The organism is Dyadobacter sp. CY351 (assembly GCF_021502625.1).
GTDB classification, from domain to species: Bacteria; Bacteroidota; Bacteroidia; order Cytophagales; family Spirosomataceae; genus Dyadobacter; species Dyadobacter chenhuakuii.
On record NZ_JAKFFU010000003.1, the window covers coordinates 461,374 to 519,044 of the forward strand.

Here is a 57,671-nt window from a genome sequence, read left to right on the forward strand (position 1 = left end):
CAAGGGTGGCGATGCGACGGATGTGCTTAAAAAGATCCCTTCGGTGGCGGTGGACATTGAAGGCAATGTTCAGTTGCGCGGCAGTTCCAACATTAAGGTCCTGATCAACAACAAGCCGTCGAGCATTGTGGCGCGCAGTGTTTCGGACGCATTGAAGCAAATCCCGGCGGATATCATTAAACAGGTGGAAGTAATCACTTCACCGTCAGCCAAGTATGATGCGGAAGGCACGGCGGGGATTATCAATATCATTACCAAGAAAAATACGCTGCGCGGCACGAACGGTTCGATCAGCCCTAACTTCGGACAGTGGAACAACTGGCAGAATGCGAGCATTAATCACCGCATGAAGGCCGTTAATATTTCGGCAAATGGTGGTTTCAATGATTGGAAAAACAAGCGCTTCATGCAACTGCGACGCTCATTTACCAATGGCGACACACTTATCGACCAAAATCAACCCCAGCGGATCACGGGAAAAGGTAAGAATTCGTATGCAACGGTCAATGTCGATTGGGACGTGGATTCGCTGAACAGGATTGGTGCGGGTCTTAATTATTACAATGGTATAAATACCAACAATTTCGATATCGAGTTTACGGAGACCGGCCTGGGAGCGGTAAGGCAATATTTTAAGCGGGATATGAGCCGCACTTACGACTGGGCGGGGGCAACAGTGAACCTCGATTACACGCGTTTGTTCAAAAAACCTAAAAAGGAAATAACGCTGCTCATGATGTATTCCTTTGAAGGTGAAGACAGCGATTATTTTTCCAACCTCCTTAACCGCGAGCAAACGGTATATTACCGCGAAAAAAGTTATAACATCAGCAACAACAAAGAAGGAACCGTTCAATTGGATTTCACTAACCCGATCGATAGCATCAGCACCTTGGAGTTGGGCTCTAAAACAATTTTCCGCAAAATCCTGAGCGATTACCGAATTTCCAGCGCATCCGACGGTTCGACCGATTTCAGGGACATGCCGCAGCTCGCGAATATTTTTGACTATGCCCAGCAGGTGACATCCGCCTACGTTGTGTACACCCGGACGCCGAAAAAGCGCTGGGGCATAAATCTGGGGGCGCGGTATGAACACACTTTTATCCAGGCCAACTTTTTAAATGGTACAGCCTCGTTTTCAAACAATTACGGCAATTTGATTCCCAGCGTAAGTTTATCTCGCAGTGTTAGAAAAGACCAGCAGCTACGGCTAAGCTATACGCAACGCATTCAGCGACCACAATTATTTTATCTCAATCCATATGTGAATCAGGCTGATTCTAAAAATCAATATGGAGGAAACCCTTACCTTAAACCTGAGCTAACCCACTCAATTGAAGCTAATTACAGCGTTTCCATTAAACAAACCAGCTTTAACGCGTCATTCTTTTTGCGCCAGACTAACAATGCTATTGAAAACATCAGCTCGGTGGACACAAGCGGCGTTTTAACCCAAATCTTCCAGAATGTGGCTCAGAACTCAGCTTACGGTTTGAATCTCAGCGCCAATACGAAAATATTGAAGCAATGGAGCGTAAACGGCTCATTGAATGTATTTTATAATGTATTGGAAAGCGAAGAGCTTAAAGCGCGCAATGCGGATTGGATGTATCGGATCAACCTTAATTCGAGCATTGATTTTGGCAAAGGCATTAAGGCGCAGCTTTTTGGGTTCTATAATTCTGCGCGGGTTAACCTGCAAGGGAAATATGGAGGATTCGGCTTTTATAATATGGTTTTGCAAAAAGAAGTCCTTAAAAAGAAGGGCACAATCGGGTTTGGTTACGACAATCCGTTTAACAGAAAGATCAAATGGAGAAACGATTTCGTGGGGCCAAATTTTGTACAAATTCAGGATGTGGCCATGTACAGACGCGGCTGGCGCATCAATTTGAAATATGAATTCGGTCAAATGAGCAGCGGTCCACGTCAGAAAAAGCGGATCAGTAACGATGACAAAAAAGGAGGCGAAGGCAACAACTAACCAGGATCGCCCGTAGTGGCATGCTTTTTTGACCTGCCTTACCCAACTTTGACATTCTAAATAAACCTGATTATGATGGGTAAAGCCAGTTTTAATTTAAAAGAATATTCCAGCGAAATTGTGATTAACAGCACCGACATCGAGGAAATTGTTCCGGATGCCGATTTTCGGTTCAGCCTTCTGGTCCTGAAAAATGGTGAAAAACATTTTGTAGCAGGCACAAAAGAGGAAATTGAAAACAAACTGGAAGCAAACGCATCATAAATGGGAACTATCGAAAATGTAAATCTGGATTATGTTCTTATCCATGCTGCGCGCGTGGGCGACAATGCTGTCGTTGAAGAAATCCTGTCAAGAGGGATTAATGTAAATGTCCAGGACGAAAAAGGATATACGCCGCTGATTATCGCATGTTACAACAATCGCTACGAGACCGCTAAACTGCTGCTGGAAGCTGGCGCCGACGTCAATGGCTTCGATTATGGCGGAAATACTGCATTAATGGGCGTTTCATTCAAGGGTTATCCCGAGATTGCTGAATTGCTTATTGATAATGGTGCCGATCTGAACATGCAGCACGGAAACGGTGGAACTGCCTTGATGTTCGCAGCGATGTTTGGCAGAAACGACCTGGTTAAGCTGCTTCTGGCGAGAGGTGCGGACAAAAATATTCTGGACGCCAGGGGCCTATCGGTTACAGATCTGGCTTTGCAACAGGGTAACCATGAAGCGGTTGCGCTTTTGGAGTCTGAATAAAAATCGCTTGTAAACCTAATGCTCGTAAACCTTCCCTGCTTGCACCTCAGCAAATGTCAACGACTGCTTGTCTTTTCGTGAAATGATGGTAACTTTTAAAGGTAAAATGCTTTTCCTAATAGCATTATCAAACACCTTTTACGACAACCGAATATGAGCGAGATCAGAAAAGAAGACATTAAGCAGGAAGTATTTGACCTGTACGACGACTACGCCCACGACCGTATCGACCGACGGAATTTTATGCAAAATTTATCGGCATATGCAGTTGGCGGTATTACTGTGGCGTCGCTTATGAGTTTCTTGATGCCTGATTATCAGGGCACCATTCAAGTTAATCCCAATGATCCCCGACTCAAATCGGATTATATCAACTACGATTCGCCAAAGGGTGGGAAAACCATTAAGGCGTTGTTATCAAAGCCCGAAGGTGCAACCGGAAAGCTGGGCGGCGTCATTGTGGTGCATGAAAACCGTGGCCTTAATCCGTATATCGAAGATGTGGGCAGGAGAGCGGCCCTTGCCGGATTTCTTTCCATCGCGCCCGATGCATTGACGCCATTGGGCGGCTATCCAGGAAATGATGACAAAGGACGTGAAATGCAAAGCAAAAGAGACAAAAATGAAATGTCGGAAGACTTTATTGCCGCATTTGATTATCTGAAAAATCATAAAGATTGCAATGGAAAAATTGGTGTGGTAGGCTTTTGTTTTGGAGGTGCCATGGCCAATATGATGGCCGTGAGGGTGCCTGAACTTGCCGCTTCCGTGCCTTTTTACGGCGGTCAGCCTGCCGCTGAGGACGTTCCGAAAATAAAGGCGCCGCTGCTTTTGCATTATGCTAGCCTGGACACGCGCGTGAACGAGGGATGGCCTGCTTACGAAAAGGCGCTGAAAGAAAATAACAAAGAATATACAGCCTATATGTATCCCGACACAAATCACGGCTTCCACAACGACAGCACGCCACGCTACGACAAAGCCGCAGCGGAGCTGGCCTGGACGCGCACGATTGACTTCTTTAAGCAGAAGTTGATTTAGGTTTTCATCTTTACCCTACATTAGCCATGATTTATTACACCCAGCTTATTTTCATTAAGCCAGGCAAAGAAAGCTCTTTCCATTTTTTTGAAGACCAGGTTTTGCCTTTGCTCAGCCACCATAATGGCGAACTCGTTTATCGCATCAGGCCCAGCATTTCTTCGGTCGTAACCACCACATTGGGGCATCCATATGAGATCCACCTTGTCACTTTTGCGGACCGGAAAAGCTTCGAGGGATATCGCGATGATCCGCAACGCTTGAAACACATGCATTTGAAAGATGAATCGGTGGAACGCATGATGCTCATTGAGGGCAACGCACTTTAAGGAGCGCATTCAACGACATTTGGATTGCGAATAAAAGGCGGATGAAATGGAATGAAATAGAAACTAATTGGTTTATGATATTTGCAGGAGAATAAAATAAGAGAAACAACGAGAAAAAGAATGTCGGAACCACAACTTACGGGCTTGCAAAAGCGGGCTTCAAAATACATTGACAAGGCGATTGCATACCAGGTCAGGCCGGGTGAAATGATCGAAGGCCATTTTATTGGTTTTGATAAAACAAATATTGACCGCGCAGTTATACAGATGTCAAATGCCGCCGACCGCACTACCCTGCCCTTAATGACCGTAGTGAATTATTTTGAAGGAGTTGAAGATGACGAAGATGATGATGCTTTGATCAACCAATAAAAAAATGAATGCTTGTTAAGTCAGACCTCTTTATTTAAATACTTGGATAATTATTCCGATTTGATGGACTTTACCGGGTTTGCTAGTGCGGCCTTAACACTTTGGAAACTTATTGTGATAAGCGCAGTAATGATCGCGAGCAACCCGCCGAGCAGGAACATCCACCATTGAATATTTATTTTATAGGCAAAATCTTTCAGCCATTCCTCCATCAAAAACCAGGCGACAGGCGTTGCGATAACGATGGCGATAATAACGAGTTTCATAAAATCTTTGGACAACAATGTTGTAATGTTCAAAACAGTAGCGCCCAGCACTTTTCGGATCCCGATTTCTTTGGTGCGCTGTTCCGTGGTGAAAGAGGCGAGGCCCAGCAAACCAAGGCACGAAATGACGATGGCTACGCCTGCAAAAAAATTGAACAATTGCCCCGTTTGTTGTTCGGTTCGGTACAAATCGTTGTAATTCGCGTCCAAGAATGTGTATTCAAATGGATAGGCAGGCAAATATTGCTTCCAAAGTTTTTCGGCTGCCGCCAAGGCATCTGGTGCCAGCTCGCCGGTGGTGCGGATATTCACCATGAAGTTACTTTCCGGTTTACTGAACAGGACCAAAGGCCAGACAGGCTCGCGGATAGAGGTCATATTGAAATCTTTAACAATGCCAATGATCGTTCCTTCCGTGCCCTCGTGCTTGAAACGTTTGCCCACCGGATCTTTCAAACCCGTTTCTTTCACAGCGGTTTCATTTAATATAAAATACGCTGAATCGGGTTTTGAACCGCTGAAATTGCGTCCAGACAGTAATTTTATTCCAAAATTTTCGATAAAATCCTTGTCAATGCCCATCTGGACCATGATCAGCGTCCGGTCTTTTTCCTTTCCGTCCCAATCAACCGATGCGGTTCCGGTCTGAATATTAACGGGTGTATCCGTGGATGTGCTGATGCCCAGTATGCTCGATTGGCCGCTTAATGCCTGCTTGAATTGAGGTGTAAATTTGCGCCCGTCGAAAGTAAAAACATGCGCCCGCTTAAAGCCAGGATCGCGCTCGCGAATGAAATGAAGCTGACTGCCAATGATAAAAGTGCCGACAATAAGAATCGTTGCCAGCGAAAACTGCGTGACAACCAATAATTTCCGCAACCCAGCCCCGCTTACCTGGCTGGTATGACCCTTTAGTGCCTGAATGGGATTAAAGCTAGCGACCATTATAGCCGGATAAATTCCCGCCAGCAGGAAACAGAATGTCAGACTGCCGATCAGCACTTGCCAAGCCCTTGGATCGAAGAGCGAGAAATGACCCGTTTTGCCTGTTAGGCTTTTGTAAAGCGGTAAAAGCGCTTGCAGTAAGGCAATAGAAAGGATTAGTGCCAGGGTCAATGTCAGCAAGGATTCTACCAGTAACTGCCTCGCCAGCTGTGCAGAACCCGCTCCAACGACCTTGCGGACGCCAATTTCCTTGGCCCGTCTTGTGGCGCGTGCGGTAGTCAGGTTTACATAATTGATACAACCGATGCCTAATAAAAGCACCGCAACAATTCCTAAAATGCTTACTTGCTTCATAGCGAACCCGCCGCCTTCTACCGGATATAAATGAATCTCGGTAAATGGTTGTAAAAGATAATCCGGAATGTTGGGCTTGCCTTTCAGTATGGACGCTTGTATTGCCGTTAGTTTCCTTCCTACACTTTCCGGTGAGGCTTCCGAACACAGCTTCACATACGTTGCAAATCCGAAATCATCCCAATTCTCGTCAGCCAGTTTAGCGCCGCCATTTTCAGGACCGGAATTTTTTAATACTTCAAAATTGACATACAAATGATCCTTAATAGAAGAATTGTCGGGCGCATCTTCCAGCACACCGCTGACAATGAGCGTAACATTGGTTTCAACATTCATGAAGGTTTTGCCCATTGCATCTGCAGTGCCGAAGAATTTCCGGGCCAGCTTTTCTGTAAGCACAACCGAGTTAGGTTCCGGAAACGGTGCGTTGCGGTCGCCATACAACATTTTAAAGCCATTGAAAAATGTCAGAAAATTTGCTTCCGTAAAGGCGAGGTTATCCTTTTGGTTGAATGTTTTTCCATTGGCCTTGAAAGTTGCCGAAGGATAATATCCCATCCGCACTGCACTTTCCACTTCCGGAATTTGCTTTCTGGCCTCGACGGCCACGGGGCCCGGCGTTGAGGTAAATATATTTTCGTCTGTTCCTTTTCCAAAACGGGCATTAACCTGATAAATCCGGTCCGCATCGGCGTGGAACCTGTCAAAACTCAGCTCATCCCGGACCCACCAAAAAAGCAGCAAACTCACAGCCAGCACGACAGCCAAACCGCCAATGTTAAGCGCTGAATACCAACCGCCCGAGCGGACGTTACGCCATGCAATTTTGAAATGGTTACGAATCATAAAGCGATCTGGTTAACAGGTTTTTAAACCATTACCAGATCGGCTGACGTTGTGTGGCAGGGAAGCAGCATTTAATCCTCCCCTCCGTTTCTATTGTATTTCAATTACCCGTTCTGAACTCCCCAGACACTCACAGAACGCCCGTTTACGCGAAATTCTGCGTGCCCGTCCTCTCCTACTACCACCGGCTCCTGAACGAAATTCAAGTAATCCACAAAAGTCTTTCCTGCATGCTGCTGGCCTATGAACATTGTTTTTGCCGCATTTTCGTGATTGGAAATCAAAACTGCACAACCTGAGTTTTCATGCTCATCACCTTCGCGCGTCCAGCCAATGCAGTTAATGTCATCGAAATAATCGTTTTGTGTGCCATATGCCAGCTTTTTTCTTACGTAAAGCAATGCTTCCAGCACATTCAGTTTTTCCAGTGTGATTTCATGTTCCTGTTCATCGTTGCCTGTATCCGTGTATTTGGAGCCATACAAATCGCTGTAAAAAATACATGGGTAACCGGCCTGACGTAAGAGAATGATCGCATAAGCCATCGGCCTGAACCAGCCTTCCACGGTCTGTTCCAAGGATTGCAGCGGCTGTGTGTCATGATTTTCTACCAATGTCACCGCAAGCTCAGGCATTGTTTCCACCAGCGTTTCATTCAGGATCGTCCTCAGATCATAATGTTCGTTTTCTTTTGAAGCCCTGAAAAAGTTGGCTTGCAACGGCGCATCGAAAAGCGAAACGCGCTTGTCCGTCGCTTCAATGTAAGCCAGCATAGAACCCAGGTCATACGGTGCCCAATATTCGCCGACAGTATAGAACTCTTTCTGATATTTTCCGCGCAAATGGTCGAGCCATTCATTAAAAAATGCAGGATCCATGTGTTTGATCGCATCCAGTCTGAAACCGTCGCAATGAACTGTTTCCACAAACCATTCTCCCCAGTTTTTCAATTCCTGACGCACATGCGGATTACGGAATTCGATATCCGAAAGCATCAGATAATCATAGTTACCGTTTTCCAGATCGAGCACATCCTGCCAGCCATCACCATACTGATTTTGAATACTGTAAATTGCATTTTGCTCAGTTGAGGCATTATAATCCACACCCGAAAAGCATTGATAATCCCACACAAACTGAGAGTATTGCCCGGCCCTGCCGGGAAATGTAAACTTGGTATACGCCTCTATTTCGAAAGTATCGCTCACAAATTCATTGCGATTTTCGGGCGTAACTTCCTTAACGGGCACCACTTCTTTTTCATCGGCACCGCCCATGTGGTTCAAAACGATGTCACAATAAACTTGTAAACCGGCTTCCTGACCAGCTGCAATTGCGTAGATCAACTCTTGTTTTGTGCCATATTTGGTCCTTACTGATCCTTTTTGGTCAAATTCGCCAAGGTCGTACAAATCATAAGAATCATAACCGGAGGAATCCGCTCCTTCCATTCCTTTTTGTGCTGGCGGCAGCCATACTGAGTCGATGCCCAGATTTTTGAGACGGGCAGCTTCATTCTTGAAATGATTCCAAAGCGATCCGTCCGCAGGATAGTACCATTCAAAGAATTGAAGCATTGTAAAATTTTCCATAAACTGTTAATGAAGCGCTACGGGGTTTGATGCAGCAGATACATTACTCTAAATAACCATACCGGCCCAGAAAGTTTAGTTTGCTAATCTTATCGTTTAGACATTGGCTTATATCAACAAAACGCCCTTCCGCTTCCTATGCTCCCAAGCCTGTGGAACGAGCCATGCGGCCGTCCCGACAAAAGTCCATCAAGCATTAACATTTAATATGAAAATAGTTAAAAAAGATTTTGTTTTAACGAAATATGCCTGTAAATTTACAACTGTAAAAATAAAAATCAGCAATGACTTACATTAGTGCGCAACCAGTTCTGACGAATGAGTGGGATGACATTTGTTTTCCTGTGAGCCCCGTTTGGCTGGCGGATCTCTTGCCGGATTATGACATTATCGCAACGGATCGTCAGCAGCTCGTGGTGGGTGAACCGCTGCGTGGCAGAAAGACGATATTTGGGATCCAAAGCGCCGACTATACGATTATTCCAAACAGCTGGATCCGGGAAGTGATCGATAAGGTGTTTGGGAAAAATTACGAGGTCCAGATCAAATATACAAGCACGGGAGAATTCAGCATCAGCATTATCCTTTCCGACGGATTCTCCATCGGCAATGAGAGCCTGCAACGCAGTATGATCCTTACCAACAGTTATAACGGCAAAACACCTTTAACAATTCAGGGTCAGACCTTTACGACCATGACGAACGAAGGAAACAAGCCGGGAAGCAGCATGTATCGTGAGGTCTGCAAAAATGGTCTTATGGGCTGGGCCGACTCGTTTGGCAAGCTGACTGATTATCAGCATTGGCTGGAAGAAAAACCAAAAACAAAGGATAAAAAACAACCGGTCAAAAGCACACAGGAATTGCGTAAAATCCATCATAGCCGTCTTACGCAGGAGATTTTTCAGGCACAATTGTATGCCATGCTCGTGGGGCACAAAAAGCCGAGGCCAACATTAACTGCCACGGTGTATGAGCATTTGCAGCAGCGGAAAGTGTCTAAGGCAGAAGAGGATCTGCTTAGAAAACTGCCGATTCCGGTCCAGCTGGCGAAGCAAGCACAGGAACGGCTTCGGCTGGAAGAGCGGATTCTGGACGCCAGCCCCTCCTACTGGCTGATGTACAACGCAGTTAACCATGCGCTTTTCAACGCGCGCAGCAGCCTCACGCTAAACGACCGTTACAAGTTGGATGAGCGTGTTTTTCATCAACTGGCTGCCAGCTCATTTGCATAGCGGCAATCCGTGACGCCTTCCGGTGTCACAACATTTACTTTAATTCTATAATTATGAATACGCAAAGAAACCATGTGATATTAGGTGAAGATGATTTTCGTATGTTAAAACAATTCGCCGAAAATTTCAGCAGCAGCAATGCGAACGAAATGTCCCTGTCCTACGAACTTAACCGCGCGATCGTGGTGGAAAACGACGAGTTGCCACCGGATAGCATCAGACTGAATTCGGAGGTGAAAGTGAGGGAATTAACGACAAATAAGGAGATGGAATTCTCCATTGTAATGCCTGCTTTGGCTGATATTAAACAAAAGAAAATCTCCGTACTAACCCCAATGGGCGCCGCTTTGATCGGGCTTTGCAAAGGCGAGACAGTGGAATGGAAAATGCCCGCAGGCATGAAGAAGTTCCAGGTGTTGGACGTAAGGCAAATGCTATGAAGGCGCCGCGGCATCCGCTCATCTATGCGATGTTGTGCGCGTTTGTGCTGATGACTTTTTACATTGCATTCTGTCTGATTACATTTAATATGTAACCCAATTTATCCCCGGCCGTTAGTGGCTCCGCTTTACGAAGTCAACCGGACTCTATCAAGCAACTTTAAGGCATAGGCCAGGTCAATAACCTGGCTTTTTTTGTCTTGAGGATTTGCAGATAGCCCCAAACTAATGTCCATGCGAGCAAAGCATTGCAGCAAGGTATAATATTTGTAGTTGTTCCTGAAAGAAAAATACCGATCAACGACGTCCGTTATGGCAAAGAAAGAATCAGGAAAACTCGATAAAGCGAAGGATCTGGCTGTACACCTCCGTGCACGCAGGGAAATAATTTTAAACAGATGGCGCGAAAGATGCGCCGATGATCCTTCGCTAAGCAGTAAAAGCAGCTTTTCCAGAGAGGAATTCAATGACCAGGTCCCGTTGTTACTCGATGTGCTCGATCAGCGCCTGCAACAAATAGAACCCACACACGACCCGATTGTAATTGCCAACGAGCATGGCATTCACCGCTGGCAAAATGGTTACTCGCTTCGGGAGCTGGTCATTGAGCTGGAACACCTTATCGCGATCCTGATTGATGAGGTTGACCGGTATAATTTGGATTTTTCCAAACTTGATGCAGCTAACGCATCCTACGTTTACCGGGAGCTAAGCCGGATCTATGCCGAGGCAAACCGCGGCAGTGTCGTATCCTACAATGATTTAGGGCAGACGGCTGCGGCAGAGCAAGCGTCCAGTCTGCAAAAGGCACTGGATCAGCTGCTCCAACTGGGAAAAAAGAGAAACGAGCATTTGAGACACAGTTCGCACGATTTGCGATCGAGTTTCAGCGTGATATTAATGGCGTCCCAACTTTCGCAAACGCAATCTTCTGACACAGAGCGAGCGGAATTGATGAACATTTTAAATAAAAATCTGACCTCGTTGCGGGATATGTTACTGCAACTCACCGACTATGCGCGTATCGAAGCCGGTCAGGAGACGCTGGACATCAAAGATTTCAATGTGGCTGATTTGATAAAAGAAATTGTTGAAAACGCGCAGCCGGTAGCAGAATTACGCAAACTGAAAATCACTGCCGAAGGTCCTGACACACTAAAAATATCCAGCGACAAAGTTCAGATCCGGCGTGTCTTACAAAACCTCCTTTATAATGCATTAAAATATACAGAATCAGGCGGCGTCTATATAACCTGGTCCAATGAGAATGAAAGACGGTGGGTGCTTAGCGTACAGGATACCGGCCCTGGTTTCCGGGAAAATTCGCCCGCGGCTGTCTTCGCAGAACAATTAAAGCCAGCCACGCACACGACCGGCATCCACAATCATGTGCCTCCCATTGAGCGCGTTCCCCTGATATCGGATGAAAGTGATAATGGGTCGTTCAAAGAAAGTGAAGGACTTGGTTTATTTATTGTGAAGAAAATATGCGAACTGATGAAGGCGACGATGGACATTGAAAGTGCACCTGGGAAAGGCACATTGGTAAGGGTTCGTTTTCAGTCAAAACAAGAGCTTAATGCTGCACCATAAGCGCTTATTTTAAGAATTTACATTTCAAGAATTGAAGTGTTTTATGTTTCCAAGACATCGTCGTATATGCCATATCGATCGCCTGTACTTTTTTTAAAATACTAAGGATCAAGACTGGCATAACCCTGCTACTGCATGAAAAATGTTGCGGCCGAAACGAGCACAACAGACAGCAACATTGATAGAAATACCAGGATCGAAGATTGTTCTTCATCCGCTTTCAAAAAAGCAGCAAATACCGTAACATTCGCTGCAATAGGAAACAACGGAACCAGGGCGAGCATTTTGTAATCCTCCTCTTCCAGGTCTTTGGCTATAAAGGAGGCTGCGAAAGCGATAACGCCAAGGATGATGATCGCGGCAAGCGTGCGAAAACCAAGCAGTTTTGAAAAGTAAGGAATTTTAATGTTCTTGAAATCAACACTTGCCAGTTGAAACCCTACGATCATCATACCGGCTGCGGAAACAGCAAAACTGACCACACCAAGGGCGGGTTTAACAAACTCAGGCGTTTCCAGCCCGGCTATCTTACAGATTATTCCCGCAACAAACACATACAGGAACGGAATACTAAGCATTTCCTTGAACGCTTTCTTAGCCGGATATTTAGTCTTGGCTACCTGGTAATAACCGATTGTGTCGCCATATAAAGCCGAACCCAGGTAAATGCAGATCAGCACACTGACTTTGTCTTCTCCAAATAGCGCGGTCACAGTTGGGATGCCGAAAAAAGCAATGTTGAAAAACGAAAATGAGCTTCGCAGCAGCAAAGGATCAGTCTCAGATGCTAGCTTGTTTTGAGCCAGTTTCGCAGCAAAATTCATCCCTAATGCCAGCAAAAACGTCAGAATAGGCAAAACGATCAGCTTGGAAGCCTCAGCGTCAAGCATGTTTGTAAATACAAGCAACGGCAAGAGCACATTGATCAGCGGCTTGCTGATGTAATCTGAATTGAAGTCAAATTTCTTGCTGATCAGATATCCGGCCGGGATAAATGCCATGACAGGAAATAGCTCGCCGTAAAGTTTAAGAAGGGTTTCCAATAATCTGACTGATAAGGTGACGTGATAAATTGCCGATCGTTTTGACGTTATACCAAACCGCGTTTACATCCAGCAGCAAGCCATTTGTAATATGACCAACCGCGTAAAAGTTTGGATAAGCGCTTTTGCCGGTGATGACCTGCATTGTTTCCGTATTGATCTTGATCCCGCCCGCATCCTCCGGCTCAATCAAACCATCCTTCGCGAGATTCTGCATCAGCTCCGATTTCATCACTTTGACAGCGGACGCAGGCCCTGTGGCGTTGATCACAAACGTCTCAACCGACTCATTTCCGTCGCCGTGGATTAGCACAAAGCTATTTTTACTGTCGTCAAAAACCACTTCTTTCAAGCCCGGAACAACCTGTAACTGGTTTGATATGAACAACTTGTTGACCCGCTCAGCATTCACAAGCGGCATGCAGTGACGATTCACCGCCCAGTAAGCACCGAACCATTTTTTAAATTTGAGCTTTTCAGATTCATCCAGCCATTTCCACATTTCAGAACTCTCATACCGAAGCGAATAGGGAATGTTACTGAGTGCATCACCACCGTTTTTAGCAATTTCAATGTCCTCTGCCAGCAGTTTTTCGGCTGGCTTATCTGTTCTGGCAGTGGCTTTCCAATCGATTTTTCCGCCTGCATATGTTTCTGCTTCTTTTTTGAAAAGCCTGAATATTTCTTTCACTGTAGGGTTTCTCAGTTCCTTCCGCTGGATCTCGTGAAGATTTTTGAGCGTCAAAAATTTACAATCGATCATTGCAGCCTGATCCGCCGGTTGCACCCTGGGCATCAGCCCGTCCGGCGAGTAGCACGTAATTTTTCCCTTATAATCGTTATCAGTAAGCGTCATCAATGCGTCCACAGCACTAAGGCTCGACCCTAAGATCGCTACATCCGCATCCTTTGGAATTTTCTCCAAAATAGGCTCTGATGGCCAGGGAGAGCCGAAATAATTCTCTTTATCATTCAAATCCGGATAATTATCGGCAACCGGCGTGCCAGGGGAAAGCACCAGAAAATCACACGAATGCTGCGTGTTTCCGGACAAGTGAATGGTGAAACGGGGTTCTCCACGGGCAACGCTTTTTGCGCTCGCATGGATCACCTGTACATCCATGCCTTCGTTCCTGGCCAGGGCAAAGTAATGCTCGAATTGTTCTTTCAGATAATCACCATACAGCCTGCGGGTGGTAAAAGCTCTGTTCTCACCTTGGTTATCAACAACTTCGCTGCCAATCCGCGCATCATGCTCGATCAGCCAATCGCTGAAATGCTGTGGCTCTGTAAAATGGATTCCCATCAGATCGGCCTGGGTGTTGAGAATATGACCCGGTTGTTTGGTCCCAAAAGCAAGTCCCTTGCCAACTTCTTTGTTCTCTTCAATGATGGTAATGCTAACTTCCCGGTGGCTTTTTGCGATGCGTAATTGAAGAAAAAGCTCTATGAATGCTGATATTCCGCAAGCGCCGCCACCGATAATCGTAATATTTGTTAAACTCATTTTTAAGGATCCTGTTTGCTATCCGCTCCCATTTGAAGCAGGACGAACCGGACACTTAAAAGAATCATGCTAATTACACATCCGGAACTGGCTGAAAAACAGTTTCTCTTCTCCGCGTAGCCCTTCGAACCAGCGTTTCCTTGCATTCACAATGACTAATAAAATTTAAAAAATCCCATAATTTTTCACAGCCAGACGCCTTCCTTGCGGATTACTTTTTTTATCTTTCAGTTTCTCGGTTGTGCCGATTGCAGACAAACTAACGTCTTTATTGCCTTCAGTACGACTTTACAACAAGTCCTAAGGCTTGTCTTCACTAAAATTTGTTTTCATGAAGTCTAAACTCTCGCTGCCACGCTGGTCTATCATAACCCCTATTCTGGCGTGGCTTCTTTATTATGGTAAATCTTTCGAGTTCGGTAGTGTATATGACGTGTTCCTCGCTTTTGGACTAATAGGTGTAGTGCTGGCCGCGGTGCACCATGCCGAAGTAATTGCGCACCGCGTGGGCGAACCAGCCGGAACACTCGTCCTTGCCATTGCTATTACAATTATTGAAGTGGCTTTAATTGTTTCGCTCATGCTGGCAGGCGGCGCCGAAACGGCTGCGCTTGCCAGGGACACGGTTTTTGCTGCGATTATGATTATTCTTACGGGTATTATCGGGCTATGCCTGCTTGTGGGCGGTTACCGCTATCAGGAGCAGCAATTTGGGAAGTTCGGCGTAAGTGCTGCCCTGGTGACGCTTACCGCGATTTCCGTACTCACACTGGTTTTACCCAATTACACAACCAGCGTTATCGGGCCTGTTTACAACAATAGCCAGCTTATTTTCGTGGCGATCATCTCGCTGGTGCTTTACGGCACATTTGTAATGGTGCAGACTGTCCGTCACCGCGCCTACTTTCTCCCGGAAATCGATGCAAACAAGGAAACGCCTGCCGATCCGCCCTCGAATCAGGTGACCTTAATCAGCACTGTTTTGCTGCTGGTATGCCTCGCTGCGGTGGTGCTTCTGGCGAAAATGCTGGCACCTACTATTGAAACTTTCGTTGTAGAAATGGGTGCTCCCAAGTCGCTTGTGGGGGTCATTGTTGCTGCTGTCATTCTGCTGCCTGAGGGTTTAGCGGCGTTAAGGGCTGCAAAGAAAAACCGGCTGCAGATCAGTTTGAACCTCGCGCTAGGCTCTGCACTCGCGAGTATCGGCCTTACCATTCCTGTTGTGGCAGTAGTATCCATATTCACCGGCCTGACCATCACCCTGGGTATCGACACGAAATCCACGCTCCTGCTCATTCTGTCTCTTTTCACCGTAGCCCTATCCTTCGGGACCGGAAAAACCACCGTCATGCAAGGCGTAGTCCTCCTGGTCATTTTCGCGGTATATTTGTTCACTACGATTGTGCCTTGAAAAAGGCTCGTCCTTAAAGCGGCGATCTCACATTTATCATCATACAAAACAAAACGGGGAAGCAAGCTTCCCCGTTTTGTTTCGATTAACCTAAGCGATTATTCAACAATAATGTCTTTGTGCGATGTAGTCATAGTATTATGTGGTTAGTTCAACAAAAACTTTAAAGCAATGTATTAATGTTTGATTGACCAATAAGTAAAGTTATCAAATGAGTAAAATGTTCTTCATTAACGCCGTCCTGCTTTTAATCTACAACAAGGTAACTAGCAAAGCTTATTACAAGCTTTCCAGCAGGTAAGGTTAACGAACCTTTTAAACAAAATGAATTCTATTTATTCTTCGGAAAAGCATTTATCAAAAGGAAAGAATTTTACTCAACCTCACTTCGCAGCCAGCGAGCCGGGACCCAGCACTGCTTCGCGGAGGCCGTTTTGGATCATGGTGAATTGGAGGTCCATCAGGTAGTGGGATTTGTGATAGTCTTGCAGGACGGACTTGATGTTGCGGCGCTGCTGGTACAGCTTAGCCTTGGCCTTTTTGCTTTTAGTAATGGAAATCTCGCGACCAATGTCGTCGATATGTTTACCGTACATGCCGATGTTTGAAAAATCTGCATCTGCCGATGTGTAGTCAGCCGAAACGGCATTGCGCGTCTTTACATTGTTAATGGTGCAGTTGTAAAATCCATCCTTAATATCAACCTGGACGCGGTAACTGAATGATTTGAAACTTTCGGAAACGATCGGTTCCTGGTCCTGGAAAACGATCCTGCCTAAACCCGCATCCTCAACCCTTATCACCTCACGATAATTGGGATAGGTCCTTCGTATCCAGGCCCTCGCAGCGCTAAAAGCCTTATCGCGTGACTGGCCGGTTTGAACTGATTTGGTCTGGGTGATTTCGCCGGTGAACCGGTCGTAGGGCAAGCCTGACTTCTGTGCGAAGCTTGGCGTGAACAGATTCAGGGCAACAATGAAGAGCGTTGAGAGTAGAGGGTATTTCATTACAGACTAGAGAGTATATATTTATCGGTAATGATAAGAATTATAGAAAATCTTTCAAAATTTATGTAGATAAACTTGGATGTTTTTGTTACCGGAAGGCACTTTTTACATCTTTTCCTGATAAGTAAGCCTTTCAATGAGCAGTTCTCTGCGTTTTTGGTCGATACCTAGCTGATTTTTGATAAACTGCTCTATCCCGCCATACTTTTTATCAATAGTCTCGAAAGTAGCATTGATAAATCGCTCGTCTACGGTGATAAACACTTCTACCGCTTTCAGATCCATTTTGCGTTTGATGATTTTCCCCAATTTAGCTTTCCGCAATGTGCTTTCTGTGTGCTCCTGGCGATAATAATTGGACAGTAAATATTCATTCACTATTGTCTCCCGGTCGACTTTCAGGATAGATAATATCAATGCGGAAATAATGCCTGTACGGTCTTTTCCTGCCGAACAATGATATACGACCGGCGCATCAGAATCCAGAATATCCTGCATAATTTCCCGCAATGCATTCACATTCAAGGATACAGCATCTTCATAAAACTGGATTGTTTTGTCAAATGCCTGCTGTTCCGAAATCTGGCCGTTGATCACTTTTGTTTTTAACTGCGCAATTTCCCCCTCTTTGTCTTCGACCGTTGGCGTATGGAAATATTTGACATTCGGTGGCAAGCGATCCTCTTTACCTTTAATCTCATGATCGGTGCGCAGGTCGTATACGCTGGCAATGTGCAGTGAATTCAACTTGTCAAATTCGCCTTCATCCAGGCTGGCCAGATTTCCCGAGCGGTAGATCTTGCCTAAGCGGACTATCCTTCCATCTTTGGTTTTAAGACCGCCTATGTCTCTGAAATTCAGTGTGTTTCCGAAAGGAATGTATCGTTTAGCTAACAGTAACGAATCTTCCCCGTGAACAACCTGACGATAAGCCGATTTCCCGTCATGATTCTCCGAAACACTGACTTTGCAAGCTGTAAGCGCAATCCCGGCCAGAAAAATATACAATGTTCCCCTTGCGCTGAGAAATAACAATTTTGGAAAAATGAAACCACTTTTCCCGCCTGCTTCATATGCCATTGGCATCCTGTTTTTTTGAAAGATATTCTTTTATTTTGATCCTAAAATCGATATTTGCCGTTATGCTTTGAAATGGATGTGTCAAATCCGTCGGTCTAAAATCTCATTTATAAACCTCTAACTTAGAACAAATGTCTAAAAGTATTCTGTTAACCCTGGCGGGAGCAGCTTTTGTTATCGCTTCATGCCAAAACAAATCGTCCGAAAATTCGGATGCTGCTGAAAAAGATACCACGGCTACGGCCGGCGCTCCCGTCGAAACCCAAAAAGCCAATTCAGATTACAAACCTTCTTTCGAGGGACAGACAAGAATTGGAAGTGTAAAATCAACAACGGCATATGAAGGTAAAGTTCTCACCAGCGACCTAAAAAATCCTTGGGGTGTTACCACCTTGCCGGACGGACGTTTGATCATTACAGAAAAAGCAGGAACAATGCGCATCGCCACCACCGATGGAAAGGTAAGCGCACCAATTACAGGCATTCCCGCTGTGAATGCAGAAGGACAAGGCGGTTTGCTGGGCATCCGTGTTGACCCTGAATTTGATAAAAACAGAATGGTTTACTGGGTCTTTGCAGAAAAACAACCCGGCGGTAACCTGACTTCCGTAGCGAAAGGAAAACTGTCAGCAGACGAGAAAAAAATCGAAGGCGCAACGGTTATTTACCGCGCTACACCCGCATTTCCAAGCAACCTGCACTACGGCGGAAGGATTTTATTTGACAAACAAGGCGACCTTGTCATCAGCACAGGCGAGCGCTCAGACACTGTTTCGAGACCGCAGGCGCAGCATTTAAATTCCAGCCTGGGCAAAGTGATCCGCATTACCAAGGATGGCAAACCGGTGAAAGGCAATCCGTTTGAAGGCAAAGCGGGCGCGAAACCAGAGCTGTATTCTTATGGCCACCGCAATGTCCAGGGATTGGCGTTCCACCCTGTTTCGGGTGATCTTTGGGAAGTTGAGTTTGGCCCAAGAGGCGGTGACGAGCTGAACCGCGTTGAAGCTGGAAAAAACTACGGCTGGCCGACCATTACTTACGGAATCGAATACAGCGGCAAGAAAATCGGTGATTCGATCCAGGTGAAAGAAGGCATGGAGCAACCGGTTTACTACTGGGATCCCGTGGTTTCGCCGAGCGGCATCACATTTTACAGCAGCGACAGCATTCCGGAATGGAAAAATAACCTTTTCATCGGCGGATTGAGCAGCATGCACATTGTGAGACTGGTAATCGAAAATAACAAAGTTGTAGGTGAAGAAAGGTTGCTAGCTTCCGAAGGACAGCGTTTCCGTGACATTACCGAAGGGAAAGACGGCGCATTATACGCCGTGACCGATCAGGGGAAACTGTATCGCATTTTCAAAAAATAACAAAGCATTCGTAAAAATTACACGGCGCCGGTGAGCAATCATCCGGCGCCGTTTTTTTATAATTAAAGTGCTCAGTGGTTACATTCTGAGCGCATTAGGCGGCACGTCGTCGGGCATGGTATTTATATCTTTTGGTTTTGAATAAATTTCCGAAGTACTCATACACCATCATGATCCGATTTTCCAATCACCTCAAAAGCGTAAGTCTGGCTGCATCTTTATTGAGCCTTGTTTTAATTATTGCCCTCCTATATGTGTTGCAAAGCGTTTTAATCCCGCTTTTATTTTCCATTCTGCTAGCCATTTCACTATTTCCTATCACCCGCTTTTTTGAAAAATATAAATTAAGCCGAGCAACGGCTTCCATCCTTTCCGTACTGGTGGCCATTGTGCTCATTTCATTCCTGATCTGGTTTATAGTGCATCAGGTGATCGTGATCGGTGCTAACGGGAACGACCTGCAACTGCGTTTTATGCACATCCTGGAAACGATCCAGAAATGGGTAACCATGCGTTTTGGCATTGAAGAGGGTGAAATCACGAAGCAGATCACAGGATTCTCCAATCGGGTTGTGAGCAATGCCGGGACCATTCTCAGCACTGCTTTTGGCTCGGTAGGCGGCATTCTGGCGGGGGTGATCATTGTGCCGTTGTTCACCTTTTTCCTTCTGTACTACCGCGATTTCTTCCGTGAGTTTTTCTTTCACGCATTTGCGTCCGCATCCAAAGAAGTGGTCAGTGACGTGCTTGACAAGATTTATTATGTTGTACAAAGTTACCTGGTTGGACTTGTAACGGTTATGGGCATCGTCGCGATCCTGAATACGGTTGGTCTGCTGGTTTTGGGCATTCCCTATGCATGGTTCTTCGGTATCCTGGCTTCGCTGTTGATGTTGCTTCCCTATATTGGCATTGCGATCGGCTCGGTGCTTCCGGCTTTGTTTGCTCTGGCTACCAAAGATAGCGCATGGTATGCAGTGGGTGTGGTTGCCTGGTTTCAGGTTGTGCAGTTTTTGGAAGGCAACTTCCTTACGCCCAACATTGTAGGTGGAAAAGTAAGCATTAACCCGCTAATGGCGCTTGTAGGATTGCTTTTAGGCGGTATGCTTTTCGGTCTGGCCGGTTTGATCCTCGCTATCCCGATCACCGCTGTTTTGAAAGTGGTTTTTGATGCCATTCCATCTATGAAAGCCTACGGATTCCTCATCGGAGAACCCGAAAAATATCACCTCAAGCGCTTTTCCAACAAGATCATCATGAAGCGCTGGAAAATCAACCAGGTCCCGAACCAGGAATAGATGATCCTGATCCGGGTCAGAGTTAAAATCCTATACATTAAAAAATGCCGCACTAACCTGCGGCATTTTTTATTTTAATGCCTTTTTAACTTGCTTTTAACTTGCTATTAACGGTAATGTGCGGTTTTTGTATCGGTATTAGTTAAATCCAATTCTGCAAAAAGAGAAACCCTCATTTCAATGAACAACGTGATCCTATTAGCGATGGTTTACATCTTGTCTCACAGAAATTTTATAATTCAGGGGTTACGATTTGATTCAATATCAGACAAAACCATGCGTAGTAAACCACATTTTATCAAATAGCAAATTACATCATGAAGAGAATTCTCATGGTCCTCAGTTTGTGTGCAACCCTGTTCCACACAAGTTGTGAATCCAAAAAAGAAGAAAAAGAAGAAGAAGTTAAGTTCCTGGTGACAAGCCCCTTGCAAAGAGACACATTGGTTACCAAGGAATATGTAAGCCAGATCCGGGCGATCAGCCACATTGAGCTGCGTGCTTTGGAAAGAGGTTATTTACAAAACATCTATGTGGACGAAGGTCAGACCGTTAAAAAAGGCCAGCTGATGTTCAAGATCATGCCGATGCTTTATCAGGCTGAACAACAAAAAGCACAGGCGGAAGCCAATTTTGCAGAGATCGAATTTAAAAACACCAAGTCGCTGGCCGACAGCAATGTGGTTTCCAAAAACGAGCTGGCACTTGCCAAAGCCAAATTGGACAAAGCCAAAGCAGAACTGGGATTAGCCACAACGCACCTGGGCTTCACCGAAATCCGCGCGCCATTCAACGGCATCATGGACCATTTTCAAGTGAGATTGGGAAGCTTGTTGGACGAAGGGGATTTGCTGACAACATTGTCTGACAACAGCGAAATGTGGGTTTATTTCAATGTCCCGGAAGCTGAATATCTGGATTACAAAGCCAACGAAGCCACAGCCGGCATGCTCAATGTGAACCTGCGCATGGCCAACAACCAAATGTTCCCGCACTCCGGATCTGTAAAAACGATTGAGGCTGATTTCAACAACGAGACTGGTAACATCGCTTTCAGGGCTACATTCCCTAATCCGAAACGACTGCTGAGACACGGTGAAACTGGAAATGTGTTAGTAACCGTGCCGATGAAAAATGCCTTGCTGATCCCGCAAAAAGCCACTTTCGAGGTTCTGGAAAAGAAATACGTGTATGTGGTGGATAAAGACAACAAGATCCGTTCGAGGGAAATAGAAATCGAAGCTGAGCTTCCTCACATTTTCGTAGTGAAATCCGGTCTGAAAGCCGATGAGAAAATCCTGCTGGAAGGTTTGCGCCAGGTGAAAGAGAACGAAAAGATCCACTCTACTTTCGTAAAACCTGATTCTGTGATTTCCAATCTGAGTCTGTACGCCGAATAGTCCGCTATCTTAACAAGCACAAAACGACATGTTTAATCAATTCATAAGAAGACCTGTATTTGCAATCGTGATCTCGATCATGATCGTATTTATAGGCATCCTGGCAATTGAGAAATTACCCATTTCCCAGTTCCCGGACATTGCCCCTACAACCGTCAATATCTTTATCGCCTACCCTGGCGCGAGTGCCGATGTGTTGGTAAAATCAACTTTGATCACCCTTGAACAGGCCATTAACGGAGTTCAGGATATGCGGTACATTGCTACCGATGCAACGAGTGCGGGGGAGGCGACGCTCAGGATCATCTTCGAGCCCGGCACCGACCCGAACGTGGCCGTTATCCGGGTAAAAACCAGGGTTGACCAGGTTATGCCGCTTTTGCCGGAACTAGTTCAGCGTGAAGGGGTTATTATCTCACCCGTTCAGCCTAGTATGCTGATGTATGTCAATCTTTATTCAAAAGATAAGAGCATTGACGAAAAATTCCTGTTCAACTACGCAACGGTAAAAATGATCCCCGAAATCCAACGGACCAAAGGGATTGCAAGAGCGCAAATCTTAGGTTCAAGGAGATATGCAATGCGTCTCTGGCTGAATCCGGAGCGTATGCGTGCTTACAATATTTCTACGGAGGAAGTAATGAAGGCGGTGGGCGAACAAAGTATCGTTGGTCGTCCGGGTCGTATCGGGCAAAGCTCCGGTATCGCGGCCCAGTCGCTGGAATATGTGCTTACTTACAAAGGTCGCTACGACAAGCCCGAAGAATACGAAAACATCATTGTACGCGCCAATGCGCAGGGTGAAAGCGTTCATTTGCGTGACATTGCGAAAGTGGAACTCGGTTCTGAATTCTTTGACATTTACTCCAACCTAGACGGCCATCCTTCGGCAGCGATCGTGTTGCGCCAAAACTACGGAAGTAACGCGAGCGACGTAATTGAAGAGGTGAAAAAGAAGCTGGATGTGATGAAAGAATCCTTCCCTCCGGGCGTGGATTACAAGATCAGTTATGACGTTTCTCAATTCCTGGACGCGTCTATAGAGCAGGTTATTGATACATTAAGGGATGCATTTATCCTTGTTGCGCTTGTCGTATTCATATTTCTTGGCGACTGGCGTTCCACATTGATCCCGATCCTGGCTGTGCCGGTTTCGCTGATCGGGGCATTCTTTGTGATACAGGCTTTCGGGCTTTCGATCAACCTGATTACGCTTTTTGCGCTTGTACTTGCGATTGGTATTGTGGTCGATGATGCGATTGTCGTCGTCGAGGCCGTCCATGCGAAGTTTGAGGAAGAGCCGGGGATTTCCCCTTTTAATGCGGTGAAAAAAGTGCTTGGTGAGATCAGCGGTGCCATTATCGCGATCACGGCCGTTATGGTTTCGGTATTCCTTCCGATCTCGTTCATGTCCGGTCCGGTCGGCACATTCTACCGGCAGTTCTCTATTACCATGGCCAGCTCTATCGTTATTTCTGCACTTATCGCCTTGACGTTGACGCCGGTTTTATGTGCAATGTTGCTTCAAAATCACCACGGTCACCAGAAGAAGAAGAACTTCCTTACCAAAGGGCTTGATGCTTTTAACAGAACATTTGATAAGCTGACAGGAAGATATGTGAGCCTGCTGAAACGCATTGTGAGCCGCAGGGTTGTAACCTGGGTTGTTTTACTGGGCTTCTGCGCAGGGATTGTTTTTGTAAACAAAATTTTGCCCGCAGGTTTTATTCCAAATGAAGATCAAAGCACGATCTACGCGATCATTCAGACGCCTCCGGGATCCACTTTGGAAAAAACGAATGAAGTTTCCCGCCGTCTTCAAAAGATATGCGAAGAAGTGGAAGGAATCGAATCGGTTTCGTCACTGGCAGGTTATGAGATCATGACAGAAGGCCGCGGTTCCAATGCGGGAACGTGTTTGATCAACTTGAAACCTTGGCACGACCGCAAGCAGAATGTGAAAGAGATTATGGAAGAACTGGAAAAAGAAACGCGCGGTCTTGGTGCCGTAGTCGAATTCTTCGAACCACCAGCGATCCCGGGTTTTGGTACATCCGGCGGTTTCTCGATGCGTCTTTTGGATAAAACTTCTGACACCGATTACGCAGAATTTGACAAGATCAACAAGAAATTCATGGATGACCTTGCGAAACGTCCTGAGCTTACGGGCTTGTTCACATTCTTCGCAGCGAACTATCCGCAGTATGAATTGCAGATCGATAACCAGCTTGCGATGCAAAAAGGCGTGTCGATTGGAAAAGCGATGGACAACCTGAACATTATGATCGGTAGTACATATGAGCAGGGTTTCACCAGGTTCAACCAGTTCTTTAAAGTGTACGTGCAGTCTGACCCAAGTTTCAGAAGGCTTCCTTCCGATCTTTTGAAATTGTTTGTGAAAAACGACGCAGGCGAAATGGTGCCTTACTCTTCCTTCATGACATTGAAAAAAGGTCAGGGACCTAACGAGATCACGCGTTTCAACCTCTATAATTCAGCTGCGATCCAAGGTCTTCCGGCCAAAGGTTACACCACGGCTGATGCCATTCAGGCGATCCGCGAAGTGGCTGCTAAAACTTTGCCGCAGGGTTATGACATTGCATTTGAAGGTCTTTCTTATGACGAATCGATCCGTGGAAATGAGTCGCTGGTTGTGTTTGCGATCGTATTAGCCTTCGTTTATTTCGTGTTGGCAGCGCAGTATGAGAGCTTTATTATTCCTTTTGCAGTTGTGTTGTCATTGCCGGTTGGAGTTTTTGGTTCTTTCCTTTTGCTCAAATTAATGGGCTTGGAAAACAACATTTATGCGCAGATCGGTTTGATCATGCTCGTCGGGTTGCTTGGTAAAAACGCCGTACTGATCGTCGAGTTTGCCGTTCAGAAGCGGTCGCAGGGGGAAACAATCCTGAATGCTGCTATCGAAGGTGCCCGGGTTCGTTTCCGTCCTATTTTGATGACTTCGTTCGCGTTCGTTGCCGGTTTGATCCCGTTGATCATTGCCACAGGTGCCGGTGCGATCGGTAACCGTACAATCGGTGCGTCAGCGATGGGCGGGATGCTTTTCGGGACCATCTTCGGGGTGATCATTATCCCTGGATTGTACTACATCTTTGGCACCCTTGCCGACGGCAGAAAAATGATTAAAGACGAGGAAGACGGCTCGCTTACCGAACAATTCGTTCACGCAGTCGACATTTTCCCTCACACTCAAGAAACTCAAAATGATGAGCAATAAAAGAATATTGACGTGGGTGGGGATCACTTTAAGTGCCCTCACCTACACCGCCTGCAACGCCCCTTCTCAGGTCCAGCGATCTCCTAACAAAACATTATCAGCTGCCTACAATGGTCAGGCAGCTGATTCCACAAACAATGTGGGCAAAATGAAATGGAAGGATTATTTCACCGATCCACAACTTGCTGCCCTGATTGACACGGCGTTAAACAACAACCAGGAGCTGAACATTACATTGCAAGAAATCGAGATCTCACGAAACGAGATCCGCGCCCGGAAAGGGGAATATCTGCCTTTCATAGGTTTGAGAGGCGGAGCCGGCATTGAAAAAGCTGGTCGTTACACGCAAGTGGGTTCCAGCGAAGCAACTACAGAAATCAAGCCGGGCAGAGAAACGCCCGAGCCATTGCCCGACTTCGTTGTGGCTGCTTATGCGCGCTGGGAAGTGGATATCTGGCACAAATTGCGTAATGCGAAAAAGGCTGCTGTGAACCGCTATTTGTCTTCGGTGGAAGGTAAAAATTTCATGATGACCAACATTGTCTCAGAGATCGCAAACTCCTATTACGAGCTTCTGGCACTGGACACGCAGCTGAACATTGTCACGCAGAACATTGAGATTCAAACCAATGCATTGCGGATTGTAAAAATGCAGAAAGAAGCAACGCGGGTTACGGAGCTGGCTGTACGCAGATTTGAGGCACAAGTGCTGAACACGCAAAATCGTCAGTATGCCATTCGTCAGCGCATTGTTGAAACAGAAAACCGGATCAATTTTCTTTTAGGACGATATCCGCAGCCTGTTTTGAGAAATGCTCAGAATTTTGAAAACAGCCTGCCAGCTGTCATCCACGCCGGAATCCCTTCCCAGCTGATGGAAAACCGTCCCGATGTCAGACAAGCGGAACAGGATCTGGAAGCTTCAAAACTGGATGTATTGGTTGCCCGGGCGAACTTTTATCCTTCACTAGGCCTGAATGCAGCGGTTGGTTTACAGGCATTCAATCCAATTTATCTTGGTAATGTTCCCAAATCACTGATGTCGACATTGGTAGCGGATCTGGCTGGCCCGCTGATCAATAAAAACGCGATCCAAGCTACGTATAAAAGCGCCAACGCACGTCAGATTCAGGCGATTTACAATTACGAGCGAACAGTTTTGAATGCTTACATTGAAGTGGTGAACCAGCTTTCCAACATCAGCAATCTGGAACAAAGCTACGCAACCAAATCCCACGAAGTAGCGGCTTTGACGGAGTCAACCAACATTGCCAACCGACTTTTCACCTCAGCAAGAGCGGATTATGTTGAAGTGCTGTTAACCCAACGCGAGGCATTGGAATCCAGGTTCGACCTGATTGAAACCAAGATGCAGCAGATCAATGCGACAGTGAATATTTACCGCGCGCTTGGTGGGGGGTGGAATTGATTTAGTGCTTATCGGATACCGGCGGATTAAATCCGCCGGTAAAGATTAATCGGGCCTCAGGCCCTTTTTTTTGTCCTGAAAGAGCCAGAGGCTCGACCTATATCCTACCTGCGGGTTGAAACCCGCAGCAAGAAATCCGCCGGGCCGATGGCCCTTTTCTCTGCCTAACAAGAGCCAGAGGCTCGACCTATATCCTAACTGCGGGTTTCAACCCGCAGCAAAAAACCCGCCAGTCCAATGCCCCTTCCTCTGCCCAAACAAGAGCCAGAGGCTCGAACCATATCCTAACTGCGGGTTTAAACCCGCAGCAAGAAATCCACCAGTCCAACGGCCCTTTTCCCTCCTAAACCCTTACTTCTCCACCCCTACCAACAAAGTAGCGCAGCGCCAGATTGCTTTATAGGGCTTGCCAAAATGGTCTCCTTCGGTTTTTTCTGTGGTTGATGCTTCCAATTTGTAAATGCCGTGCCAGACTGGGGTGAATGCTGCGACACCATTGGCGCCCGAGTTTACATTGCGGTTCCAGCCGCTGGGTGAGGAAACGCTTACATGTAATTTTTCAGCGGGTTTTCCTTTCAAAATCGTGGTGAGCTGGGCCGGCTGATTTACTTTGAATGTTTTTCCGGCATCCGCAAAAACGCTGATTTCATTGCCATTTGCGGCCGCTTCGTTGCCTGCCAGCGACTTTCCTACTTTCACAATAGCACCGGCATTGAACTGGTAGATGGTCGATCCGCCCAGGTCCTTGGCTGCTTTGCTGATGGATAACGTGTAAACGCCGTCTTTTTCCGGCGTAAATTCTGACATAAAATGATCTTCACCGGCTATGACAGGAAGTTTCACTTTTTGCTTGTCTGGAGTAGTGAGCCAGAGTTCGAATTCCTTTACATCGGAATACCAGTCAGCGAGCTTTTCGGGCTTGTCGTCCGGCTCGGCGTAAACGATTTTTACACTTTGCTTTTGTCCTGCTTTACCCGTTGTGCTTGTTTCGATCCAGAGTGCGTGCGCAAACAAGTTGGCAGCACTGCAAAGCATGAGCGCGGCGAAGAATATGATTTTTTGTAACATGATCATTGATTTTGAAATAGATAAATAAATGGGTCAGGAAACCTTGTCAGCGGGCTTTGGTATCCTGGGCTTGAATGTTCTTTTTTCCGAAATCACTTCGGCTACCAATGTGCTTTCGGCCATTTTGAGGTTTTTGGCTTTGGTTTTTTTGCCCTTTTTGCTGCCAAATCCTTTACGGTTCCACCAAACTATAAACCCTGTCACCGGCAAGGATGCGCCGATGAGCGAAGCCAGGAATGCAAGCACTTTGCCTGGAAAACCAAGAATGCTTCCTACGTGAATGTCGTAATTCATACGCCGTAGTTTTGCTCCGAAAGCAGCCTCTTCAAATGGCTTTCCATATATCGCATTCGGGGGCAATTGTTTGGCCGTGTGCTGGTCAAATGTGTAGCTGAGCGCGTTGTAAAACTGGCCTGTGCTCGGATAAACGGTTACAAATATCGCAGATGACGCTTTTGCGGTGTCCGGAAAGCTGTAATAGAAGCCGTTCGATTCCGGATGTCTGGCGATTGTGGTTTGCCAGGCTTTATCTATCGCCTGCTCTGGCGTAAAGAATTTGTGTGCATTCGTTGAATCGGATTTCGTGCGGTCGCGGCCTTCAAGCGTTTGTCCGCCGGACGTAACCCAGTAAAGCCCTTTGCTATACCATTCAATGCCATAAACCATTCCGGTAAGCGCGATGGCCAGCAGGAAAAGGAGTGAATAAAAGCCCAGCACATTGTGCAGGTCCAGGTTGATGCGCTTCCAGGTGCCGTTCCATTTGATCTTGAAACTCTTGTCGGTCGTACTTTTCGTCCATTTTTTGGGATACCACCAAATGAGACCCGTGATCAGCAAAATGACAAAAACCAATGTGCCGTAATTCACAACCTGGCGGCCGATCTCAAAAGGAAGCCATAAAAAACGGTGACCATTCAGCACCCAGCGGAAGAAATCGGCCTCCCCTTTTTTGTGCACCTGCTCACTGATCACTTTTCCCGTGTAGGGATCCACGCGCAAGGTTACATTAGGTCCGCGACGCTCGCCCAGTCCCAGGTAAATCGCCCTGCCCTGCTGATAAGTGGCATAACTCATTTTCAAACCAGGGTATTTCTCTGCCCCGATCTTCATCAGCTGCGAAGGCATTAGCACGGCCTTATCCAGCTTCTCGATCCGGGTTTTGGGCTCCAGCAAGCCCGTGATCTCGTCGTTGAAAACCCACACGCAGCCGGTTATACAAACGATGAAAACAATGATCCCCGAGATTAGGCCGAGCCAGAGATGCAGCCAGTTGTTGATTTTTTTGAAGGTAGACATGAAAAGCCCTGGTTTGAATGTGATAGGATTGTGGGTTGCCGAGCGGCTATTCGTAGTTCAGCACATTGATCGCCGTGATCACGCCGCCTTCTACTTTCAGGCCGCGCGTGCCTTTTGCTGCCACTGCGTCAACTTCATATACATAGCTCGCGCCGTCCGTTTGCGTGATGCCGATGTAACCAGCCTTTCCGTCTTTCGGTGTATAATTGGTTGTGGTAACGTTGGCAATGTTTGCCGCATCGGGCATGCCTTCGATCCACTTGAATGTTTGGTCGTAAACATTCACCGCTGCAAAGCGTTTTCCGATGGCATATGCGCCTTTTTCAGCCGGGCTTGTCATGGTTAGAATGAAATTCCCTTTGCCTACATAAAGCTGCGAGCTAATATTGTAACCACCTGCTGCCTGCTCCACATTGAATAAATAACTCTTGTCAAACTCAGTCGTTCCGGCCTTGATACGCACGATCGCAGACGGTTTCGTAGAGGTGATCTTGCCAGCGTTTGTCCCAACCGAAGCCGAATAAGCATACACATCGCCCTGCTCATCCACAGCCAGTCCATTATTGAAATAGCGGCCGATAAAACCGATGCGGTTGTCTTTGATCACTTTTTCAACGGTCAGTGCGGGATAGGAAAGCACCGCGATCCATGCGCTGTCCGGGTAAGCCGTCCCGAAAGCGTCCGGTGCAACGCCTTTGATGCTCATATAGGGCGCATAAACCTTGTCGCCGACCTGCGTAGCCCACGTAAAATGTGCACGTTCGCCATTACCAGCCAGTTTTACAATGTTAACCTGCGCCTCGCCTACGATTTTGGACTGTGCTGCATCAATGCGGTAAAAAGAAGCGCTTTCGTTGCCTGAACGCGGCACTTTAATGGTCAGCACGTCATCGGCAACCGGTGCAAAAACCTGAACAGTCTCAGCCTGAAAATCAGAAACTTTATTAAGTTCTCCCTTGCCGTCAAGGTTGTAAGTGGTCACAGCGCCTGGGTTTCCCTGGCCGTAAAGCAGACTGAAAAATCGGTTTTTGTGCGTGACATAATAGCGGTAAGTGCCGTCCTGTTCTTTGCCATTTCCAACTGTGGACACAGTGCCCGAAGTCAGGCTTTCGGTTGTCAGCAAATAGTCGGCGATGCCCGTCGAGCCCACTGGTAGTGCCGAGATCACGTATTTGGTTTTGCCTCCCTCACCACCGCCTGGTGTAGGATTAACATTGTTGTCGTCGCTGGTGCAGGCTGCCAGGAATATGCCGAGGCCAAGGCCCAGCGTAATGCTTTTGATTGCGCTTTTCATTTTTTGGATTAGAATAAAATATATGTAGTAGAAATTATTTACTGATAAAGTACCGGAGCTTCGCATAGAAGCCGCGACTCGCTTTTTGCAAGCTGAAATTGTCGTAAAGCCTGGCATCGAGCAGGTTTTTGCATTCCAGTGAAACATTGTATTTCCCGTTTGCCATGGCATATACAATGTTCACATCATGGCTCAGCTGGCGAGGAATGTCGAGCTTGTCACTGCCCAGGCTCGGCCAGTAGAGATAGTAAGCATGCACGTAAAGCAGGTTGTAGCCGAAAGTCAGTGTGTTCCCTTTTGCACCAAAATCTTTGAGAAAAACAGAAGCATCCGCATTGCCGAAAAGGAACGGCATATTGGGAATCCGGTCGCGGTAAAGCGGGCTTTCGGTGGTGTAGCCATCCTCAAAACGCGTGTTGTTGCGCAGGTCCTGGTAAGTGAGGTTCACGCCTGCCGTGAAAAGTTGTTTGAACGAATAGCGCACTTCGCCATCGACGCCAAAGTTGGTCACATCGGCCAGGTTGTCCATCACCTGCTTGGTCTGGTTGGCATTCAGTTTGGGGCGGATAAAGCCTTGTGCGTTGCGGTAAAGCACATTTGCATCCACATTCACACGGTGAATTTTGCTGAACTGCGTCTGGTAACTGAAACCCAGGTTATAGTTGTCGCTGCTTTCGGGATCGAGGTCAATGTTGCCTTCCAGGTTGAGTAAATCACCGTAAAGCTCATCGGTTTCGGGGAGGCGATAGCTTTTTTCATACGAACCTTTCAACTGCAAATTTTTCAGTAAAAAGAATGTCGACGCGATGCCGTAACCGAACTTATCAAAACGATTTTTCTGGATTTTATACGCCACGTCACCATATACACCGGTAGGATTATACGTAACCGAGAATTTGTTGAATTGTGAAAACTGTTTGAAGAAAAGTGATGTGTTCCAGCGCTCACTGTAATCGAACTTGTAGCCTAGCCCCAGCACATTCTTGGTGTTAAAGCGAGGCTGCTCGTAACGGTCGGCATCCGGGTAAAGTTCGTCGCGGCCCTTCCTGTTAAAAGTGTTATAAACGTTGTTGATCGTGATGGAATGCTTGTCACTGAGCTGGTAAGTGGCATTTGCGGTGACCAGACCATTGTTGTTGCGGAATTTGTAAAGGGAACGCTCGCGCTCGCTGCCCAGTCCTTCGTATTGTTTGAATTGCTGAAACCAGTTATACCGCCGGTAAACCGTATCCACATTCTGTTCCTGCCCCAGGTTATAATTAGCGGAAAGACTTACATTCAACCCCTTAACAAAAAGATCCTTTTTTTGATATTTCAAACTCGGCATAACAATGTTGCCCTTGCGGTGCCAGGCGCCGAAGACACTCACCATGCGCGCGCCGGTCTGAATTTCAGCACGGTTCTGGCCCAGCGTTATGCCGAAAAGCAGTTTATCTGCAAATTTTTTGCCGACCACACCCACATTTGCGATGATTGTTTCATTATGGTAATTATCATGAAAACGGCGCAAACGCTGGTTCTTGAAGTATTCGCCCGTGTTCACATCAGCCACATCTACATTGATCCAGTAATTGTTGTCCGAATAATTCTGGAAAGCATTCAGCTGAAATGTAAAACCCGATTTCCCCGTAAAACCCGCATTAATTCCCGTGCGGTGCGTGTTGAATGATCCATAGGAATAAGATGCATCGAGATAAGTGTTCTGCCGCGAGCCCGTCACAATGTTCACCGCACCGCCGAGTGCATCCGAGCCCAACCAGATCGGCACCACGCCTTTGTAAACTTCTACCCTTTCGGCGAGGTTAATGGGAATGTTGTTGAGCTGGAATGACGAGCCGAAATTGTCCATAGGAACACCGTCCAGAAAAAATTTCACCTGACGGCCTGTGAAACCATTGAGCGAAAAATTCATATTTGACCCTACCCCACCACTTTCCCGAACGCGGACGCCCGAAACACGGTCGAGCGCATGGGACAGGTCGAGCGTTGAGTTCTGGAGTTTTTTGGCATCAATGGCTGTAACATTGTAGGCCTGCCTGTTAACCTCCTTTGCCTCCGAACGGCCGATCACCGAAACCGATTCAAGTTCCTGGGAAATGGCTTTGAGGCGGAAGTTTGCCTGCGCATTTTCTCCGTCTTTCAGGTTCATTTGTTTGGTTTCAGGCTCAAAACCAAGGAAAGAAATCACGAGTGTGCATGGCCCGGCGGGTAGATTTTCCAATGCATAGCGCGCTTTCGCATCTGAAAATGTTCCCTTGGTTACACCGGAAATGGTGATGGATGCGCCGGACAGCAGCTCGCCGTCATCCGACCGGACCGTCCCTCTAAGACTGGCCGTTTGCGCAAAAGATGCGCAGGAACAGGCGCATAATATGCCTGTCAACAAGATTTTTATAACTTGCATTACTTTTAATTTTTGACGACTTTAAAAGTGAACATGCTTCGGCATGTTTTGGCCGTACGGTTGGCGCCGTACGGCCTTTTTTTGTGGTTACTCGGCTAGGTTATGGGAAATGTTTATGCATATAACTATTTAGACTAATTATAATTTATGCCTCAAAAGTAACCGTGAATCGCGTAAAAGCAATCGTTCAGACAAAATATTTTTGCATCATTGCCTTACTCAGACCAAACCGCCAGCTCGTTATCGTCCGGATCTGTGAACTGAAAACGCTTTCCGCCAGGGAATTCGAAGATATCCTGGGTGAGGACACCGCCCGCTTTCAGCACCTTCTTTTTCGTGGATTCGATATCATCTGAATAAAGAATCACCAGGATGCTTCCCCGGACCGGCATGCCGATGGTGAAGCCGCCATCCACATAATCTCCTGAAAAAGCCGTGTATTCCGGACCATAGTCAGTGAATGTCCAGTCAAAACTCTCGGAGTAGAACTGTTTCACCTTCGCCAGATCCTTTGAAAGGAATTCAATGTACTGAATTTGCTCGTGCCGCTCGCGGCTTTCTGTTTGTCCCATTGTTCTATTTTAATTTATAATGTGATTTTATGGTAAAAGGCTGAACAGTCACTTATTTTTGTCTATTAAACTTATAGATTAAATATTCTGTCCATTACATTTGCCCTTGTAAAAATAGAATTTTACAACCACCAACTTCCTTTTCATTAAATCCACTGTTTAAAATGTTAAAAAATTTATCAAAGTCTGTCCTGAATACTCGGGGATGGGTTTTCTTTTCTTCATTCATTCTGATCAGCTTACATGCTGTTGCCCAGAATGTTACTGTGAAAGGAACCGTTACATCCAGCGCTGACAAAACCGGTTTGCCGGGTGTCAACATTGTTGTAAAAAATACTGTTACCGGAACCACCACCGATGCGGAAGGAAAGTATGAGCTTAGCGCTCCGTCGGATGCAATCCTTGTCTTCTCAGGCATCGGGTACGTTACTCAGGAGTCGGTTGTGAACGGCCGGACGGTCATTGACCTGCAACTAGCGGCCGATACGAAGCAGCTCGACGAACTTGTGGTCGTGGGTTACGGCACGCAGAAAAGGAACAGCCTGACTAATTCCGTTTCCACTATTAAGGGCGAAGACGTGGCTCGCAGGCCGGTTTCCAATATTCAGCAATCGTTTCAGGGGTTGATGCCCGGCGTGGCTGTCACGGACCTGGGCGGCTCGCCGGGAAAGTCTAATGCGACTATCCGAGTGCGTGGGATCACCACATTCAACATTAACGGCAGCAGCACCAGCGGTTATGATCTGGGAAAAAACGATGCGCTTGTCATTGTGGACGGCATTGAACAGCAACTGAGCGATATCAGCCCGGACGACATTGAATCGGTTTCTATCCTGAAAGATGCGGCTTCAACGGCGATTTACGGTTCACGTGCCACCAATGGCGTTGTTTTGATCACGACAAAAAGGGCGAAAGGCAGCAAAGTGCAGGTGGATTATCATGGTTACTATGCCCTTCAAAAATCAAATAATGTGCCTAAAATGATGGGTTTGGAGGCTTACATGCGCGAGCAGGTGGCCGCTTACACCAATGCAGGCTCAGCAGTTCCGGCCCGATTCACGGAAGAATCCATACAGGCCTATGTGAATGCGACGGACCGTGAAAAATATCCGCTTCCCAACACTTGGTTTGAGACATTGCTGCGCACAGCGCCGCAGCATAATCACGCTTTGTCCATTGCGGGTGGAACAGAGGCATTGCGTACGCGCCTGAGCGTTCATTACCAGGATCAGCAGGGTGTGATCAAAAATTTTGGTAACAAGATCGGCGAATTCAGGCTGAATACGGATTATGATGTTTCCAAAAGGATCCGGGTGAGTGCGGACATTAACTATCGCTCGACAAGCACCGAAAACCCGACTACAAACACAGACGCCTCAACCGGCCAGGTGACTGCGCCTCTTAACAACTTCTTTCACGGCTCGCTCTGGGCAGTTCCCAAATATCCCGATGGTACTTACGGGCTCAGCACGCAGGGAAATAACCCACTGATGTTTATCGAGATAGGCGGACAATCCAGGCAGAAAACAGATTATCTGGCGGGCTATATAAAAGGTGATTTCGAGATTGCGGAAGGACTTGTTTTCTCCACACAGATCGCCGGTCGCGGGCTTTATACACAGCAGAAAAACTACACGAATTCGTACGTTAACACGGATAAAAACACTAACATTACCAAGACGATTGCCAACAACAGCCTGTACGAGATCCGCAACACGCTGCGTGAATACACGATCAACAATTTGCTGACCTACGAGAAAGGTTTCGGGAGCCACAACCTGAAAGCGCTGGTTGGTTATTCGCAGATCGGCAACACGCAGACATTCCTTTCGGCTTACCGCGAGCGCTTTTATAACAATGGCATCGGTTCCATCGGCCAGGGTGCGAATGACGGGACAAAAACAAACACCGGACGCGACGCAGAATATGGCTTACGCTCCTTCTTTGGCCGGGTTAACTACGATTATGAAGGCAAATATTTACTGGAAGTAAATGGTCGTTACGACGGATCTTCGAAGTTTACCGGTGCCAAGCAATACAGCTTTTTCCCTTCTTTCTCGGCGGGATGGCGGATTTCAAAGGAGAAGTTCTGGCAAGGACTGGAAAGCGCAGTGAATGATCTCAAATTCAGAGGATCCTGGGGGATTACGGGCAATCAGTCGGTGGATTTATACAGCTATTATGCTGCGCTGACTGCCAATGGTTACAGTTTTGGCGGGTTGCCCGTGCAGGGTTATCGCCAGAATACATTGGCCAATACTAACCTCGGATGGGAATCTACGACGCAGCTGGACCTGGGGCTGGACGCCACTTTTTTCCAAAACAAGCTAAACCTGACGGTTGATTATTACAACAAGGAAACGGATGACATCCTGCTTAACCTCGACATTCCGGCGACTATTGGGTTGACGGCGCCGCCTCAAAATGCAGGTTCGGTGCAGAACAAGGGCTGGGAGTTCAGTTTGAATTACCGCGGCACGCCGACCGCAAGTGGTTTCCGTTACAATGTTGGAGGTAATCTGAGCATTAATGAAAATCTGGTGACGGATTTGAAAGGAACCGGCCCCTATCTCACCGGCTCGGACATTGACCCGCGCTATATCATTAAAAAAGGCCTTCCTATCAACACGCTCTGGGGATACAAAACAGACGGCCTGTTCCAGACACAGCAGGAAATTACTGAGTACAAAGCCACTTATGCAGCTAATACCAAGCCAGGAGATGTCAAATACGTAGATTTGAACGGCGACGGGAAAATTGATGCGAATGATATGACGGCCATCGGCAACTCATTTCCAAAATACACTTTTGGATTGAATGCGGACTTTTCTTACAAGAATTTCGACCTGAACATTCTCTTCCAAGGCGCCGCAAAAGTGAATTCACGCTTGGCAGGTGCGCTGGCCGAAATGGGCAACCAGGAAGGTTTTACGCATGAAATTTACACCGACAATTACTGGACGCCCGAGCGCACCGACGCCCGTTTCCCCCGCCCGGTAAAGTTTGACCTGCGCAATGTGGCCACTTCCGACCGGCTGGTTTTGAATGGTTCTTACCTGCGTTTGAAAAACGTGCAGCTGGCTTACAATGTGCCTTCTGTTTTGTCCCAAAAAATACATTTGAACAAAGTGCGCGTGTATGTTTCGGCGACCAATGTGTTTACCATTTCCAAACTCAATGAGTGGAACCTGGATCCGGAAGCGCCTTCCGGACGTGCGGTTTACTTCCCGCAAACTGCCTTGTATACAGCCGGTTTAAATCTGCAATTCTGATCCATATTGACCTGAAAATCATGAAATCAATTACATTAAAACATATCATTACCGGCATTGCTGTCTCCTCTGGCCTGCTGATGTCGTGCGACAATAATCTGCTCGAAACATTCCCGAATGACCGGCTTTCCGTAGACGTTTTCTGGACCACCGAAACGGATGCAAAACTTGCTGTTAATGCTTTATACACAGACCTCGACAGCACCAACATCATCAGCTGGGACGCACTTACTGAGATCGCGCATACGAACCAGAACTTCGATGTGCAGGCTTATGTAGAGCTCGGCACTTACGATGGAACGAGCTCAAAGATCTATAATGAGTGGAAACGCGCTTACCGGGGCATCCGCGCCACCTCCTACTTCCTCGAAAACGTGGACAAAGTGCCTTCCGGCAACACGGCACTGATCAATCAGCTGAGAGGCGAAGCGAAGGTTTTGCGCGCTTGCCAATACATTAAACTGGCTGGCTTATACGGCAGTGTTCCCCTTGTAACAACGTCCATAACCATCGACGAATCCAGGACTTTACAAAACATACCCGTCGCTGAAATCTGGGATTTTATTGACAAAGAACTCAACGAAGCGGCTGCATTATTGCCAGCGACTTACCCGGCTTCGGATAACGGCAGGGTTACGAAAGGAGCGGCGCTGGGGCTTGCGGCGCGGGCCAGTTTATATGCAGGCCGCTATGAAAAAGCGGCTGCCGAAGCGGATCTGGTCATTAAGTCGGGCGTTTATGAATTGTATAGTTCTTATGAAAAGCTTTTCACTTACGCGGCTGAGAACAATAAGGAGGTTTTATTTGACAGGCAATTTATCAAAGACAACTATCCGATTAATGTGTTCCCGCTGCTCGCACCTTACAGCCAGAAAAACAGCCAGAGCACGTATGTGCCTACCAAAGCACTTGTGGACACATATGAAACCACTGCCGGAAAGCTCATTACCGAAAATGCGAGCGGCTATAATCCCGCAACGCCTTATGTGAACCGAGATCCGCGTTTGAAATTCTCCATTTTCCTTGAAGGCGATATTTTACCAAGCGGCATTGCTTTCAAACCAGCTCCGAACAGCGGAACCGCGGATGCGATTGGCAGCACTTACATTGCTTCCACGACTGGATTTAACATTAAAAAATACGTTCTGGTCGATGACTTTTCGAATCCTGTGAACAGCGGCATCAACATTATCCTGCTCCGTTATGCAGAAGTTTTGCTGACCTATGCAGAGGCTAAAATTGAATTGGGACAAATTGATGCGAGCGTTCTGGCAGCGATCAATCTGGTGAGAAACGGCAGAAGCGATGTGAAACAGCCTGCTGTTAAAACAGCTTCGCAGGCCGAAATGAGGAACATTGTTCGCCGCGAAAGAACGGTTGAACTGGCATTTGAAGGACAACATTTGTTTGATATACGCCGCTGGAAAACCGCTGAGAAAGTTATGCCGGGGCCGGTTTACGGAATCACTTATAAGGATGCCAGCGGTGCTTTGAAAACGGTCGAAGTCGTTGCTGTCAACAAAACATTTGATGCAAGCCGTCATTATTTGTGGCCGATTCCGCAAAAAGAGCGAGATTTAAATCCAACATTAACCCAAAACCCTGGCTGGTAATATGCGTTTTAGTAAAAGTTTAAAGTTTATAGTTTTCCCTGCGCTTGCCTTATGCGCTGCCGCATTCCTTGCGGCAATGGCTCCGAAACCGGCGGCCAAAACGCCCAACATTGTCCTGTTCTTCATCGACGATCTCGGTTATGGCGACCTAACCGTCACCGGCGCATTGGGTTATAAAACACCGAACATTGACAAGCTCGCAGCAGAAGGAACGCGCTTCACCAATTTTATGGCGGCACAAGCCGTTTGCAGTGCTTCCCGCGCCGCTTTACTCACAGGCTGCTATCCAAACCGCGTCGGTGTTTACGGCGCATTTGGGCCAAAGCAAGGGCTGGGACTGCATCCGCAGGAAGAAACGATTGCCGAATTGCTGAAAGCGAATGGTTATGCAACCGGAATTTTTGGCAAATGGCATTTGGGAAGCGATTCGATATTTTTGCCGAAACAGCAGGGTTTTGACGAATATTACGGCGTCCCTTACTCGCATGATATGTGGCCGCTGCATCCATGGCAAAAGCAGGCACAATATCCGCCGCTTTACTGGATCGACGGAAACAAGCCAGTGAAGGAGATTAAAGACCTGAACGATGCAAGCGCGCTGACGCCGACGATCACGGAAAAAGCCGTTTCATTCATCAAGCGCAATAAGAAAAAGCCTTTTTTCCTCTATGTGCCGCATCCGATGCCTCACGTTCCGCTGGCTGCGAGCGCTAATTTCAAAGGAAAAAGCGAGCGCGGGATTTTTGGCGATGTGCTTTCGGAACTGGACTGGTCGGTGGGGCAGATTATGAAGGAATTGAAGGATCAGGGTCTGGACGATAACACCATTGTGATTTTTACAAGTGATAATGGTCCCTGGCTCAATTATGGCGACCATGCAGGTTCGTCCGGTGGTTTCCGCGAAGGAAAAGGAACATCCTACGAAGGTGGTCAGCGTGTGGCGGCCATGATCCGCTGGCCGGGCGTGGTGCCTGCCGGAAGAATTTCCAACAAGCTTTTGTCAAACATTGATATCCTGCCCACATTGGTAAAATTAACCGGTGCAAAGTTGCCCAAGGAAAAGATCGACGGCATTGAATTCGCCGATCTGCTGAAAGGCGACGAATCCAAGAAGCCCCGCGAGAATTTCCTTTACTATTATCGTAAAAATAACCTAGAAGCCGTTCGGAAGGACAATTGGAAACTGGTCTTCGCGCATCCGGGACGGACTTATGAAGGATCATTGCCAGGCAAAGACGGCCAGCCGGGACCCGCACCCGAAGATCACGCCATTCCCCAGGCACTTTACGATCTTACGCGTGACCCGGCCGAGCGCTATGACGTGTATTCGCAATATCCGGAAGTTGTAGCAGAGCTGGAAAAGGTCGCCGAAGCTGCGCGGGAGGATCTCGGTGATGACTTACAAAAACGTGCAGGAAAACATGCACGACCGCTCGGAAAGGTCGAAAAATAACTGACTAAGCAATCCGGTAAGCTGCCCTGGCTTACCGGATTTTGTTTTCCAGGACAATCACAGAAGGCCCTTCCTGCAACCATTTTTGCCCCAGACCTGTCTGATCCCCCAGCGGCAGGAAATGGACGAATGATCCCAAAACGAGATCCACATCGCCATCCGCATCCATATCACCGGCGTCCATAGTCATCCATCTGCCTTTGGTCGCTTCGGGAAATGAGTAATCTTCAAATTTCAGGTTTCCTTTATTTTTCAGATAAATAAAACTCTCTTCCGGATAACGCGCATAATCCGGGAAGAACGAAATGGCCGCAATGTCCAGATCGCCATCGCGGTCATAATCCCGCGCCAGTGCTTTGTAAGCGCCATTCATCTGGCAAAAATAGGACTGGCGGAAATTGGATTTTCCGTCGTTAAGGAAAATGTAAATGCCATGGTAGTTTTTCAAAATGGGTGTTTTGTCCGCATTGTCTCCGCATACATAGATAATGTCGTCAAAACCATCTTTATTAAAATCGGCGAGTTCCATATGCTGCGAACCGTTGAGCGGCATGAAGGACAGCAACCGCCTTTCCTCAAACTTCCCTGAACCCTTATTCATGTAAAGGAAAACGCCTTCATCCGCCTGCGCCATGAGGACGTAAATGTCCATTAAGCCATCCCGATTGGCATCTTTCATCACCACCGAGACCGCGCCGGGTTTCTCCCGGAGCACATGTTTGTCATAACCGCCGCGGCCATTGTTTTCAAACCAGGCCAGCTGCCCGTTCTCATTGCCAAATTCACACGCCACAACATCTTCAAAACCGTCTTTATTAAGATCACCATAAGCCATCGAAACAGGCCGCTGTAAATTGGAAATGGCAACATTGCCTGATTTCAAGCCTTTTTCAGAGCCATTCTTAACGAGCCTTTGCACCGCACCGTCGCGGGCATTTGTTGGAAAGATCCCGTTACCGATCATGGTCAGATACAGCTCCTCTCCTTTGTCATAAAAGTCAATCGGCGTCGATTCCAGGCGCATGCTGTAGTTTTCACTCAGGTCGGGTTTCAGGAAAGTGAGCACATTGCTTTTGCCTTTCGCATCACTATATACGACGCCGCGATTGTTAGGCAGGATCTTCACCATGGAAGTCATGGCCGGCCGGTGGGAAAATGTTGTTTCCCTGTATTTGAAATGGCCCAAACCCATTTGGAGCTTACTTGCCCGGATCGGCGGCGCAACAGAGTCCGGCGACTGAGAGATAAAATATTGCTCGATCTTTTGCCAGTCGGCTTTGGCCAGGATTGGGCCCATGCGCTCGTGCATGTCGGGAAGCACTTTCTTCCAGTTTGATTTTCCCAATATTTCCGGCAGCACAAATGCATGGCAACGGCTGCAATGCGTCGCCGCCAATTCCCTGCCCGACTGCGTGGAAACGGGCGGCTCCTTCATTTCAGCCGCATTATTTTCCTTTTTAGCATGGCACGCCATGAGAAAAAACAACAGAATAAAGACAGGTAAAAATCGTCTCATACGGGTCATGAACGAGGTCAGGTTTCGGGGGTGTAAACCTAATAAACATTGGCCAAAAAGTCGTTACGCAAACCACCGCCATCGATATTAGAATACCATTAGAGTTTGCCGGAAACGCGTTTTCAGATTGATTTTGCGGTCAGGAATTTGTTATTTTAGATTGATCTAAAAATTATTGCATGGAGTTATACTATTCATTTTCGGCCTTAATTGTCCTCTCGGCCATATTTTCGTACATCAATTCACGGTTTCTCAAACTGCCGCCTTCCATCGGCGTTATGGTCATTGCCTTACTCGTTTCGCTTGGTCTGATCGCTACGGACACCATTTTCCCGAGAACATTTCTGCGCATCACAACCCTCATCGGCAGTGTGGACCTAACGGAAATTCTCATGGGCGCCATGTTGAATTTTCTGCTATTTGCAGGTGCAATCCACATTCACCTTGAAGACCTGCGCGAGCAGCGGCTCCCGATCATTATCTTTTCCACGCTCAGCGTGCTGATGTCAACCTTTATCATCGGTTTTCTAATCTATTATCTGTTGCCACTGACCGGCCTGCACGTGCCGCTGATACAATGTCTCGTCTTCGGTGCCTTAATTTCTCCTACGGATCCGATCGCAGTTTTGGGGATTTTGAAACAGGCTGGCGTACCCAAATCCATCGAGACCAAAATTGCGGGTGAATCGCTTTTTAATGATGGGATGGCCGTTGTGATCTTTATCCTGATGCTCGCCCTTGCGAGAGGCGAAGAAGTGAACACTACTTTTGGCGGCATTACGATGCTTTTTGTAAAGGAAGCATTGGGTGGGATTGCGCTTGGACTCGCGCTCGGATTTGTGGGATCTAAAATGATTTACAAAGTCGATGGCTATAATGTACATGTTCTGATCACGCTGGCAATCGTCATGGGCGGACATTTGGCGGCGCAGGCATTGCATATGTCGGGCCCGCTTGCGATGGTTGCAGCCGGACTTGTTGTGGGTAACTATGGTAAAAACCCCGGCGCAGTTTCCGACATGGAACGCGATTACATTGATAAGTTCTGGGAATTGATTGATGAAATACTGAACGCCATTCTTTTCCTTATTATCGGCTTTGAATTATTGCTGATTCCTGATCTGAAAAGGTTTATGACAGCCGGAGTGATCGCCATTGTGGTGGTGTTGCTCGCACGTTTTATTTCCATTTATCTTCCGGTGAAATTTATTCCGTTCAGAAATAAGTTTGGAAAAAAATCGATTGCAATCCTCGTTTGGGGTGGCCTGCGCGGGGGTGTTTCTATCGCCCTGGCGCTATCGATCGATAAGGATCTGAATAAGGATATCTTCCTGGCCATCACTTACTTCGTAGTTTTGTTCTCGATTATCGTTCAGGGACTTACGGTTGGAAAACTAGCCAAAAGATTTCCGGAAGAAGAGGAAATTGCCTGATATACCAGGCAAAATACACATTAAAACAAAGATAAAATTAGGGTAAATCCTCAGTTAAATGTCATGATTTCAAAAGCCATGTCATATTTTAATTATTACAACATGAACCTATCCATTGAACCGTCCACTCGCCAGAACGACCATTTTGAAAATGTATTTATTGCCGAAGAAGATTTACAGGACCGGACCTGGATTAACTGCGAATTTATCAGGTGTAATTTTCAAGGCAGTGACCTGAGCGGCAACAACTTTATTGAGTGTCATTTTACGGATTGCGATTTCACTCAAACCAAGCTAAATGGCACAGGTTTTCGCGAAGTTGTATTTTCAAATTGCAAAATAGATGACGTCAATTTCTCAGTTTGCAATCCATTTATTTTCTCCTTTTCATTCAATGAATGTGTATTGGATCATGCCGATTTTCATGAGACCAATCTGAATAAAACAAGCTTTAAAAATTGCTCATTAATTGGCACCAATTTTGAAGAAACAGACTTAACCGAAGCAATTTTTGAAAATTGCGACCTGGACGGGGCCAGATTTATCGATTCAATTCTAGAAAAAACGGATTTCCGAACTGCGCATAATTTCAACATTGACCCAACATTGAACAGATTAAAAAGATCTAAATTCTCCGGCTCTAACCTCATAGGACTTTTACAGAAATATAAGCTGGATATTGAATTTAATTAGTAAATCCTCCCTGGTAATTAATGTTCAAGGCCATCCCATTTTAATTTGGGGATGGCCTTTTTTACTGGCAGAACTATTACTATGTCTGGTTTCTAAAATGGCAAAATAGCTTGATATTATCTGGTAGAAAAGTTATTTCTTTTTGATGCGCCCAAACCGTTAATTTCTCCGTTCCCGCCGAACATTCATTCTTAGGTTATAAGCCAACCATTTGTTCTAGTATTACAGCGGTAAAAATCCATTTAAACTGAATACATATGAGCAAACTATTAAACAAAATCACTGTATTGTCCGGCGTTGCTTGTGGACTAATTGTTATTTCTTGTCAGAAAGAAGAGTTTGTTCCAGCTTTTGAATCGGCAGCAGGCAATGCTGCAATCGTGCAGGCTCCACCTGTGATGATCCCTGCTTCGAGGTTGGCAAAATTTAACAATGATACGATCATTTATAATGCGGATGGGAGTACAAAAAAAGTGATTGAAACGCTGGAAAATAGAATTTACCGGACGGAATACAAATATGCTCCCAATTCTGTAAAGGCGATAAGATACAGGAATGGCAAGGCCTACCTGACGATGGATTGGAAATTGTCAAATGGACATGCAACAAGCCTCACCTATAAGAATTTTGAAACAGGGGGAATATATGGAGCGTCCACCTCAACAGTAGAATATCATTACAACAACAAAAATCAGCTCACAAAACTCGTTGCTTTTAAAGGCAGTAAAACGACGGTAACTTTAACATACGACAATATGGGCAATGTCTTCAAGTTGTTATATGTAGACAATACGCCCAACGGCGACAAGTTCATGGAACTTGTAAACTACGAATACACTGAATATGTCGGTGGTCCTACACAGCTGGACAAAGGTTCGACCATTAACTTGCATGTTTTCAATAACGTAGCGCTGGGCTGGATGGGTGACGCGTATTTGCCCATCTTCGGAAACTTTGGAAAAAGTCTCGTAAAGAAGGTAACTGCAACAAGCCTCGCTTCTCCTATAAAATTCGGTTATGCCTTGGATGTGAGCGGTTATGTCAAAGAAATGAAAGAGTCAAACCAACAGGGAAACTTTGTATCCAGCAAGCAACTGATATTTTCACTTCCGGCAAAAGATCGTTCAGAGGATTATATTGTAACTAAGTAAACGGCAAACCTGGGATAAGTGACCAAATAACCTATCCCAAGTTTTTTTCTATTTAAACCCAAACACCAGTGGGAAAACGAAGGTTACGATTATGGTCCATATAAAGTAAATGGGCAGAAAGTAACCGATTGTTTTTCCTACTTCTTTTATATCAGTTTTGCCGATCACCACTTTGTATATCTGGCCAGTTACCAGCAGTAAATTTATCAGGATCAGCGCGTTACTGCCAAGCACTGCCGCGCGGTTCGGCGTAATCCCCCACTCCGAAATCCGGAATAATATGGCCGACAACGCAATGCCATTGACCATAATCGTCACCACCGAAAGTGCAAAGAGCACCCAAACCTCCGCCTTACTCCTGGATATCCGGGTCGTTTCGGCAACAGAAAAGAAAATAATCGCCATTACACCAATCAGCAATGCATTGAAAATCAATAGAAACTCCCTGTCATTATACGGATCTTTGCCAGAATACACCATGGCAATGAGGTAAACAATCAGCATGACCAGCACGAGCGGGCTAAAAATCTTCGCGATCACCGGCGAGACTTTGCCTACCAGTTGAGGATTGGTCTGCGTAAGATAAGTGCCGACAATCGGTGCCGCTGCCAGGCCAACAACACCAATGTTCTGAAAGTAAAATTCTTCAATACGAAACCCGATCAATGCAAACAGGTTGATCGTAATGGCTGTCAGGATCCCACCCGAAATGAGGATTAAGGCAGTCATGACGACGAGATCCCCATTATATTTCAGGAATCCAAGCCGCTTCTCGCTCACATCGCTCCGGTCGCCGACGAATGCAAAGCCCAAAACAGACCATTGAAACAGCACCAGGTGAATGCAGGAAAGGATCAATGTATCGCTCGTTTTAACATCTGGTAAAAGGTTGATATAGACCAATCCCGCCGCCATTGATCCCGCCAGCACGGCAATGTTTCCAGCCTGCATTTTATTTTTCCTGGCAAAAAATACCATCAATGCCGGGAAAACCACAAATCCGATATTTCTTGAATAAAAGAACTCTTCGTTAACACCGAATATGGCAGGGATTTTTGCAATGAGGCCTGCAAATAATGATGCTATAACGATAAAAACCAGGTCCTTGCGGCTGCCCCAGGAGATTTCCTCATTGGCGAAGCTGAGCCGCTCGTGCCAGAAACCAGCCAGGGCGTTTTCCTGCAATTCGGGATACAATGTTTTGAATGCGCGCTTGAATGTTGGCTTGTCTGCCCGGTACAACCTTTCCAGCTGACCAGGGTTGTCGAGATTTAACAGGATTTGATCTTTCATAAACAATGGCAGGATTGATTTAATAATTTAAAAAGTACTTTGCATTACAAAGTAAATCATTTAAGAAGATATTTTCCAAACCGTTAGCAGATTTTTTATGATTAAAAATTTAAGATTACTACGGGCACATAATCTTGGCATAGTGTTTTTGGCACCAGCATTCATACTCTGTTTCCCAGGCAACGAGGCCAGGAGCTGAGCACTCACTATCTTGCTCTAAAACGCGTAATTCATGGCAGGCCAGGCTAATTCATTTGATACTGATAATAACTTAGAAATACAACGTCTCAATCTCGCCCTTGAATCCGCTGGCATAGGTACTTGGGAACTGGATTTCCTGAGTAATAATATTCGTATATGCCAACGGACCAAAAATCTTTTTCAGCTTGCCGGCAGCGATATCATTGACCTACAACTTCTTCTGGATCAAATATATACGGAAGACGTCGTTGCATTTCATAACGAGATTTCCAATGCGATGCAGCAGCCTGCACCGCACTCATTTTCCGTAAAACTCCGCACGACTGGTTCGCAAGGCCGTCGCTGGGTGCTTTGTAAAGCGCAATCGCACGCCACCGCTAATGGTGTGACCCGGCTGCTGGGCAGTTTCATCGACATTACGAATAATGTTGAGGATTCAACCGCAAAGACAGAGGCCCAGAAAGCATATGAAGAAAGTGAGGCGAAACTGAGAACTGTAATTGAATCCGCCCCGGCCGCAATAGGCTTGTTTGTGGGGCGTGACCTCATTGTGGAAATGCCCAACCAGGCATTTATTGATATAGTTGGAAAAGGACCGGATATTGTTGGACGGCCGCTGCGGGACGTAATGCCGGAACTGGAAAACCAGGCTTTCCTTAAAATACTGGACGATGTGTACACGACTGGTGTAACATTTCAAAGCTTTGGGACCCAGGTCAATATAGTTCAGCAGGGCGTGATGACTTATAATAAATACGACATTACCTACTCCCCGGTATACGACCGAGATGGCAATGTATACGCAGTTCTGGACATCGCCATTGACGTCACCAACCGGGTTAACCTCGAAGAACGCATTAAAGAAAGCCAGATGCAGCTGCTGGAATTGTTTGAGCAGTCGCCGGTTGGCATCGCTATTATAGGTAAGGAAAATTTGACTTTTACAATGGCTAACCCCTTCTACGGAAGGCTGGTGGGCCGGAAACCGGAAGACATTATCGGCAAACCGCTGATGGAAGCCATTCCTGAAATTGAGGGACAAGGGTTTGACGCCCTGCTGAAAGGCGTGATCGACACCGGTGTTCCCTATATTTCAAAAGAGCAGCCTGTGGATCTTGCCATCGATGGCGTGATTCAAACCATTTATGTGGATTTGGCGTATCAGCCGCAGCGTGACCAAGCCGGTAACATTAACGGCGTATTCGTAGTTGCGACGGACATGACGAAACAGGTGTTAAGCCGGAAGCAGATTGAAGAAACCGAAACATTTTTGCGTGGCGCCATTGAACTGGCTGAGCTAGGCACCTACTCCATCGACCTGGCGACCGGCATCTTTGACTATTCCGACCGATTGAAATATTGGTTCGGTGTTGAAAAGGAGGATACCATTACATTTGAAAAAGTATACGCTGCCATTTCCAAGGAGGATCTGCCGGCTGTTGTAGAAGCCGTAAACCGCGCCTTCGCTCCGGGATCAGACGGGCATTTCGACATGGAATATACCATGGATGCTGAGCAGACAGGTTTTGCCAGGATTCTTCATGCGCAAGGCAAAGTGCTTTATGACGAGAACGGAAAGCCGGTTAGTATGATCGGCACTGCGCAGGATGTGACGATCCAGCGGGAAATTAAGAATACGCTCGAAGCGCAGGTGCAACAGCGTACGCAGCAGCTTGAAGTGATGAACGAAGAGCTTGCATCTCTGAATGAGGAATACCGTGCAACCAATGATGAGCTTGCGGACTCGAATCTGTTGTTGCAGCAATCCAATGTGAATCTCCAGCAATTCGCTTACGTGGCTTCCCATGATTTACAGGAACCGCTCCGCAAGATCCAATCCTTTTCCGATCTGCTGGCAAAGCGATATTCAGAAAATCTGGGCGATGGCCTGACTTACCTGCAGCGCATGCAGAGTTCTGCCAAACGCATGTCCGATCTGATCGAAGACTTGCTATCCTTTTCGCGAATTACAGCTCATAATGAGGTCATTGAAAAGGTATTCCTTAATAAGGTTATCAATGATGTGCTGAATGATCTGGAATTGGTCATCACGGAAACATCCGCACAGATTTTCGTGCAGGACCTGCCTGTGATCGAAGGCGACCGGATGCAGTTGAACCAGCTGTTCCTTAATCTTATCAGTAACGCGCTGAAATTCAGGAAGCCCGATGTGCCGCCAGTAATCCAGATTACCGGAAAGATCCTTAACAATGCTCAGTTGCCGGCTTCTGCGAAGGTGTTGCGCACCTCTAATTTGTACTATCAGATAGAAGTTTCGGATAATGGGATCGGTTTTGAACAACAATATGCAGACCGGATATTCCAATTATTCCAGCGCCTGCACGGCAGAAGCCAGTATTCAGGCACGGGGATTGGGCTGGCCATTTGCGAACGGGTGGCAGCCAATCACGGCGGAAGCATTACCGTTACCAGCGAAGAAGGCGCGGGAGCAACATTCACGATTTTCCTGCCTGCCTGACAAATGCTTGCCTTACCGGCACAGTTATTATAAACTACGACTACTTGCCGCGCTTTTGCCGGTTACAACAAACTAAAAAATGAAAGATTATGGATTCGGAGCAAAAAACACATGTGATTGAAATTGAGCGACAATTTAATGTAAGTGTGGAAGAACTTTTTAAAGCCTGGACTGAGGCGGAACATTTGAAACAATGGTGGCACCCGATGGGCGCTTCGCTTACGGATGTCAAAAATGAGCTGAAAGAAGGCGGCGCAGTAGAATATTACGTGGGCGATTCAGGTTTGGAAATTACAGGGACTTACAGTGAAGTTGTTCCAAACGAGAAGCTGGCCTACTCATGGGTCTGGAATATGAGTGATGAAGGATCTGAAAGTGGTTATAAACTGGATATCACATTTTCCCCTGATGGTGAAGGCAGCAAATTGAAAGTTGTGCAGGAAGGATTTTCCGGTCCTGAATTTCTGAAACCCCATGAAGAAGGCTGGGAAAAGGGCCTGGACGATCTGGAATCGTATCTTTCTTCCGGCACCGGGAAAACGGACTCGGACGCACAAAACTCCGGCGAGGTGAATGTTAACGCTCAGTCTGATAATGCTGGTCAGGATGCAACTGCCCAGGATAATGTTAAAAGTGCAGAAAACATGACGGACCGTTCCGGCGGCTATAATGAAGATCCCGACCAGGTAAAAGTAGGCGGTGGGTGATCGAATCCTGTCAAAAAACTGTTCTGCAATAAACGGCACGGAATTGTTGCTGTGCATTTGCAACATTAAAATCGGAATATATGAGTACTGAAAAAGCCATTTTGGCAGGTGGTTGCTTCTGGGGAGTAGAAGAACTTTTCAGACAGCAGCCAGGCGTTATTTCAACAGTGGTAGGATATACAGGCGGCGACGTTCCTAATGCGACTTACCGGAGTCATGGAACACATGCGGAAGGAATCGAGATCGTATACGATCCTGAAAAACTAAGTTATCGCGCGCTTCTTGAATATTTTTTCCTGATCCACGATCCGACCACAAAGAATAGGCAAGGTAATGACATAGGGACTTCTTATCGTTCAGCTATTTTTTACCTTGACGAAACGCAACGGGAAGTTGCCGAAACATTGATCGCCGAAATGGAGGCATCGGGGATCTGGCCTGGAAAAATCGTGACGGAAGTTGTTCCTGCGGGTGATTTTTGGAATGCAGAAGAAGAACATCAGGATTACCTGCAAAAACATCCGGGAGGATATACCTGCCATTTTGAAAGACCCAGTTGGAAACTGAGTTAGTTTCAAAACCAATGATAGCCAAAAAAGAATGGCCTTGAATGTAAATATTCGAGGCCATTCTTTTTTGGTATCAAAGTATTTCAAATCGGCAGAAGATCGCCTTTTGAATCTTCCATTTCTCCCACTTTCTGAATTACAAATGCTGCTACAAGCCCTCCTAGCAAATACCAGGCAACCGTCATTACTTTCGTTTCTGTTGTTTTGGTAACAGGCTTGTCGCTCAACCCAAGTTTTTGTGTAAGGCCCACAGCACCCAAGCCTGCAAAAAGACCATAACCCGCGCCGCGAAGCATCAAATGTTCTTTGGATCCTTTTCCAATCATGGCATAATACATGGCATTGCTCGCCAGGTCTGCCGCCAATGTTGTACCAAACAGCGCCTTTCCGGTTGGAGCAGGTGCTCCCACCGCATGCAAAGATTTGGTTAACGCTTCCTCCCCTACCTTATCAATCCTGGGTGCTTTTGGTGACATTCTCTTGGCTACTTCATGAATGATATTAAGGACCAGGGCACCGGCCAGTCCACCAGCAAGACTTTTGATTTCAGGTTTCATATTATTTATCGTTGTTGATCAATAAATGATTTATCTAAAAACCGTTCCAGCGAGCCAAACAGGCCATTATTTACTGGTAAGAAACCCGGTAGATCACGCCATTGGTATCATCAGAAAACAGCAGCGAGCCATCCTTGTGAACCGTAACTCCCACCAAGCGACCGAAATGCGCTTTGTTGTTGTTCACGATAAAGCCTGTCACGAAGTCGTCAAATCTTACGGGTTTCCCATTTTCGAAATGCATCCTTACGATCTTATACCCTACTGGCTCACTTCTGTTCCAGGAGCCGCGCATGGCAACAAACGCATCATTTTTATACTCACCCGGGAACATTGCACCTGAATAAAAGGCCATGGCCATCGGCGCTGAATGTGCCTGATAAGTCAGTGCGGGAAGTGTGGTTTTTTGAAGATATTGCTTGTAAGTCGTATCCCCTTTCGGGCGATCGCCGGGGTTGTATTTACCTTCACCGTAAATGTACGGCCAGCCGTAATCCGCTCCCTGCGCGATCTGGTTCACCTCTTCCTTCTGCTCATCGTCTCCAAGCCAGTCGATGCCGTGGTCCATTCCCCAAAGCGCGTTGGTTTCGGGATGCCAGGCATAACCGATTGTATTACGAAGTCCTTTTGCAAATATTTTCCTGTTCGAGCCATCTTCCTCCGCCCTCAACATCGTTGCGTTTTCGGGATTTGGTTCAGGACAGGAGTTACAGGTGCTGCCGACTGAAATGTACATTTTGTTATCAGGACCAAACGCAATCGTCCGGTTGGGATGCTGGCCTCCGTCAGGCAGATCGTCAATCAGGATTTTGGGAACTCCCAATGTTCCGTCGCCATTCACATCGGCGACATATACTTCTCTAACTGCCACAATGTACATTTTACCCTTGTGCAATGAAAGTCCGTGTGCCTGCTTAATGGTAGCGACTGTTTTTACGCCATCCGAAACACCGTCATTGTTGGCATCTGTCAGCAACATCACAATTCCGGCTTCGCGATCGGATGCATAAATGTGCCCGTTCGCATCAGCAACCAAAATCCTTGGTTTACCAACGCCGTCAGCAAATTTGTTGATCTTAAACCCTGCGGGAACACGAAGCTGGGCAATGTTCGCATCGGTCGCGCCTTGTACGGCTGGATAAAATACGTAACCTTCAATCTGTGTAGACGTCGGTTCTTCGTCTGTTTCCGGGATGATCGAATCCCATAAGCTATCGCCGTCTTTGCAGCTGACAACCAGCGATGCCAGCATTATTGTCAGGACTGTCCCGAGCCTGAATGCTTTTAAAAATGGATAATCTTTCTTCATGATCTTTTAGTTTTGAATTGATGACCGGTTTTCTGCGGTGGGGTTAACAATTATCGTACCCGACGAAACCGCACCAGCTATCAATCCAAAACTTTTATCCTGAAAAAAAGAATATCACAGCACCATCTTATTCACTCCGCAAACTTTTGACCGGGTTCATCAATGCTGCCTTAATGCTCTGGAAACTGACGGTCAGCAATGCAATGGAGGCGGCGATTAACCCGGCTAGTACAAACACCCACCAATCCATGGTCGTTTGATAAGCAAAATCCTGTAACCAGCTGTCCATTGCATACCAGGCAATGGGAGACGCTACAATGATGGCAATAAGTATTAATTTAAGAAAATCCTGTGAGAGCAATGCCACTACGCCGGTTACAGTTGCTCCAAGCACTTTTCGTACGCCGATTTCTTTTTTCCGCTGTTCGGCCATGAATGCAGATAAGCCGTAAAGTCCAAGGCACGAGATGAAAATGGCCAGTCCGGCGAAAAGATTGAAAATGCTGCCCATTTGCTTCTCGCTCTGGTACAGGTTGTCGAGGTCTTTATCCAGAAAACCATATGTGAAGGGATAGGCCGGATTGAGTTGCTGACTGATCTTTCCCAGCTCGCTGATGGCCGCTTCCGTGCTGCCCGGCTTTGTACGGACCACAACCACGCCTCCCCATTTATTCAGCCGCAGTATCAGCGGTTCCATCGCGTATTGAAGCGATTTGAAATGAAAGTCTTTCACAACCCCGATAATCGTTCCCTTCTCATCTGACATCGCAAGGTTCTTCCCGACAGCGTTCTGAATGTTCATGCCCATGATCTGCATGGCTTTTTCATTGATCACATAATTGGCACTGTCACTTTTGAATTCGCTGGAAAAACTACGTCCTGCCAGGATTTTGGTTTTAAAAACCGATGTGAAATTTTCATCAACATTCAATGATGGAATGACGATCTGGTTGTTCGCAGTCTGCCCGTCCCACACAACATCTGTCGAGCCGGAAATAAGCGCCGTCGGGAGGTCCGAAACAATTGAAAAATTTTCTGTCATCGGATTCTGGGCTAATGTGGTTTTTAATGTTTGTTGCTTTGCCCAGATGTCGCCCGTCATCGGCATGTAAAGGAGACTTGATTTGTCAAAACCAAGATTACGGTTTTTGATAAAATTCAATTGTTTGTAAACCACAGCGGTGCCGACCAGCAGCACAATAGCCACGACGAACTGTGTCACGACAAGCCCATTCCTGAACAGCAAATTCCCCCCGGCGACCCTCATTTTCCCTTTCAGCACTTTTACAGGCGCAAATCCTGACAGGAAAAGCGCAGGATAACTTCCGGCAATCAGACCGGTAAGAATGGCGATACCCGCCAGGCTCACCAACAATTTCCCATCCGTTAAATGAATGCCCAATTCCTTTCCGGTAAGATTTTTGAAAACAGGTAGAATAATGAAAACAATGCCGATGGCGATAAAAAGAGAGAGAAACGAAAAGATAAGAGACTCTCCTAAAAACTGAATAATCAGCTGATAACGACCTGCGCCTACAACCTTCCGCAATCCGACTTCCTTCGATCTGCGTTCGGAACGTGCCGTTGCCAGGTTCATGAAGTTGATGCAGGCCACAGCCAGAATGAATAGAGCGACAACGAAAAATATATTGACATACTGCACATTACCATGTCCGGGCAAATCAATCTGCAAATTGGAGTGTAAATGGATATCCTGTAATGGCTGCAACTGGAAATCAACTTTCAAGGTTTGGCCGCTGTCCTTACCGTGCGCAAAATGGATCTTGCTGATCTGTACACCTAATTTTTGGAAACCGGAAGGCGTAATGTCGGTGTTTTCAGTCAGTTTGAAATAGGTATAAAAGTTAAAATTCCCCCAAACGTCGTTCTGCAAATCCCAGTCGGTTTTGGCCAGGGTTGCCATTGGGATAATGAAGTCGAATTGCAAATGTGAATTCGCAGGTGCATTGGCCAGAATGCCTGCAATGGTAAAATTTTCCTTATTGTTGATGCGGATGATCTGACCCAAGGCTTCCCCGTTTCCGTAATATTTTTTAGCCATCTCCTCCGTGATCAGCAGCGCACCCGGGTCTTTCAATGCAGTTGCGGCATTTCCTTTTAACAAGGGGAAAGAAAATACTTGCAGGAAATTTGAATCCGCGAAAAAGACGCGCTTTTCCTGAAACTTCTTCTCACCTGCTTCCATCAGGTTGGTAACCGGCTTGCTGACCCTTACGGCAGTCTCAATCTGAGGCATTTGTGCCCGCAACCCTCCCGCCATTCCGGCAGGACTAACCGCCGCTTTGAAATCACCTGCCGCGCAGGTAAGCCTGACGAGACGGTTGGCGTGTGCATGAAAACGATCATAGCTAAGCTCATTTTGCACCCACAGCAGGATGAGAATGCTGCATGCCATGCCGATGGAAAGTCCGGCAATGTTCAGGATGGAGTAAGCTTTTTGGCGGATAATGTTGCGCCAGGCGATTTTAAAGTAATTTTTTAACATGGCAGGGTTCAGGAAAAATGGTTGTTCATAGTTGGTTTTACTTTGGCGGCGGCGAACAAATGGCGGCAGGACGGAAACTACATTCAGGACATAGCGCAGTATCGCCTGCGTTTTTCCGCTGCGACGGACCGAGTAAGCGTAAAGCTCGTCGAGATCTCCTTCCACTTCTTCGAGCGTGTTGTGCGGGTGCAGCCAGCGAAGCAAAACTTTCGCCCAATGTGGAGGCTGTGGTGCATTCATAAGCCGATTGTTTTTAACGCGCCGTCAGGCATCAGATGCCAGAGCTTGTTGCGCAGCTGCTGAATGTCCTGCAGCGCGCGGCTTCCCAGTGCTGTAACTTTGAACAGCCGTTTCCTCCTCCCGCCCCGCTCCGTAGTTGCTCCACCCAGTTCAGAGGTTACGAACCCCTTTTCTTCCAGCCGGATCAGGGTATTGTGGACCGCGCCGAATGTAACGACGCGGCCAGTATGCTCTTCAATTTCCTGGCTGACCGTCACGCCATAAGCCTGGCCATCCAGAATCACGATCATAAGCAACACCAGTTCTTCAAACTCTCCCAAATACGTTCGGCGCATACACCCGCATTATTAGTTTACATTTTATAGTACAAATACGTGCCAGTGACCGAAAATGGCCTTAGCACTTCGTAGAGAGCCTTTTTTAATTATTTCAAATCATTTTTTTGTCCGCAGAAGAACGGATCGTGTCCGATTATGAACAGTGGAAAGTGCGGGGGTTTGCCAGTGGTAATCTAGCCTCCTATCTTTTTAAATACATGTTCCTTATAAGAATCTCCTATTGGAATGACAGCATGATCAATAAAAATCCGCTGGCGTTCGATAAACTGAATCTTGGTGAGGGCCACGAGGTAGGATTTGTGTACGCGCATGAAATAAGCTTCGGGCAGGCTCTCTTCAAATTTAGCCAAGGTCGTCAGCGTGAGTAACTTTTCGGAACGCGTGACGACGGTCGTGTAATCTTTGCCGCCTTGCAGGTAAAGCAGATCCTGATGATCCACCTTGACAAGCTTATGCTCAGTTTTTATAAAAATGACTCCAAAATCGGTTTTCGTGGGATTTTCCAATGCAATGTTGGAAGCACCGGCTGTTTCATTTGTTATAAATAACCTTTGCATTTTCTGAACCGAGCGCAGGAAACGGTCAAACGATATGGGTTTCAGCAGATAATCGATCACGTCATAGTCGTATCCTTCCAACGCATATTGCGTGTAGGCCGTGGTTAAAACCACTTTTGATTGGCCCGCCAATTGTTTCAAAAACTGGATCCCGGTCAAATCGGGCATTTGAATATCCAGGAAAATGAAGTCAATATGTTGATTTTGAGCGACAATAAGCCCTTCCACAGCATTTGTTGTGGTCATGACAAGATCCAGTTGCTTCATCTTATGCGCATGGCTTTCGATCACCCGCAATGCCATGGGTTCGTCATCAATCGCTATGGCTCTTATTACCTGTCCGTTCACTGTTCTGAGCGTTAACCCGGGTTAAATTTACTCTGCCTTTACCGCGTTTACATTGATTTCCAGCAAAGTATGAAATTGATCTGCTTCCTGCCAGACCCGGAGCATATGTTTGCCGGGATAGAGCAATGCCAACCTCCTTTCCACATTTTTTAATCCTATTCCGCCAGCTGTATCCCGATTCTGAAATGTGATCTGATTGCTTGTTTCGAAACGTAACGATGGGCCTGATATTGACAGGCTGATATGCACCGGAAATGCCGGGTCTCGTAACTGGCCGTGCTTGAAAGTGTTTTCTACAAAGGTTATAAAGAGCAAGGGCGCTATCATAATCCCGTTTACATTTCCTTCCAACGTAAAGTGAACGTACGTTTCTGCGGGATAGCGTAATTTTTCCAGTTCGATAAATCCAGTCAGATATTCGATCTCGCGATCGACCGGAACAAGAGTTTCATTCGATTCATACAGCATATAACGCATCATCTCGCCTAGCCGCAAAATAACATCCGGTGTCCGTTCTGGTTCGGAGAGCGACAAACCGTACAGATTGTTCATCGTGTTGAAAAGAAAGTGCGGGTTAAGCTGGGCTTTCAAATAAGCCAGCTCCATAACCAGTTTCTCACGTCGCAGGGATTCGTGGCGAAAATAATCATTGACGGTTTTAAGCAAAAAACACAAAAAAATTCCCAACGCACTGAAAAATACATTCTCTCCAAAATAATCCCAGATTCCAATCTCTCTGGGATATTGCCAGATATCGAAAACAGGTCCGAGAAAAAGCTGCTCAACGATGTAGCGGACCAGCACATCCATTGCAATAAGTATCATGAGCGCCAACACGGCCAAGCCATATTGATGGTGCTGGAAAAGACGATCAAAAACCCAGAGACTGAAATAGCACATCAGAATGGTTCGTCCATAACCTACCGGCGTGAAAGGATCGGTAAGATCTGCCAGGAAAAGCGGCATTCGCAGATTTCCTTCTGCCGCATCCCACAAACGACAACACTTTTGTGTAAACAAAAAAGCTAATCATATGTATAATTTCAAATTACTCAGGCTGCTAGCCCTTGCCTTTTTCCTTTGTACCCCAACATTTGCCTGCACAGTATTCACAGCATCCGATGGCAGAACCACACTGGTCGGTAACAATGAAGATTCCAGTCCTTCCCTGAAAACATTTTTATGGTTTTACCCTGGCAAAAAGCAAAAGAACGGGTTTGTAACCTGGGGTGTAAAGGAAAAGCTCCCGGAAGGCGGCATGAATGACAAAGGGTTATTTTGGGATGCAGCCGCGCTTATGCAGGAAATCCCGATCAAGCGTGATGCTGCTAAGCCCGATTTTGAAGGATATTTTGTCAATAAAGCACTGGCAGAATGTGCCACAGTGGACGAAGTGATCCGTCTGGTGAAGCGGTTCAATCTGGTTTGGCAGGAGCGCGCACAGGTTTTGGTGGCAGATGCAAGTGGCGACTACGCCCTGATTCACGCTAACTACATCATCCGCAAATCGGATCAGCGCAGGAATTACCAGGCCGTTACCAATTTCAGTTTACAGTATGGAACGGCCAACCAGGAGCCCTGCCAACGTTACAATACGGCCGAAATGTTGCTAGGGAAAAATTTGGTTTCGGTTCCGCTTTTTAAAGAAATCTTGTCCAAGACTGCGCAACGTGCGATTGACAATGCAACGATCTATTCGCAAATTGCCGATTTAAAAAATGGTCGGTTTTATCTTTATCAGCATCACGATTTCGAAGAAGAACTTGTCATTTCCCTGGCGTATGAGCTAAAAAAAGGGAAGCATCAAACGGAGATCAAAAAGCTCTTCAAGGCTGACAGGAAAATCTCCGGCACCCGGTCCTGACTTTTTAAAACACTTTTGCCAATTGACGCAACGCACCCGCATATTTGTCATAATCGGCACCTGCTTGTTTCCCGGATTTCTTTCAACTTTGCAACATACTAATTCACTAAAAAAAACCAAAAACGATTATGGAAACCGCAGCTCAAAAAATCACCGTCGAAACAACTGTTAATGCGCCTGTTGCGAAAGTTTGGGAACACTTTAATGCACCCGAACACATTACGCAATGGTGCTTTGCATCGGACGACTGGCATGCGCCGTCGGCAGAAAACGATGTCCGCACCGGCGGCAAATTCAGGACTACAATGGCTGCAAAAGACGGCAGTTTCAGCTTCGACTTTGGTGGGGTTTATTCCAATGTTGTTCCGCAAAGTGTGATCGAATATGGTATGGAAGATG

45 protein-coding genes (2 of these 45 only partly in view) are annotated in these 57,671 nt (G+C 46.6%); 26 read left to right on the plus strand and 19 right to left on the minus strand.

Features of this window, described 5'->3' with window-relative positions:
• The 6 genes from L0660_RS07485 to L0660_RS07510 all read left to right on the plus strand — a co-directional run.
• A protein-coding gene (locus tag L0660_RS07485) for an outer membrane beta-barrel family protein (protein ID WP_235158926.1) crosses the window boundary here: on the plus strand, positions 1-1,987 show its 3' portion. It extends 419 nt beyond the left edge of the window; the window shows 1,987 of its 2,406 coding nt (coding positions 420-2,406); the start codon falls outside the window, past its left edge; the stop codon is at positions 1,985-1,987.
• A 72-nt stretch (positions 1,988-2,059) separates the two neighbouring features.
• On the plus strand, positions 2,060-2,251 hold the full coding sequence (locus L0660_RS07490) for a hypothetical protein (RefSeq protein WP_235158927.1): 192 nt from the start codon (positions 2,060-2,062) through the stop codon (positions 2,249-2,251).
• Positions 2,252-2,743 (plus strand): ankyrin repeat domain-containing protein, encoded by a 492-nt coding sequence (locus tag L0660_RS07495; protein WP_235158928.1) that lies wholly within the window; start codon positions 2,252-2,254, stop codon positions 2,741-2,743.
• Positions 2,744-2,896: 153 nt separating this feature from the next.
• Entirely contained in the window at positions 2,897-3,784 is an 888-nt protein-coding gene (locus tag L0660_RS07500) for a dienelactone hydrolase family protein (RefSeq protein WP_235158929.1), read from the plus strand.
• A gap of 26 nt (positions 3,785-3,810) precedes the next feature.
• Positions 3,811-4,113 carry a DUF1330 domain-containing protein gene (locus L0660_RS07505; RefSeq protein WP_235158930.1) on the plus strand — a complete coding sequence of 101 codons (303 nt, stop codon included), beginning with the start codon at positions 3,811-3,813 and terminating at the stop codon, positions 4,111-4,113.
• Positions 4,114-4,233: 120 nt separating this feature from the next.
• The gene (locus L0660_RS07510) at positions 4,234-4,485 is read left to right on the plus strand and encodes a hypothetical protein (protein ID WP_235158931.1); all 252 of its coding nucleotides are present in this window, start codon (positions 4,234-4,236) and stop codon (positions 4,483-4,485) included.
• 50 nt (positions 4,486-4,535) lie between these two features.
• Here the strand turns inward: L0660_RS07510 and L0660_RS07515 are convergent, their stop codons facing one another.
• Both L0660_RS07515 and L0660_RS07520 read right to left on the minus strand, forming a co-directional pair.
• Positions 4,536-6,896, minus strand: coding sequence for an ABC transporter permease (locus L0660_RS07515; protein ID WP_235158932.1), 2,361 nt, complete (start codon positions 6,894-6,896; stop codon positions 4,536-4,538).
• A 104-nt stretch (positions 6,897-7,000) separates the two neighbouring features.
• Positions 7,001-8,488 (minus strand): alpha-amylase, encoded by a 1,488-nt coding sequence (locus L0660_RS07520; protein WP_235158933.1) that lies wholly within the window; start codon positions 8,486-8,488, stop codon positions 7,001-7,003.
• 284 nt (positions 8,489-8,772) lie between these two features.
• Between L0660_RS07520 and L0660_RS07525 the strand changes: the two genes are divergently transcribed.
• The 3 genes from L0660_RS07525 to L0660_RS07535 all read left to right on the plus strand — a co-directional run bounded on the left by L0660_RS07525 (position 8,773) and on the right by L0660_RS07535 (position 11,756).
• The gene (locus L0660_RS07525; protein WP_235158934.1) at positions 8,773-9,723 is read left to right on the plus strand and encodes a hypothetical protein; all 951 of its coding nucleotides are present in this window, start codon (positions 8,773-8,775) and stop codon (positions 9,721-9,723) included.
• Positions 9,724-9,776: 53 nt separating this feature from the next.
• Positions 9,777-10,163: a GreA/GreB family elongation factor gene (locus L0660_RS07530; RefSeq protein WP_235158935.1), complete on the plus strand. Its 387-nt coding sequence runs from the start codon at positions 9,777-9,779 to the stop codon at positions 10,161-10,163.
• Between the two features lie 312 nt (positions 10,164-10,475).
• A complete protein-coding gene (locus tag L0660_RS07535) occupies positions 10,476-11,756 on the plus strand; it encodes a HAMP domain-containing sensor histidine kinase (protein ID WP_235158936.1) in 1,281 nt (426 codons plus the stop codon).
• A 128-nt stretch (positions 11,757-11,884) separates the two neighbouring features.
• On the opposite strand, the gene L0660_RS07540 is transcribed toward L0660_RS07535, so the two are convergent.
• Positions 11,885-12,799, minus strand: a complete 915-nt coding sequence (locus tag L0660_RS07540; protein ID WP_235158937.1) for an AEC family transporter — start codon at positions 12,797-12,799, stop codon at positions 11,885-11,887.
• The gene (locus L0660_RS07545; RefSeq protein ID WP_235158938.1) at positions 12,783-14,306 is read right to left on the minus strand and encodes an FAD/NAD(P)-binding protein; all 1,524 of its coding nucleotides are present in this window, start codon (positions 14,304-14,306) and stop codon (positions 12,783-12,785) included. The genes L0660_RS07540 and L0660_RS07545 overlap by 17 nt, the downstream gene beginning before the upstream one ends.
• A 331-nt stretch (positions 14,307-14,637) precedes the next feature.
• Between L0660_RS07545 and L0660_RS07550 the strand changes: the two genes are divergently transcribed.
• Positions 14,638-15,717, plus strand: coding sequence for a calcium:proton antiporter (locus L0660_RS07550; RefSeq protein WP_235158939.1), 1,080 nt, complete (start codon positions 14,638-14,640; stop codon positions 15,715-15,717).
• A gap of 383 nt (positions 15,718-16,100) precedes the next feature.
• Here the strand turns inward: L0660_RS07550 and L0660_RS07555 are convergent, their stop codons facing one another.
• The gene (locus tag L0660_RS07555) at positions 16,101-16,724 is read right to left on the minus strand and encodes a DUF4468 domain-containing protein (RefSeq protein WP_233798596.1); all 624 of its coding nucleotides are present in this window, start codon (positions 16,722-16,724) and stop codon (positions 16,101-16,103) included.
• A gap of 105 nt (positions 16,725-16,829) precedes the next feature.
• Positions 16,830-17,804, minus strand: a complete 975-nt coding sequence (locus L0660_RS07560) for a tyrosine-protein phosphatase (protein ID WP_235158940.1) — start codon at positions 17,802-17,804, stop codon at positions 16,830-16,832.
• A 131-nt stretch (positions 17,805-17,935) separates the two neighbouring features.
• Between L0660_RS07560 and L0660_RS07565 the strand changes: the two genes are divergently transcribed.
• The 5 genes from L0660_RS07565 to L0660_RS07585 all read left to right on the plus strand — a co-directional run bounded on the left by L0660_RS07565 (position 17,936) and on the right by L0660_RS07585 (position 26,539).
• Positions 17,936-19,177, plus strand: a complete 1,242-nt coding sequence (locus L0660_RS07565; RefSeq protein WP_233798598.1) for a PQQ-dependent sugar dehydrogenase — start codon at positions 17,936-17,938, stop codon at positions 19,175-19,177.
• A 170-nt stretch (positions 19,178-19,347) separates the two neighbouring features.
• Complete coding sequence (locus tag L0660_RS07570; protein WP_233798599.1) at positions 19,348-20,475, plus strand: AI-2E family transporter; 1,128 nt, start codon at positions 19,348-19,350, stop codon at positions 20,473-20,475.
• A gap of 317 nt (positions 20,476-20,792) precedes the next feature.
• On the plus strand, positions 20,793-21,875 hold the full coding sequence (locus L0660_RS07575) for an efflux RND transporter periplasmic adaptor subunit (RefSeq protein WP_233798600.1): 1,083 nt from the start codon (positions 20,793-20,795) through the stop codon (positions 21,873-21,875).
• Between the two features lie 28 nt (positions 21,876-21,903).
• A complete protein-coding gene (locus tag L0660_RS07580; RefSeq protein ID WP_233792103.1) occupies positions 21,904-25,110 on the plus strand; it encodes an efflux RND transporter permease subunit in 3,207 nt (1,068 codons plus the stop codon).
• The gene (locus tag L0660_RS07585; RefSeq protein WP_235159223.1) at positions 25,100-26,539 is read left to right on the plus strand and encodes a TolC family protein; all 1,440 of its coding nucleotides are present in this window, start codon (positions 25,100-25,102) and stop codon (positions 26,537-26,539) included. The genes L0660_RS07580 and L0660_RS07585 overlap by 11 nt, the downstream gene beginning before the upstream one ends.
• 351 nt (positions 26,540-26,890) lie before the next feature.
• Here L0660_RS07585 and L0660_RS07590 read toward each other — a convergent pair whose 3' ends face one another.
• From L0660_RS07590 to L0660_RS07610, 5 genes are all read right to left on the minus strand, one after another.
• Positions 26,891-27,607 (minus strand): DUF4198 domain-containing protein, encoded by a 717-nt coding sequence (locus L0660_RS07590; protein WP_235158941.1) that lies wholly within the window; start codon positions 27,605-27,607, stop codon positions 26,891-26,893.
• 33 nt (positions 27,608-27,640) lie between these two features.
• Positions 27,641-28,903: a PepSY domain-containing protein gene (locus L0660_RS07595; RefSeq protein WP_235158942.1), complete on the minus strand. Its 1,263-nt coding sequence runs from the start codon at positions 28,901-28,903 to the stop codon at positions 27,641-27,643.
• Between the two features lie 46 nt (positions 28,904-28,949).
• The gene (locus tag L0660_RS07600; RefSeq protein WP_235158943.1) at positions 28,950-30,197 is read right to left on the minus strand and encodes a DUF4374 domain-containing protein; all 1,248 of its coding nucleotides are present in this window, start codon (positions 30,195-30,197) and stop codon (positions 28,950-28,952) included.
• A gap of 34 nt (positions 30,198-30,231) precedes the next feature.
• A complete protein-coding gene (locus L0660_RS07605; protein WP_235158944.1) occupies positions 30,232-32,601 on the minus strand; it encodes a TonB-dependent receptor in 2,370 nt (789 codons plus the stop codon).
• Between the two features lie 215 nt (positions 32,602-32,816).
• Entirely contained in the window at positions 32,817-33,173 is a 357-nt protein-coding gene (locus L0660_RS07610; RefSeq protein ID WP_235158945.1) for a VOC family protein, read from the minus strand.
• A gap of 164 nt (positions 33,174-33,337) precedes the next feature.
• Here L0660_RS07610 and L0660_RS07615 point away from each other — a divergent pair, with 164 nt between their 5' ends.
• From L0660_RS07615 to L0660_RS07625, 3 genes are all read left to right on the plus strand, one after another.
• On the plus strand, positions 33,338-36,445 hold the full coding sequence (locus L0660_RS07615) for a TonB-dependent receptor (RefSeq protein WP_235158946.1): 3,108 nt from the start codon (positions 33,338-33,340) through the stop codon (positions 36,443-36,445).
• A gap of 20 nt (positions 36,446-36,465) precedes the next feature.
• On the plus strand, positions 36,466-38,058 hold the full coding sequence (locus tag L0660_RS07620; protein ID WP_235158947.1) for a RagB/SusD family nutrient uptake outer membrane protein: 1,593 nt from the start codon (positions 36,466-36,468) through the stop codon (positions 38,056-38,058).
• 76 nt (positions 38,059-38,134) lie between these two features.
• Positions 38,135-39,511 carry a sulfatase gene (locus L0660_RS07625; protein WP_235159224.1) on the plus strand — a complete coding sequence of 459 codons (1,377 nt, stop codon included), beginning with the start codon at positions 38,135-38,137 and terminating at the stop codon, positions 39,509-39,511.
• Between the two features lie 31 nt (positions 39,512-39,542).
• On the opposite strand, the gene L0660_RS07630 is transcribed toward L0660_RS07625, so the two are convergent.
• Positions 39,543-41,027 carry a VCBS repeat-containing protein gene (locus tag L0660_RS07630; RefSeq protein WP_235158948.1) on the minus strand — a complete coding sequence of 495 codons (1,485 nt, stop codon included), beginning with the start codon at positions 41,025-41,027 and terminating at the stop codon, positions 39,543-39,545.
• Positions 41,028-41,206: 179 nt separating this feature from the next.
• On the opposite strand from L0660_RS07630, the gene L0660_RS07635 reads away from it, so the two are divergent.
• The 3 genes from L0660_RS07635 (at position 41,207) to L0660_RS07645 (ending at position 44,304) form a co-directional block, all read left to right on the plus strand.
• Positions 41,207-42,460 (plus strand): sodium:proton antiporter, encoded by a 1,254-nt coding sequence (locus tag L0660_RS07635; protein WP_235158949.1) that lies wholly within the window; start codon positions 41,207-41,209, stop codon positions 42,458-42,460.
• A gap of 102 nt (positions 42,461-42,562) precedes the next feature.
• Entirely contained in the window at positions 42,563-43,153 is a 591-nt protein-coding gene (locus tag L0660_RS07640; RefSeq protein ID WP_235158950.1) for a pentapeptide repeat-containing protein, read from the plus strand.
• 257 nt (positions 43,154-43,410) lie between these two features.
• Positions 43,411-44,304 carry a hypothetical protein gene (locus L0660_RS07645; protein WP_235158951.1) on the plus strand — a complete coding sequence of 298 codons (894 nt, stop codon included), beginning with the start codon at positions 43,411-43,413 and terminating at the stop codon, positions 44,302-44,304.
• A gap of 48 nt (positions 44,305-44,352) precedes the next feature.
• Here the strand turns inward: L0660_RS07645 and L0660_RS07650 are convergent, their stop codons facing one another.
• Complete coding sequence (locus L0660_RS07650) at positions 44,353-45,597, minus strand: hypothetical protein (RefSeq protein WP_235158952.1); 1,245 nt, start codon at positions 45,595-45,597, stop codon at positions 44,353-44,355.
• Between the two features lie 232 nt (positions 45,598-45,829).
• On the opposite strand from L0660_RS07650, the gene L0660_RS07655 reads away from it, so the two are divergent.
• The 3 genes from L0660_RS07655 to msrA all read left to right on the plus strand — a co-directional run bounded on the left by L0660_RS07655 (position 45,830) and on the right by msrA (position 49,556).
• A complete protein-coding gene (locus L0660_RS07655) occupies positions 45,830-48,277 on the plus strand; it encodes a PAS domain S-box protein (RefSeq protein WP_235158953.1) in 2,448 nt (815 codons plus the stop codon).
• Between the two features lie 89 nt (positions 48,278-48,366).
• Positions 48,367-48,984 (plus strand): SRPBCC domain-containing protein, encoded by a 618-nt coding sequence (locus L0660_RS07660; RefSeq protein ID WP_235158954.1) that lies wholly within the window; start codon positions 48,367-48,369, stop codon positions 48,982-48,984.
• An 80-nt stretch (positions 48,985-49,064) separates the two neighbouring features.
• Positions 49,065-49,556 carry a peptide-methionine (S)-S-oxide reductase MsrA gene (gene msrA / locus L0660_RS07665; protein ID WP_235158955.1) on the plus strand — a complete coding sequence of 164 codons (492 nt, stop codon included), beginning with the start codon at positions 49,065-49,067 and terminating at the stop codon, positions 49,554-49,556.
• An 80-nt stretch (positions 49,557-49,636) separates the two neighbouring features.
• Here the strand turns inward: msrA and L0660_RS07670 are convergent, their stop codons facing one another.
• The 6 genes from L0660_RS07670 to L0660_RS07695 form a co-directional block, all read right to left on the minus strand.
• The gene (locus L0660_RS07670; protein WP_233798614.1) at positions 49,637-50,110 is read right to left on the minus strand and encodes a hypothetical protein; all 474 of its coding nucleotides are present in this window, start codon (positions 50,108-50,110) and stop codon (positions 49,637-49,639) included.
• A 70-nt stretch (positions 50,111-50,180) separates the two neighbouring features.
• The gene (locus tag L0660_RS07675; RefSeq protein ID WP_235158956.1) at positions 50,181-51,419 is read right to left on the minus strand and encodes a sorbosone dehydrogenase family protein; all 1,239 of its coding nucleotides are present in this window, start codon (positions 51,417-51,419) and stop codon (positions 50,181-50,183) included.
• 127 nt (positions 51,420-51,546) lie between these two features.
• The gene (locus L0660_RS07680) at positions 51,547-54,165 is read right to left on the minus strand and encodes an ABC transporter permease (protein WP_235158957.1); all 2,619 of its coding nucleotides are present in this window, start codon (positions 54,163-54,165) and stop codon (positions 51,547-51,549) included.
• Complete coding sequence (locus L0660_RS07685) at positions 54,162-54,500, minus strand: PadR family transcriptional regulator (RefSeq protein ID WP_233798617.1); 339 nt, start codon at positions 54,498-54,500, stop codon at positions 54,162-54,164. Before L0660_RS07685 ends, L0660_RS07680 begins: the two co-directional genes overlap by 4 nt.
• Positions 54,501-54,676: 176 nt before the next feature.
• Positions 54,677-55,408, minus strand: a complete 732-nt coding sequence (locus L0660_RS26210; RefSeq protein WP_235158958.1) for a LytTR family DNA-binding domain-containing protein — start codon at positions 55,406-55,408, stop codon at positions 54,677-54,679.
• A 27-nt stretch (positions 55,409-55,435) separates the two neighbouring features.
• Entirely contained in the window at positions 55,436-56,404 is a 969-nt protein-coding gene (locus L0660_RS07695) for a sensor histidine kinase (protein WP_235158959.1), read from the minus strand.
• A 37-nt stretch (positions 56,405-56,441) separates the two neighbouring features.
• Here L0660_RS07695 and L0660_RS07700 point away from each other — a divergent pair, with 37 nt between their 5' ends.
• On the plus strand, positions 56,442-57,272 hold the full coding sequence (locus L0660_RS07700) for a carcinine hydrolase/isopenicillin-N N-acyltransferase family protein (RefSeq protein WP_235158960.1): 831 nt from the start codon (positions 56,442-56,444) through the stop codon (positions 57,270-57,272).
• A gap of 128 nt (positions 57,273-57,400) precedes the next feature.
• Positions 57,401-57,671, plus strand: partial view of an SRPBCC family protein gene (locus tag L0660_RS07705; protein WP_235158961.1) — the 5' portion only. It continues 152 nt past the right edge of the window; 271 of the gene's 423 nt are visible here — the first part of the coding sequence; the start codon lies at positions 57,401-57,403; its stop codon lies beyond the right edge, outside the window.

Coding starts and splice junctions, on each gene's coding strand:
- L0660_RS07615 (WP_235158946.1), top strand. CDS start 33,338: ATGTTAAAAAATTTATCAAAGTCTGTCCTGAATACTCGGGGATGGGTT.
- L0660_RS07575 (WP_233798600.1), top strand. CDS start 20,793: ATGAAGAGAATTCTCATGGTCCTCAGTTTGTGTGCAACCCTGTTCCAC.
- L0660_RS07520 (WP_235158933.1), bottom strand. CDS start 8,488: ATGGAAAATTTTACAATGCTTCAATTCTTTGAATGGTACTATCCTGCG.
- L0660_RS07600 (WP_235158943.1), bottom strand. CDS start 30,197: ATGAAAAGCGCAATCAAAAGCATTACGCTGGGCCTTGGCCTCGGCATA.
- L0660_RS07635 (WP_235158949.1), top strand. CDS start 41,207: ATGGAGTTATACTATTCATTTTCGGCCTTAATTGTCCTCTCGGCCATA.
- L0660_RS07620 (WP_235158947.1), top strand. CDS start 36,466: ATGAAATCAATTACATTAAAACATATCATTACCGGCATTGCTGTCTCC.
- L0660_RS07550 (WP_235158939.1), top strand. CDS start 14,638: ATGAAGTCTAAACTCTCGCTGCCACGCTGGTCTATCATAACCCCTATT.
- L0660_RS07585 (WP_235159223.1), top strand. CDS start 25,100: ATGAGCAATAAAAGAATATTGACGTGGGTGGGGATCACTTTAAGTGCC.
- L0660_RS07680 (WP_235158957.1), bottom strand. CDS start 54,165: ATGAATGCACCACAGCCTCCACATTGGGCGAAAGTTTTGCTTCGCTGG.
- L0660_RS07610 (WP_235158945.1), bottom strand. CDS start 33,173: ATGGGACAAACAGAAAGCCGCGAGCGGCACGAGCAAATTCAGTACATT.
- L0660_RS07645 (WP_235158951.1), top strand. CDS start 43,411: ATGAGCAAACTATTAAACAAAATCACTGTATTGTCCGGCGTTGCTTGT.
- L0660_RS07490 (WP_235158927.1), top strand. CDS start 2,060: ATGATGGGTAAAGCCAGTTTTAATTTAAAAGAATATTCCAGCGAAATT.
- L0660_RS07630 (WP_235158948.1), bottom strand. CDS start 41,027: ATGAGACGATTTTTACCTGTCTTTATTCTGTTGTTTTTTCTCATGGCG.
- L0660_RS07525 (WP_235158934.1), top strand. CDS start 8,773: ATGACTTACATTAGTGCGCAACCAGTTCTGACGAATGAGTGGGATGAC.
- L0660_RS07515 (WP_235158932.1), bottom strand. CDS start 6,896: ATGATTCGTAACCATTTCAAAATTGCATGGCGTAACGTCCGCTCGGGC.
- L0660_RS07555 (WP_233798596.1), bottom strand. CDS start 16,724: ATGAAATACCCTCTACTCTCAACGCTCTTCATTGTTGCCCTGAATCTG.
- L0660_RS07675 (WP_235158956.1), bottom strand. CDS start 51,419: ATGAAGAAAGATTATCCATTTTTAAAAGCATTCAGGCTCGGGACAGTC.
- L0660_RS07590 (WP_235158941.1), bottom strand. CDS start 27,607: ATGTTACAAAAAATCATATTCTTCGCCGCGCTCATGCTTTGCAGTGCT.
- L0660_RS07495 (WP_235158928.1), top strand. CDS start 2,252: ATGGGAACTATCGAAAATGTAAATCTGGATTATGTTCTTATCCATGCT.
- L0660_RS07640 (WP_235158950.1), top strand. CDS start 42,563: ATGAACCTATCCATTGAACCGTCCACTCGCCAGAACGACCATTTTGAA.
- L0660_RS07650 (WP_235158952.1), bottom strand. CDS start 45,597: ATGAAAGATCAAATCCTGTTAAATCTCGACAACCCTGGTCAGCTGGAA.
- L0660_RS07570 (WP_233798599.1), top strand. CDS start 19,348: ATGATCCGATTTTCCAATCACCTCAAAAGCGTAAGTCTGGCTGCATCT.
- L0660_RS07565 (WP_233798598.1), top strand. CDS start 17,936: ATGTCTAAAAGTATTCTGTTAACCCTGGCGGGAGCAGCTTTTGTTATC.
- L0660_RS07670 (WP_233798614.1), bottom strand. CDS start 50,110: ATGAAACCTGAAATCAAAAGTCTTGCTGGTGGACTGGCCGGTGCCCTG.
- L0660_RS07605 (WP_235158944.1), bottom strand. CDS start 32,601: ATGCAAGTTATAAAAATCTTGTTGACAGGCATATTATGCGCCTGTTCC.
- L0660_RS07530 (WP_235158935.1), top strand. CDS start 9,777: ATGAATACGCAAAGAAACCATGTGATATTAGGTGAAGATGATTTTCGT.
- L0660_RS07595 (WP_235158942.1), bottom strand. CDS start 28,903: ATGTCTACCTTCAAAAAAATCAACAACTGGCTGCATCTCTGGCTCGGC.
- msrA (WP_235158955.1), top strand. CDS start 49,065: ATGAGTACTGAAAAAGCCATTTTGGCAGGTGGTTGCTTCTGGGGAGTA.
- L0660_RS07660 (WP_235158954.1), top strand. CDS start 48,367: ATGGATTCGGAGCAAAAAACACATGTGATTGAAATTGAGCGACAATTT.
- L0660_RS07505 (WP_235158930.1), top strand. CDS start 3,811: ATGATTTATTACACCCAGCTTATTTTCATTAAGCCAGGCAAAGAAAGC.
- L0660_RS07545 (WP_235158938.1), bottom strand. CDS start 14,306: ATGAGTTTAACAAATATTACGATTATCGGTGGCGGCGCTTGCGGAATA.
- L0660_RS07500 (WP_235158929.1), top strand. CDS start 2,897: ATGAGCGAGATCAGAAAAGAAGACATTAAGCAGGAAGTATTTGACCTG.
- L0660_RS07685 (WP_233798617.1), bottom strand. CDS start 54,500: ATGCGCCGAACGTATTTGGGAGAGTTTGAAGAACTGGTGTTGCTTATG.
- L0660_RS07535 (WP_235158936.1), top strand. CDS start 10,476: ATGGCAAAGAAAGAATCAGGAAAACTCGATAAAGCGAAGGATCTGGCT.
- L0660_RS07625 (WP_235159224.1), top strand. CDS start 38,135: ATGGCTCCGAAACCGGCGGCCAAAACGCCCAACATTGTCCTGTTCTTC.
- L0660_RS07655 (WP_235158953.1), top strand. CDS start 45,830: ATGGCAGGCCAGGCTAATTCATTTGATACTGATAATAACTTAGAAATA.
- L0660_RS07580 (WP_233792103.1), top strand. CDS start 21,904: ATGTTTAATCAATTCATAAGAAGACCTGTATTTGCAATCGTGATCTCG.
- L0660_RS07510 (WP_235158931.1), top strand. CDS start 4,234: ATGTCGGAACCACAACTTACGGGCTTGCAAAAGCGGGCTTCAAAATAC.
- L0660_RS07560 (WP_235158940.1), bottom strand. CDS start 17,804: ATGGCATATGAAGCAGGCGGGAAAAGTGGTTTCATTTTTCCAAAATTG.
- L0660_RS07700 (WP_235158960.1), top strand. CDS start 56,442: ATGTATAATTTCAAATTACTCAGGCTGCTAGCCCTTGCCTTTTTCCTT.